This is a genomic window from Novosphingobium terrae, from assembly GCF_017163935.1.
GTDB lineage: Bacteria > Pseudomonadota > Alphaproteobacteria > Sphingomonadales > Sphingomonadaceae > Novosphingobium > Novosphingobium terrae.
The window spans coordinates 2,393,084-2,450,754 of sequence record NZ_JABVZR010000001.1; the positions used below are offsets into that span (position 1 = coordinate 2,393,084).

Annotated in this window: 50 protein-coding genes, 1 tRNA gene and 1 riboswitch (2 of these 52 running past the window's edge); of the genes, 30 read left to right on the forward strand and 21 right to left on the reverse strand. The window is 63.7% G+C overall.

The annotated features are described in order from the left end of the window. From HGK27_RS10840 to yghU, 3 genes are all read left to right on the forward strand, one after another. A protein-coding gene (locus HGK27_RS10840; protein WP_241127029.1) for a hypothetical protein crosses the window boundary here: on the forward strand, positions 1–9 show its end. 579 nt of this gene lie to the left of the window's left edge; the window shows 9 of its 588 coding nt (coding positions 580–588); its start codon lies beyond the left edge, outside the window; it ends in the stop codon at positions 7–9. 624 nt (positions 10–633) lie between these two features. Continuing rightward, positions 634–1,728 (forward strand): branched-chain amino acid aminotransferase, encoded by a 1,095-nt coding sequence (locus HGK27_RS10845; protein ID WP_206240539.1) that lies wholly within the window; start codon positions 634–636, stop codon positions 1,726–1,728. Positions 1,729–1,860: 132 nt separating this feature from the next. After that, positions 1,861–2,724: a glutathione-dependent disulfide-bond oxidoreductase gene (gene yghU / locus HGK27_RS10850; RefSeq protein WP_206240540.1), complete on the forward strand. Its 864-nt coding sequence runs from the start codon at positions 1,861–1,863 to the stop codon at positions 2,722–2,724. Positions 2,725–2,758: 34 nt separating this feature from the next. On the opposite strand, the gene HGK27_RS10855 is transcribed toward yghU, so the two are convergent. Next, positions 2,759–2,833 (reverse strand) — tRNA-Gln (locus HGK27_RS10855). 153 nt (positions 2,834–2,986) lie between these two features. After that, positions 2,987–3,763 (reverse strand): alpha/beta fold hydrolase, encoded by a 777-nt coding sequence (locus HGK27_RS10860; RefSeq protein WP_206240541.1) that lies wholly within the window; start codon positions 3,761–3,763, stop codon positions 2,987–2,989. Between the two features lie 86 nt (positions 3,764–3,849). Here HGK27_RS10860 and HGK27_RS10865 point away from each other — a divergent pair, with 86 nt between their 5' ends. Together HGK27_RS10865 and HGK27_RS10870 are read left to right on the forward strand one after the other, a co-directional pair. Next, complete coding sequence (locus HGK27_RS10865; RefSeq protein WP_206240542.1) at positions 3,850–4,734, forward strand: LysR family transcriptional regulator; 885 nt, start codon at positions 3,850–3,852, stop codon at positions 4,732–4,734. 67 nt (positions 4,735–4,801) lie between these two features. Next, positions 4,802–5,383 carry a DUF1285 domain-containing protein gene (locus HGK27_RS10870; protein ID WP_206240543.1) on the forward strand — a complete coding sequence of 194 codons (582 nt, stop codon included), beginning with the start codon at positions 4,802–4,804 and terminating at the stop codon, positions 5,381–5,383. Here the strand turns inward: HGK27_RS10870 and HGK27_RS10875 are convergent. Beyond that, a complete protein-coding gene (locus HGK27_RS10875; RefSeq protein WP_241127031.1) occupies positions 5,371–6,258 on the reverse strand; it encodes a LysR family transcriptional regulator in 888 nt (295 codons plus the stop codon). The two genes, HGK27_RS10870 and HGK27_RS10875, sit on opposite strands and share 13 nt — an antisense overlap. An 89-nt stretch (positions 6,259–6,347) precedes the next feature. Here HGK27_RS10875 and HGK27_RS10880 point away from each other — a divergent pair, with 89 nt between their 5' ends. The 4 genes from HGK27_RS10880 to HGK27_RS10895 all read left to right on the forward strand — a co-directional run bounded on the left by HGK27_RS10880 (position 6,348) and on the right by HGK27_RS10895 (position 10,485). Further along, the gene (locus tag HGK27_RS10880; protein WP_206240544.1) at positions 6,348–7,295 is read left to right on the forward strand and encodes an NAD(P)H-binding protein; all 948 of its coding nucleotides are present in this window, start codon (positions 6,348–6,350) and stop codon (positions 7,293–7,295) included. Positions 7,296–7,416: 121 nt separating this feature from the next. Beyond that, positions 7,417–8,991: a carbon-nitrogen hydrolase family protein gene (locus HGK27_RS10885; RefSeq protein WP_241127032.1), complete on the forward strand. Its 1,575-nt coding sequence runs from the start codon at positions 7,417–7,419 to the stop codon at positions 8,989–8,991. A gap of 70 nt (positions 8,992–9,061) precedes the next feature. Beyond that, positions 9,062–9,658, forward strand: coding sequence for a ribonuclease T2 family protein (locus HGK27_RS10890; protein WP_206240545.1), 597 nt, complete (start codon positions 9,062–9,064; stop codon positions 9,656–9,658). 74 nt (positions 9,659–9,732) lie between these two features. After that, a complete protein-coding gene (locus tag HGK27_RS10895; protein ID WP_206243046.1) occupies positions 9,733–10,485 on the forward strand; it encodes a class I SAM-dependent methyltransferase in 753 nt (250 codons plus the stop codon). A gap of 4 nt (positions 10,486–10,489) precedes the next feature. On the opposite strand, the gene HGK27_RS10900 is transcribed toward HGK27_RS10895, so the two are convergent. Together HGK27_RS10900 and HGK27_RS10905 are read right to left on the reverse strand one after the other, a co-directional pair. Further along, complete coding sequence (locus HGK27_RS10900) at positions 10,490–11,290, reverse strand: alpha/beta fold hydrolase (protein ID WP_206240546.1); 801 nt, start codon at positions 11,288–11,290, stop codon at positions 10,490–10,492. A 4-nt stretch (positions 11,291–11,294) separates the two neighbouring features. Beyond that, positions 11,295–12,476 (reverse strand): MFS transporter, encoded by a 1,182-nt coding sequence (locus HGK27_RS10905; protein ID WP_206240547.1) that lies wholly within the window; start codon positions 12,474–12,476, stop codon positions 11,295–11,297. 103 nt (positions 12,477–12,579) lie between these two features. Between HGK27_RS10905 and HGK27_RS10910 the strand changes: the two genes are divergently transcribed. Further along, on the forward strand, positions 12,580–13,062 hold the full coding sequence (locus HGK27_RS10910) for a MarR family winged helix-turn-helix transcriptional regulator (protein WP_206240548.1): 483 nt from the start codon (positions 12,580–12,582) through the stop codon (positions 13,060–13,062). Positions 13,063–13,132: 70 nt separating this feature from the next. On the opposite strand, the gene HGK27_RS10915 is transcribed toward HGK27_RS10910, so the two are convergent. Both HGK27_RS10915 and HGK27_RS10920 read right to left on the reverse strand, forming a co-directional pair. Then, a complete protein-coding gene (locus tag HGK27_RS10915; RefSeq protein ID WP_241127034.1) occupies positions 13,133–13,582 on the reverse strand; it encodes a pseudoazurin in 450 nt (149 codons plus the stop codon). Between the two features lie 189 nt (positions 13,583–13,771). Continuing rightward, on the reverse strand, positions 13,772–14,329 hold the full coding sequence (locus tag HGK27_RS10920; RefSeq protein WP_407674614.1) for a rhodanese-like domain-containing protein: 558 nt from the start codon (positions 14,327–14,329) through the stop codon (positions 13,772–13,774). 75 nt (positions 14,330–14,404) lie between these two features. Between HGK27_RS10920 and HGK27_RS10925 the strand changes: the two genes are divergently transcribed. Together HGK27_RS10925 and HGK27_RS10930 are read left to right on the forward strand one after the other, a co-directional pair. Beyond that, positions 14,405–15,136: a quinoprotein dehydrogenase-associated SoxYZ-like carrier gene (locus HGK27_RS10925; protein ID WP_206240549.1), complete on the forward strand. Its 732-nt coding sequence runs from the start codon at positions 14,405–14,407 to the stop codon at positions 15,134–15,136. Next, positions 15,133–16,107, forward strand: a complete 975-nt coding sequence (locus HGK27_RS10930) for a quinoprotein relay system zinc metallohydrolase 1 (RefSeq protein ID WP_206240550.1) — start codon at positions 15,133–15,135, stop codon at positions 16,105–16,107. The genes HGK27_RS10925 and HGK27_RS10930 overlap by 4 nt, the downstream gene beginning before the upstream one ends. A gap of 78 nt (positions 16,108–16,185) precedes the next feature. Here HGK27_RS10930 and HGK27_RS10935 read toward each other — a convergent pair whose 3' ends face one another. From HGK27_RS10935 to HGK27_RS10955, 5 genes are all read right to left on the reverse strand, one after another. After that, the gene (locus HGK27_RS10935) at positions 16,186–17,805 is read right to left on the reverse strand and encodes a PQQ-dependent sugar dehydrogenase (RefSeq protein WP_206240551.1); all 1,620 of its coding nucleotides are present in this window, start codon (positions 17,803–17,805) and stop codon (positions 16,186–16,188) included. Between the two features lie 130 nt (positions 17,806–17,935). Beyond that, on the reverse strand, positions 17,936–18,463 hold the full coding sequence (locus HGK27_RS10940) for a cytochrome b (protein ID WP_206240552.1): 528 nt from the start codon (positions 18,461–18,463) through the stop codon (positions 17,936–17,938). After that, positions 18,460–20,415, reverse strand: a complete 1,956-nt coding sequence (gene acs / locus HGK27_RS10945; protein WP_206240553.1) for an acetate--CoA ligase — start codon at positions 20,413–20,415, stop codon at positions 18,460–18,462. The genes HGK27_RS10940 and acs overlap by 4 nt, the downstream gene beginning before the upstream one ends. Before the next feature lie 88 nt (positions 20,416–20,503). Then, positions 20,504–21,913: a porin family protein gene (locus HGK27_RS10950; protein WP_206240554.1), complete on the reverse strand. Its 1,410-nt coding sequence runs from the start codon at positions 21,911–21,913 to the stop codon at positions 20,504–20,506. 107 nt (positions 21,914–22,020) lie between these two features. Further along, positions 22,021–22,977 carry a PQQ-dependent catabolism-associated beta-propeller protein gene (locus HGK27_RS10955; protein ID WP_241127378.1) on the reverse strand — a complete coding sequence of 319 codons (957 nt, stop codon included), beginning with the start codon at positions 22,975–22,977 and terminating at the stop codon, positions 22,021–22,023. Between the two features lie 126 nt (positions 22,978–23,103). Here HGK27_RS10955 and pedF point away from each other — a divergent pair, with 126 nt between their 5' ends. The 4 genes from pedF to HGK27_RS10975 all read left to right on the forward strand — a co-directional run bounded on the left by pedF (position 23,104) and on the right by HGK27_RS10975 (position 27,160). Then, on the forward strand, positions 23,104–23,532 hold the full coding sequence (gene pedF, locus HGK27_RS10960; RefSeq protein ID WP_206240556.1) for a cytochrome c-550 PedF: 429 nt from the start codon (positions 23,104–23,106) through the stop codon (positions 23,530–23,532). A 4-nt stretch (positions 23,533–23,536) separates the two neighbouring features. After that, positions 23,537–24,394: a substrate-binding periplasmic protein gene (locus HGK27_RS10965; protein WP_206240557.1), complete on the forward strand. Its 858-nt coding sequence runs from the start codon at positions 23,537–23,539 to the stop codon at positions 24,392–24,394. 103 nt (positions 24,395–24,497) lie between these two features. Continuing rightward, on the forward strand, positions 24,498–26,288 hold the full coding sequence (locus HGK27_RS10970) for a methanol/ethanol family PQQ-dependent dehydrogenase (RefSeq protein WP_206240558.1): 1,791 nt from the start codon (positions 24,498–24,500) through the stop codon (positions 26,286–26,288). Between the two features lie 197 nt (positions 26,289–26,485). Continuing rightward, positions 26,486–27,160, forward strand: coding sequence for a response regulator (locus HGK27_RS10975; RefSeq protein WP_241127036.1), 675 nt, complete (start codon positions 26,486–26,488; stop codon positions 27,158–27,160). An 86-nt stretch (positions 27,161–27,246) separates the two neighbouring features. On the opposite strand, the gene HGK27_RS10980 is transcribed toward HGK27_RS10975, so the two are convergent. From HGK27_RS10980 to adh, 4 genes are all read right to left on the reverse strand, one after another. Continuing rightward, the gene (locus tag HGK27_RS10980; protein ID WP_206240559.1) at positions 27,247–29,481 is read right to left on the reverse strand and encodes a hybrid sensor histidine kinase/response regulator; all 2,235 of its coding nucleotides are present in this window, start codon (positions 29,479–29,481) and stop codon (positions 27,247–27,249) included. After that, positions 29,478–30,626 carry an FIST N-terminal domain-containing protein gene (locus HGK27_RS10985; RefSeq protein WP_322099030.1) on the reverse strand — a complete coding sequence of 383 codons (1,149 nt, stop codon included), beginning with the start codon at positions 30,624–30,626 and terminating at the stop codon, positions 29,478–29,480. Before HGK27_RS10985 ends, HGK27_RS10980 begins: the two co-directional genes overlap by 4 nt. Before the next feature lie 95 nt (positions 30,627–30,721). Beyond that, on the reverse strand, positions 30,722–31,126 hold the full coding sequence (locus tag HGK27_RS10990) for a DUF779 domain-containing protein (RefSeq protein WP_206240560.1): 405 nt from the start codon (positions 31,124–31,126) through the stop codon (positions 30,722–30,724). 117 nt (positions 31,127–31,243) lie between these two features. Further along, positions 31,244–32,764, reverse strand: a complete 1,521-nt coding sequence (gene adh / locus HGK27_RS10995) for an aldehyde dehydrogenase (RefSeq protein WP_206240561.1) — start codon at positions 32,762–32,764, stop codon at positions 31,244–31,246. Between the two features lie 302 nt (positions 32,765–33,066). Between adh and HGK27_RS11000 the strand changes: the two genes are divergently transcribed. The 8 genes from HGK27_RS11000 to HGK27_RS11035 all read left to right on the forward strand — a co-directional run bounded on the left by HGK27_RS11000 (position 33,067) and on the right by HGK27_RS11035 (position 42,854). Beyond that, positions 33,067–35,088 carry a TonB-dependent receptor plug domain-containing protein gene (locus HGK27_RS11000; protein WP_241127038.1) on the forward strand — a complete coding sequence of 674 codons (2,022 nt, stop codon included), beginning with the start codon at positions 33,067–33,069 and terminating at the stop codon, positions 35,086–35,088. 62 nt (positions 35,089–35,150) lie between these two features. Next, positions 35,151–36,365, forward strand: a complete 1,215-nt coding sequence (locus HGK27_RS11005) for a sensor histidine kinase (protein ID WP_241127379.1) — start codon at positions 35,151–35,153, stop codon at positions 36,363–36,365. Beyond that, a complete protein-coding gene (locus HGK27_RS11010; RefSeq protein ID WP_206240563.1) occupies positions 36,362–37,039 on the forward strand; it encodes a response regulator transcription factor in 678 nt (225 codons plus the stop codon). The genes HGK27_RS11005 and HGK27_RS11010 overlap by 4 nt, the downstream gene beginning before the upstream one ends. Before the next feature lie 120 nt (positions 37,040–37,159). After that, positions 37,160–39,706: a TonB-dependent receptor gene (locus HGK27_RS11015; RefSeq protein ID WP_206240564.1), complete on the forward strand. Its 2,547-nt coding sequence runs from the start codon at positions 37,160–37,162 to the stop codon at positions 39,704–39,706. Between the two features lie 135 nt (positions 39,707–39,841). After that, entirely contained in the window at positions 39,842–41,458 is a 1,617-nt protein-coding gene (locus tag HGK27_RS11020; protein ID WP_206240565.1) for a M20/M25/M40 family metallo-hydrolase, read from the forward strand. Between the two features lie 123 nt (positions 41,459–41,581). Then, positions 41,582–41,827 carry a hypothetical protein gene (locus tag HGK27_RS11025; RefSeq protein ID WP_206240566.1) on the forward strand — a complete coding sequence of 82 codons (246 nt, stop codon included), beginning with the start codon at positions 41,582–41,584 and terminating at the stop codon, positions 41,825–41,827. Next, the gene (locus HGK27_RS11030) at positions 41,827–42,378 is read left to right on the forward strand and encodes an SOS response-associated peptidase family protein (RefSeq protein ID WP_206240567.1); all 552 of its coding nucleotides are present in this window, start codon (positions 41,827–41,829) and stop codon (positions 42,376–42,378) included. The genes HGK27_RS11025 and HGK27_RS11030 overlap by 1 nt, the downstream gene beginning before the upstream one ends. A gap of 11 nt (positions 42,379–42,389) precedes the next feature. Further along, a complete protein-coding gene (locus tag HGK27_RS11035; RefSeq protein WP_206240568.1) occupies positions 42,390–42,854 on the forward strand; it encodes a CYTH domain-containing protein in 465 nt (154 codons plus the stop codon). Positions 42,855–42,860: 6 nt separating this feature from the next. Here the strand turns inward: HGK27_RS11035 and HGK27_RS11040 are convergent, their stop codons facing one another. Continuing rightward, the gene (locus tag HGK27_RS11040; protein WP_206240569.1) at positions 42,861–43,037 is read right to left on the reverse strand and encodes a DUF1289 domain-containing protein; all 177 of its coding nucleotides are present in this window, start codon (positions 43,035–43,037) and stop codon (positions 42,861–42,863) included. 123 nt (positions 43,038–43,160) lie between these two features. On the opposite strand from HGK27_RS11040, the gene HGK27_RS11045 reads away from it, so the two are divergent. Together HGK27_RS11045 and HGK27_RS11050 are read left to right on the forward strand one after the other, a co-directional pair. Next, positions 43,161–43,778: a hypothetical protein gene (locus HGK27_RS11045; RefSeq protein WP_206240570.1), complete on the forward strand. Its 618-nt coding sequence runs from the start codon at positions 43,161–43,163 to the stop codon at positions 43,776–43,778. Beyond that, complete coding sequence (locus tag HGK27_RS11050) at positions 43,775–45,124, forward strand: hypothetical protein (RefSeq protein ID WP_206240571.1); 1,350 nt, start codon at positions 43,775–43,777, stop codon at positions 45,122–45,124. The genes HGK27_RS11045 and HGK27_RS11050 overlap by 4 nt, the downstream gene beginning before the upstream one ends. Before the next feature lie 59 nt (positions 45,125–45,183). Here the strand turns inward: HGK27_RS11050 and HGK27_RS11055 are convergent, their stop codons facing one another. Next, a complete protein-coding gene (locus HGK27_RS11055; protein ID WP_206240572.1) occupies positions 45,184–45,342 on the reverse strand; it encodes a hypothetical protein in 159 nt (52 codons plus the stop codon). 191 nt (positions 45,343–45,533) lie between these two features. On the opposite strand from HGK27_RS11055, the gene HGK27_RS11060 reads away from it, so the two are divergent. Beyond that, positions 45,534–47,534, forward strand: a complete 2,001-nt coding sequence (locus tag HGK27_RS11060; protein ID WP_206240573.1) for a putative bifunctional diguanylate cyclase/phosphodiesterase — start codon at positions 45,534–45,536, stop codon at positions 47,532–47,534. Positions 47,535–47,547: 13 nt separating this feature from the next. On the opposite strand, the gene HGK27_RS11065 is transcribed toward HGK27_RS11060, so the two are convergent. Then, positions 47,548–49,947, reverse strand: a complete 2,400-nt coding sequence (locus HGK27_RS11065; RefSeq protein WP_241127041.1) for a TonB-dependent receptor — start codon at positions 49,945–49,947, stop codon at positions 47,548–47,550. A 320-nt stretch (positions 49,948–50,267) separates the two neighbouring features. Between HGK27_RS11065 and HGK27_RS11070 the strand changes: the two genes are divergently transcribed. Continuing rightward, a complete protein-coding gene (locus HGK27_RS11070) occupies positions 50,268–51,986 on the forward strand; it encodes an arylsulfatase (protein ID WP_241127043.1) in 1,719 nt (572 codons plus the stop codon). A 41-nt stretch (positions 51,987–52,027) separates the two neighbouring features. On the opposite strand, the gene HGK27_RS11075 is transcribed toward HGK27_RS11070, so the two are convergent. Both HGK27_RS11075 and HGK27_RS11080 read right to left on the reverse strand, forming a co-directional pair. Next, positions 52,028–52,882, reverse strand: coding sequence for an alpha/beta hydrolase (locus tag HGK27_RS11075; RefSeq protein WP_206240575.1), 855 nt, complete (start codon positions 52,880–52,882; stop codon positions 52,028–52,030). A gap of 18 nt (positions 52,883–52,900) precedes the next feature. Continuing rightward, a complete protein-coding gene (locus HGK27_RS11080) occupies positions 52,901–53,623 on the reverse strand; it encodes a DOPA 4,5-dioxygenase family protein (protein ID WP_206240576.1) in 723 nt (240 codons plus the stop codon). A gap of 173 nt (positions 53,624–53,796) precedes the next feature. After that, positions 53,797–54,032: riboswitch (cobalamin riboswitch) on the forward strand. A 302-nt stretch (positions 54,033–54,334) separates the two neighbouring features. Here HGK27_RS11080 and HGK27_RS11085 point away from each other — a divergent pair. Together HGK27_RS11085 and HGK27_RS11090 are read left to right on the forward strand one after the other, a co-directional pair. After that, positions 54,335–56,518, forward strand: a complete 2,184-nt coding sequence (locus HGK27_RS11085) for a TonB-dependent receptor (RefSeq protein WP_206240577.1) — start codon at positions 54,335–54,337, stop codon at positions 56,516–56,518. Between the two features lie 12 nt (positions 56,519–56,530). Then, positions 56,531–57,671, forward strand: the 5' portion of a protein-coding gene (locus tag HGK27_RS11090; RefSeq protein WP_206240578.1) for a hypothetical protein. The gene runs 287 nt beyond the window's last position; 1,141 of the gene's 1,428 nt are visible here — the first part of the coding sequence; its start codon is at positions 56,531–56,533; the stop codon falls past the right edge of the window.

Sequence of the window (57,671 nt, forward strand, 5' to 3'; positions counted from 1 at the left end):
CGCCAGTAAGGGCCAATCGGCAAAGGAGAGCTGCGGTAAACCGCTGATCGCAGCGCTGTTGATAAGATCAGCCTGCCGCGAAGCGCACAGCATATTGGCAGCAATAAATCGCAATTCAAGTCTTGTTGTGCAGCGCAAAAGGAGTCACACCTCATGTCAAGGCCAGTCGGTCGATGCCGGTTGGCCCCGTCGCAAGGGTTGGGTCGGTGCCGTGCCACAAGATCCTCCTCGCGGCCAACTTGGCTCAACAGCGCGAAAGGAGGTGATCCGATGTCTCATGGTTCAGCAGAGAGGTCGGCAACCCGCATCGCGGAGCATTATCGCTGAGTTTCGATTAAGCGATAAAGGCTTCGTGGCGGCACTTTCTGGCCGCTGACCATGCGAAGGGCTGTGATGGTGACGGGCCATCGCAGCCCTTCTCATTTGGGCAAAGAGTTTGTTTGCAAATCCGGCGAAAGCGCATTTTCCAAACACCCCCTGAGTCATTGTTTCCTGCGTGAAACTGCCATCTTTGCCCCCTGATCGCCCTGTGCTAGATCAGAAGCTTCGTGCATTTTTATGTCTCAAGACTTGCTCTGGGTGAAATTTTAGTACAAAGAGCCACCCATCCGAGTCCCCCAAGGAGTAACCATCATGGCGAGTGCCGCCGAACTGACCATCACCCCCCTGCCTCACCCTGCCCCCACCCCGGCGGATGTGCGCGCGGCTGTGCTGGCCAACCCCGGTTTCGGCACCAATTTCACCGACCATATGGTGACCATCGAATGGACCGAGGGCAAGGGCTGGCATGATGCCGTGATCGGCCCGCGCGGCCCCATCCCGCTCGATCCGGCGGCCAGCGTGCTGCATTACGCGCAGGAAATCTTCGAAGGCCTCAAGGCCTACAGCCATGCCGATGGCGCCATCGCCATGTTCCGCCCCGAGGCCAATGCCGCGCGCTTCAACGAGAGCGCCAAGCGCCTCGCCATGCCCACGCTGCCCGAAGAACTCTTCGTCGAGGCGATCAAGACGCTGGTGCTGGCCGACCGCGACTGGATTCCGCAGCAGGATGGCGCCTCGCTCTATCTGCGCCCCTTCATGATCGCCACCGAGGCGTTCCTCGGCGTGCGCCCGGCCAAGAACTACAAGTTCATCGTGATCGCCTCGCCCGCCGGCAATTACTTCAAGTCGGGCGCGCCCGCCGTGTCGATCTGGGTCAGCCAGTATACCCGCGCGGCGCCGGGCGGCACGGGCGCGGCCAAGTGCGGCGGTAACTATGCCGCCAGCCTCGTCCCGCAGGCCGAGGCCATGGCGCTGGGCCACGATCAGGTCGTCTTCCTCGATGCCGCCGAGCATAAGTGGATCGAGGAACTGGGCGGCATGAACCTCTACTTCGTCTTCGAGGACGGTTCGCTGATCACGCCGCCACTCTCGGGCACGATCCTGCCGGGCATCACCCGCGATTCGATCCTTGCGCTCGCGCGCGAGGAAGGCCTGACCGTCCGCGAGGAGCGCTACAGCATCGACCAGTGGCGCGCTGACGCCGCCTCGGGCAAGCTGCTCGAAACCTTCGCATGCGGCACGGCGGCGGTGGTCACGCCGGTGGGCAAGGTGTCGGACACTGACAGCAGCTTCACCATCGGCACCGGCGGCCCCGGCCAGACGACCGGCAAGCTGAAGGAACGCCTTGTCGCCATCCAGCGCGGGCAGGCTCCGGACACGCATGGCTGGGTGAAGAAGCTGGCCTAAACGCTTCTGCACGCCGGGATTATTTCGGCGCGGCGATCTATTATCGATTCGCATAAGGCGTCCCTCTGGCAAGGCCGGTTGGGGCGCCTTATCTGTTCACCGACAATGCCCCCCAACAGGAGTGCCCACCCGGTGACAGAGACTTACACGCCCCCCAAAGTCTGGACATGGGACAACAAGCCCGGCGTTTCCGCCGCCGCGCTCAACCGTCCCGTCGCGGGCGCCACGCATGAGAAGGAGCTGCCGGTCGGCGAGCATGCCTTCCAGCTTTATTCGCTGGGCACGCCCAACGGCCAGAAAGCGACGATCATGCTGGAAGAGCTGATCGAGGCCGGTCACGACGCCGAATATGACGCGTGGTTTATCGGCATCGGCGATGGCGACCAGTTCGGCAGCGGCTTTGTTGACATCAACCCCAACTCCAAGATCCCGGCCCTGCTCGACCGTTCCGGTCCCGAGCCGGTGCGGGTCTTCGAATCGGGTTCGATCCTGGTGCATCTGGCCGAAAAATTCGGCGCCTTCCTGCCCACCAGCGGCAAGGCCCGCACCGAGACGTTCAACTGGCTGATGTGGCAGATGGGCTCGGCCCCCTTTATCGGCGGCGGCTTCGGGCATTTCTACTTCTACGCGCCCGAGAAGATCGAATATGCCATCAACCGCTATGCGATGGAAACCAAGCGCCTGCTGGACGTGGCTGACCGCCGTCTGGCCGAGAGCCGCTTCCTGGCGGGCGATGACTACACCATCGCCGATATGGCCACCTTCGGCTGGTTCCGCGGGCTGATCCAGGGCGATGCCTATGGCGAGGCCAAGGAGTTCCTCTCCACGCAGGACTACACTCATGTGAACCGCTGGGTGGCCGAGATCGACGCCCGCCCCGGCACGCGCCGTGGCCGCTTCGTCAACAAGCCAAGCGGCGGTTTGCGGGAGCGTCATTCTCCGGCGGATTTCGAAGCGCTCGATCCCGCGTTGCTGGCCAGAACCGTACCCGCGTAACGGCAGTTCACAAACAACGATCATGTCAGGAAATTGGCTGGGGCGGGAGGATTCGAACCTCCGCGTGGCGGTACCAAAAACCGCTGCCTTACCGCTTGGCTACGCCCCAGCATTCGTGCCCGCTCCGGGGCCGAGGACGCGCGCTTTGCCGTATTTGGTTTCGCGGGGCAAGAGGGGAGACGGGATTTTTTCACCCCGTTTCCCCTCCTCATTCTGAAAAACGTTCCGGATAACAACCTTGAGCGCCGGTCCGCGCCGGGCCTTAAGCGGCGTCCAGCCAGTCGCGCAGCAAAGCGTTGGTGTCCTCGGGCTTTTCCAGTGCCGCCATATGGCCGCATTCGCGCACCAGATGGAAGGTGGAGCCGGCAATCGCCTCATGCATCTCCAGCGCGTGAGAGACCGGCGTCACGCGGTCATCATCGCCCACCACGATCATCGTGGGCACGGTGATACCGGGCAGCACCGTGCTGAAATCGGGCCGGGTGAGGATGGCATTCTGCTGGCGAAGGAAAGCATCGCCCCCCACGCGCGAGGCCATGCTGCGCATCTGGCTGCCCACCTGCGTTTCCATCTGCGAGCGATGGATCAGATTGCCCAGCAGCCCATGGGTGATCCCCACGAACTTGCCGCGCTTCAGCGATTCCATGCCCGCCCGGCGCTGCGCCGCGCGCTCGGCGGTGTCGGCCCGCGCGCTGGTATCGACCAGCGCCAGCCGGGCCACACGCTCGGGCGCCTGCCGCATGATTTCCAGCGCGACATAGCCCCCCATCGACAGGCCAACCAGCGAGAAGCGCGCAGGCGCCGCCGCCAGAGTGCGGCGCGCCATGGCCTCGATCGTGTCGTCCAGCGTCAGGTTCGCGATCATCGGCGCGCAGACATCGGCCAGCGCCTCGACCTGGTTCTGCCACAGGCTCTGGTCACAGAGCAGGCCGGGCAGGAAGACGGTTGGTTCCAGCTTCGCGCTGGTGTCGTTCGCGGCACCCGTCACGGCAGGGGCGAAAGACGGGTAAGCCGGGGAAAGCATGGTGGAACTGTGCATTTTCAACCTCCGCCCCCGATTTGGCGTTGCACTTGCCATTTGTCCAATACATGAAAGACGCGATTGCTATACGCTGGAGGTATGGAGTGGAGCTAAGGCATATCCGCTATTTCCTGACCGTGGCCGAGGAAGGCAACTTCACCCGCGCCGCGCAGAAGCTGGGGATCAGCCAGCCGCCGCTCAGCTCGCAGATCAAGGCGCTGGAAGAGGCACTGGGCGCGCAGCTGTTCCACCGCATCCCGCAAGGCGCCGAGCTGACCATCGCGGGCAAGGTGTTTCGCGATCGCATCGCCGCCATTCCCGACCTCATTGCCGCCGCGGTGCGCGATACGCAGCGCGCCGCCAAGGGCGAAACGGGCTCGGTGCGCGTGGGCTTTACCGGATCGGCGGCCTTCAACCACCGTGTGCCCAACACCATCCGCACCTTCCGCCGCAAATTCCCCGAGGTGGAATTGAGCCTGAGCGAAGACAATTCGCAGGGCCTAGTCACCGCCCTGCTGGCCGGCACGCTGGACGTGGCCTTTATCCGCCCGACATCGGTGGATCACACCGGCCTGCGCATCTATCCGCTGGAGGAGGAGCCGCTGATCGTCGCCCTGCCTTCCTCGCGCGTGCCGCCCGGCGATCCGGTGCGGCTGCTCGATCTGGCGCAGGAGCCGCTGATCGTCACGCCGCGCAGCCTGGGGCCGACCCTGTTCGACGAAACTTTGGCCCTGTGCCGCAAAGCCGGTTTCGAGCCTATTTTGGGGCAATCCGCGCCTCAGGTTGCCTCGGTTCTGGCGCTGGTGGCCGCGGAAATCGGCTTTGCCCTGGTGCCGGATTCGATGCGCGATACCTCGCTGCGCGGTGTCAGCTATTATGCGCTGGAGGAGACGGCTTCGGTGACGCTGGCTCTGGCGCTCCGCTCGGAGGAATATGCCCCCGCCGTGCTGGCCTTCACCGCCGAAAGCCGCTTTCCCGAGCATGATTGATGGCCATCGCCACCCCGGTGCCTTATGGCAGCCTCAAGCGTTTGCACCTTCAGGAGGGCCACGTGCCATGACCAATCCGCCCGAGGCCATCATCGGCCTGACGCTGAACGAGATCGCCAGGCTCGCCGATGAGGGCAAGCTGCCCCCGGTCGAAAACTGGAACCCGCCCCATTGCGGTGACAGCGCCATGCGTATTCTGGCCGATGGCACATGGCTGCATGAGGGTTCCCCCATCGGGCGCCCGGCCATGGTGCGCCTGTTCTCGACCGTGCTGCGCCGCGAGGAGGATGGCAGCCATGTGCTGGTCACGCCGGTGGAGAAGCTGTCGATCGCGGTCGAGGATGCGCCCTTTGTGGTGGTCGAGATGAAAAGCGAGGGCGAAGGCAAAGAACGGCGTCTGGCCTTCCGCACGCATGTCGGCGATCTGGTGGTGGCCGGGCCGGATCATCGGCTCAGCCTTGAGGACCGGGGCCATGGCGCGCGGCTCTATCTGCATGTGCGCGGGGGGCTGGATGCGCTGATCGGGCGCCCGGTCTATTACGAACTGGCCAATCTGGCGCTGGATGAAACGGCCTCTCCTGATGGCACCATCGGCCTGTGGAGCGAGGGCACCTTCTTCAGTCTGGGCATGCCGGTTCAGGAACCGTAAGCGTCGAAACAGGCCACCAGATGGTCGAAGACGGCGCGCACGCGCGGCACATGACGCAGATCCTCATGGGTGACGATCCATGTCTCCAGAGGCGCAATCGACAGATCGGGCAGCACCGCGCGCAAGGCCGGATCACGCTGCCCCAGCGGTGTCTGCATCACCGCAATGCCCAGACCCGCGCGCGCTGCAGCCAGTTGCGCGGGATGGGAGTCGGTGCGGATGGTCACGCGGTCATGGGGCAGATCGGGAAACAGCTGCGCCATATAGGTTTGGTCGGCAAGGCTGCGGTCCGGGCCGATGATATCGTGGGTGTTGAGATCGGCCAGTGTGCGGGGCATGCCCCGCCGCGCCAGATAGTCGCGATGAGCAAACAGGCCCAGCGGGATCGCCGGCACTTTGCGCGCCACCAGCGCCGCCTGCTTCGGCGGATGCATGCGTACCGCCAGATCCACCTCCTGATCGAGCAGATTGGCCGAGGCATTGCTGGTCACGATCTCAAGGATCAAACCCGGATGCTTCTCGCGCAGAGAGGCGAGCATGGCGGGCAGCACCTCGATCCCCACCATATCGGAGACGCTGAGCCGCACCGCCCCCGCCACCTCTCCGGGCGGGGCCGAGGCGGCGCGGACAAAGGCCTCTGAGGCGCGGGCCATGGCGGCGGCGCTGTCTTTCAGCGCGCGGGCCTGCTCGGTCGGCACCAGCCCGCGCACGGAGCGGGTGAACAGCACCACACCCAGCGCCTGTTCCAGCGCCTCGATCCGCGCCCGCATCGTCGGCTGCGCCACGCCCATAGCCCGTGCGGCAGCGGAGAGGCTGCCCGCCTCAAGCACGGCAAGGAAAGCGCGCTGATCCTCCCAATCGATGATTTTGTTCATCAAAAACCTTTCAGCTGATGAAAGCAATCAGGCAATTTTCTCTCGACTAGTCCCGAAGCATATCTGGCGCAACAGCAAGGAGACAGGCGATGCAAAGCGGGAAGAAAGCTCTGGTTCTGGGCGCGACAGGCGGGATCGGCGGAGAAACAACCACGGCACTGCTGCGCCATGGTTGGCAGGTGGTGGCGATGGCGCGCGATCCCGCCAAAGGGGCGCTTGAAGGCGTCCATTGGGTGAAGGGCGATGCCATGGCCGCGGCGGATGTGTTGCGGGCGGCTCAGGGCGTTCAGGTGATTGTCCATGCGGTCAATCCGCCGGGCTATCGCGACTGGAACCGGCTGGTGCTGCCGATGATCGACAACAGCATCGCGGCGGCTCGAGCCGTTGGCGCGCGGCTTGTTCTGCCCGGCACGGTCTACAATTACGGGCCTGACGCCTTTCCTGTGGTGCGGGAAGACGCTCCGCAGCACCCGCTCACCGAAAAAGGCCGCCTGCGCGCGGAGATGGAACGCCGGATGGAAGTCGCCAGCCATGATGGCGTGCCAGGGCTGATCCTGCGGATGGGCGATTTCTTCGGGCCGGTGCCGGGCAACAACTGGTTCGGTCAGGGGCTGGTGACGCCGGGCAAGCGGCTCGCTGCCATCACCAGCCCCGGCGCCAAGGGCATCGGCCATGGCTGGGCCTATCTGCCCGATGCCGCCGAGACCATCGCCCGCCTGCTGGACCGCGCCGACGATCTGGAACCCTTCGCCCGTTTCCATTTTACCGGCCATTGGGATGCCGATGGCACCGCCATGATCGAGGCCATCCGCCATGCGCTGGGCCGCAAGCTGCCGGTGCGCCCCCTGCCCTGGTGGCTGCTGCGCCTTGCCGGGCTGTTTCAGGAAACCCCGCGCGAGATCGTCAAGATGCGCTATCTCTGGCAGCAGCCGCTGCGGCTCGACAACCGCAAGCTGGTCGGCTTTCTGGGCGAGGAACCTCATACGCCGCTGGAAGAGGCGGTGCGCGCCACGCTTCAGGCGCTCCATGTCGATTAAAGGCGCAAAACAGGCAACTTAGCGCGGCCTCGCGGGTTATCTCACCAAAGGCGGCCCAAAGGTGATTGTGCCCGGTGTTGTCGCTTGCCCGCACCATCTATCCGCAAAGGATCGCCGCCACGTGTCGACCGCACCCAAGCTGATCATCCGCAAGGCCCGGCTGAAGGACAGCCACGCCATCGCCGCCTTGTCAGAACGCGTTTACGGCCATGCGGGATCGATGACGGAAGAACAGATCCGCGCCCAGATCAACAAATTCCCCGATGGCCAGCTGGTCGCCGAATATGAGGGGCAGATCGCGGGTCATTGCGCCACTTTCATCATCTCCGAAAAGGTCGCGCTCAAACCCCACAGCTGGTTCGAGATCACCGGCAATGGCTATGCCTCCCGCCATGATCCGGATGGCGATGTGCTGTATGGGATGGAGGTCTGCGTCGATGCGCGCTTCCGCCGGTTGCGCATCGGCCAGCGCTTCTACCGTGTGCGCCGGGAACTGTGCGAGCATTTCGAGCTGAAAGGCATCGCCTTTGGCGGCCGCATGCCCGGCTATGCCCGCCGCCGCCGCGAATTTCCCGATCCCAAGGATTATCTGGAAGCGGTGCAGAACAAGCGCATCCGCGACACGGTCATCAATTTCCAGATGAACCAGGGCTATGAGCCGCTGCGCGTGCTGAAGGATTACCTGCCTGTCGACCATGAAAGCATGGGCCACGGCATCTTGATGTATTGGGCCAACCCGCTGGCCCCTCAGGCGGTCAACACGCGCACGCTTGCGCCCCATGGCCGCCTGCCCGCCAGCGTGCGGATCGCCACGGTGCAGTTCCAGATGCGCCGCATCTCGGCCATCGAGGAATTCGAGGAGCAGGTCGAATATTTCATCGACGTCGCATCGGACTATAAGGCCGATTTCGTGCTGTTTCCCGAGTTGTTCACGCTGCAATTGCTGTCCATCGATGCGGGCAAGCTCTCGCCCATCGACGCGATCCGCAAGGTGGCCGCCTATCGGGACCGCTTCTGCGCCTTTATGGAAAGGATGGCGGTCAGCTACAACATCAACATCATCGGCGGATCGCATCCCACCCAGATCGAGAACGATCGCGGCAAGGAAGAAATCCGCAACATCAGCTATGTCTTCCTACGCGACGGAGCGACCTTTTCTCAGGAAAAGCTGCATCCCACGCCATCGGAGGCGCGCTGGTGGAACATCAAGGGCGGCTATGGCGCCAATGCCATCCAGACCGACTGCGGCCCCATCGGCGTGATGATCTGCTACGATTCCGAATTCCCCGAACTCGCGCGCCATCTGGTCGATCAGGGGGCGCTGATGCTCTTCGTGCCCTTCTGCACCGATGAGCGGCGCGGCTATCTGCGCGTGCGCTATTGCTGCCATGCCCGCGCGGTGGAGAACCAGTGCTATGTCGCCATGTCGGGCGTGGTGGGCAATCTGCCCAATGTGGAGGCGATGGACATCCATTACGCCGAAAGCGCGATCCTGACCCCTTCCGACTTCCCTTTCGCCCGCGATGGCGTCGCCGCCGATACGGCGCCCAACACCGAGACCATCGCGATTGCCGATGTCTCGCTGGCCGATCTGCTGAAAAGCCGCCAATCGGGCGCAGTGCAGAATTTGAAGGACCGGCGTTTCGATCTCTACCGCGTGCATTGGAAGAAGATCCGGCAGCCCAAGCCCCAGTGACTTGTGGTGTCTTGAAATCTCCACATCACACAGCTTTAGTGCGGCCCCTCACCCGTGGAGACTGCAGATCATGACGAACAGCCGAGGCCTTGCAACACTGGCCCTTTCTGCCGCTCTGGCGATGGCCCTGCCCGGTGGCGCTCAAGCAGGCGATGTCGGCAAGCGCGCGCCCGGCGCTTTCGACTATTACGTGCTGGCGCTCAGCTGGGAGCCGGGTTTTTGCGCCACCACCACCGGCCATGCCGATGAATGCCGCGCCCCCAAGGGCTTCGTGCTTCACGGCCTGTGGCCCCAGCTTGAGGGCGGCGACTATCCCAGCAATTGCGACGGCCCCGCGCTCACCGCCGATCAGCGCCAGCAGTGGGGACCGATCTATGCCGATCCCTCGCTGATCAACCATGAGTGGCCCAAGCATGGCACCTGCTCGGGCCTGACGCCCACGGCCTATTTCCAGCTTTCCAGCAAGGATGTGGCGGCGGTGACCATTCCGGCGGCCTATCGCGCCAATGCGATCCTGCGCAAGAATGACATTCCCGCGATCACCAAGGCCTTTCTGGCCGCCAATCATGGCATGACGCCTGCCGGTCTGCGGGTGAGCACGCGCAATGGTACCGTCACTGAAGTCACCATCTGCCTGACGAAGGATGGCGCCTTCCGCACCTGCTGATGCAGGCGATGGTCGAACTGGTTCCGATGGGCTTGGCATGATAGGGCCAGCCCATATTTTCAAGGAGATGCACCATCGCCTCTGAAACACGGAACTGGTTCGACCAGGGCGGCTCCGCCTATGCCCGCTATCGACCCGATTATCCGCCGGAGCTGGCCTCCCATCTGGCCGACATCGCCCCTTCGCGGAAACTGGCGCTGGATGTGGGATGCGGCAACGGCCAGTTCACGCGCCAACTGGCTGAAGCTTTCGAGAGCGTCATCGGCCTCGACCCCAGCGCCGAGCAGATCGCCCATGCAGAGGCTCATCCGCGCGTGACCTATGGTGTGGCGCCCGCTGAAAACCTTGGCCTTGAAGATCAGCGCGCCGATCTGATCACGGCAGCTCAGGCTGCGCATTGGTTCGATCTGCCGCGTTTCTATGCGCAGGCGCAGCGCGTGGCCGCGCCCGGCGCGGTGCTGGCGCTGATCTCCTATGGCGTGATGCAGCTCGGTCCCGATCTGAACGCCCGTTTCCAGCACTTCTACACCGCCGAGATTGGCCCCTATTGGCCGTCCGAACGGCGGCTGGTCGATGAAGGCTATCGCGGTATCGACTTTCCTTTCCGCGAACTGCCCCCACCCCGCATCGACATCGTGAGGGAATGGTCTGCTGACGCGCTGCTGGGCTATACCTCGACATGGTCGGCGGTGCGCAATGCGCGTGAGGCAGGCAAGGAAGCGCTGCTGGACGCCTTTTCCCAAGACCTGCTGGCCCTGTGGGGCGATCCCGACGCGCCGCGCACCATCCGCTGGCCCATCGCCATGCGCGCCGGGATACTCGACTGACCGCCTAGGCCTGCTTCAGAAACTCCAGCATATGGCCCGTAAAGGCCTGTGCGCTGTCGACATTGGCGATATGTGAGGCGCCCTCGACCTCTCGATACTGGCCGAGTGGCGCAAGGTCAGCCATCGTCTTGATCGACGTTGGCGTCGCCATGCGATCCTCGCTGCCCGCCAGAAACAGCGTAGGATGAGCCAGATCGGCAAGCCTTTCGCGGCAGTCAAAATCCGTGATCCCGCGGGCCACATGGGCCAGCGAGGGACCATCGGCACTTGCCGCGATGCCGTGCCAGACCTGATAGGTGCGCAGGCCCTCCGCTGTCGCCTGAAACGCGGGCGAGACCAGAGAGGGCCAGTTCTGCTCCAGCCTCAGCACCGGGCCGTGAGGCTGCTCGAAAATCGCGGCCCAGCTTTGCGCCATCGCCTTGAATTGCGGCGCCGTGGTGGCGGCAAAACTGTTGGCCACCACCAGCCGCCCGAAACGTTCAGGACTGCGCAAAGCCAGCTCCAGCGCCACCATCCCGCCCAGCGACAGGCCGACCATATCCGCCGTCTCGATCTGCAAATGATCGAGCAGAGCCAGCGTATCATTGGCCATGTCAGACACACCGAATGGTCCATCCAAAGCCCCCGAAGCCCCATGCCCGGCATGATCGGGCACGATCACGCGATAACCGGCCTCCACCAGAGCAGGCACTTGCGGCGCCCATGCCCGCCCCGAATTGCTGATGCCATGCAGCAGAAGCACAGGCCGCCCCTCGCCATGGCTGAAGTAATAATTGGTGCGGGTGCCAACCGTATAGAAAGACATGGGATCAGGCTCCGTAAAGGGGAAGCGGGGAAAGGCGGTCGCCGGGGCGCAGACCAGCGGCCAGCACGGCGAGCAGCAGGCACAGCGCCGCCATCAGCCACCATGCCGGGGTCAGGTCGGAAAGGTTCTGGCGGATCACCCCGGCCAGCAGCGGCAACAGAGCGGCGAGCAGATAGCCTCCGCCCTGAACGAAGCCCGCGATCTGCCCGGCCTGCGCAGGGCTTTCGCCGTGATCCATCGCCACGATCAGGCCGAGCGGGAACAACGCCCCGATCCCCAGCCCCGCCAGCCCCGCCGCCGCCCAAGCCAGCGTCAAAGGCGCCAGACACAGGCAGAGCATTCCCGCCAACAAAGCCGCAATGGCCAGCAAGATCATCGGCCTGCGGTCAGCAAAGCGCCCGACGCCGAAGGAAACGGCAAGCCCCGCTACCACCTCGGCCAGCGTCAGGGCGGCCAGCATGGCGCCTGCCTGCCGCGCGGACCAGCCCAGCCCGGTGTAGTAAGGCGGCAACCACGCCAGCACGAGCGTATAGGCCCCGGTCCCCAGCCCGAAAAAGCCGAGCAGCCGCCAGGCCCGGCGATTGCCCCAGATCCTTGTGGCGGTGCTGCCTTGCGGGGCCTTCTGCGGGGGCGGACTTGCCAGCCACCACGCGGCTATGGCGAGCACGGCAGGCAAGGCCCAGATTCCTGTCGCAACCAGCCAGCCTTGAGTTGATGCGATGCGGGGCGCGGCAAAACTGGCCAATGCTGCCCCGCCCATGATCGCCGTGGAATAGAGGCCCATCATCGCCGGGGCGCGGTCTCCGGCGTGATGGCGCAGCAAAGAGGGCATCAGCGCCTGCACAATCGCAATCCCAAAGCCGCCGATCACGGCCGTGACCAGCAAGGCGGGCACCGTAGCCCATTGCCAGCGCGCCAGACAGGCCAGCATGATCGCCGTCAGCCCCAGAGCGATCCCGCCCCTTTCGCCCAGCAGCGCCCTCACCCGCGCCGCGCCGAGCAGGCACAAGCCCATCAGCATCACCGGCAGGCTGGTGAGCAGGCTGGCCTGACTGTCGGTGAGCCCCGTATCGCACTGGATCTGATCGAGCAGCGGCCCGATCGAGGCCAAGATCGGCCGCAGATTAAGACCGACAAGCAGGATGAGCGCCGGAAACAACGCCCGGCGGGGCAAAGATGCAGACATGATGGTTCTCCGCGTGTGACAAGGCACTCTTGCGAGCAAACCCGTCACCGGTGTATCTTGATATAGAGTTATTTATCTCTACGTCAAGATATATGGAGGCATCATGGACCGAGCCGAGCAGGCCGCCGCGCAATGGGCGCGCGAAAGACCCGATCTGGAGACCGGACCGATGATGCTGCTGGGCCGTCTGGCCGAGGCGGCGCTGGTCACCGCGCGCGAAAGGCTGAACCCGCTTTTCGCGCAGCATGGGCTGCAACCGGGCGAATTCGATGTGCTGGCCACCCTGCGCCGCAGTGGCACGCCTTTCGCCCTGACGCCGACCGATCTCTATGAGGCGGCGATGATCTCCTCAGGCAGCATGACCAACCGCATCGACCGGCTGGAAAAGGCCGGCCTTGTCGAGCGCCGCCCCAATCCGCAGGACAAGCGCGGCACGCTGGTCGCGCTGACCGCGCAGGGGCTGGATCTGATCGACAGGCTGGTTGGCCTGCATGTCGCCAACCAGCAGTCTATCGTTGCCGGGCTGGAGGCGGAAGAACGGCAGGTGCTGTCTGACTTGCTCGCCAAGCTGCTGGCGGCGCAATAAAAACCCTCCCCCGGCAGCCCCCCAACGGGCGCCAAGGGAGGGCTTTATAACCCGACGAAAAGCCTGTGGCTTACTTCACCTTGTCCAGCAGCGGCGTCATGCGCTTCTTGGCCATGGGGGGCAGGTTCACGGCCTTGGCGGCGGCGATTTCGGCGGGAGTCACCTTGCCGACCTGGATCAGTGCAACCATGCCCATGGTGTAGTGCGGCATGCACTTCACGCCATAAAGGCCCGGCTTGCTGACCGTCACCGAGACATCCTTGCCCATCACGCCCTTGAAGGCCGAGGCGCCGGCGGGCAGCAGGCTGGGAATGCTCTCGGCATTGTGCGCAGCATCGGTGGGCTCGAAATGGATCACGTCACCGGGGGCGGCCTTCACGAAGGAGGGTTCGAAGACCATCGCGCCCTCGGCGCCGGTGTTCTTCATATGCACGACGATTTCCTTGGCCGAGGCGGTCAGCGGCATGGCCGCCAGCGAAAGACCCAAGGTAGCAGCAGCAAGCGCAAGGCGCATGGACATCAGATTTCTCCTGAAATTTTATCGTTTTCTCCCCGGCGCAGGCCCGGGCTTGTGCTCCGGTTTCGCCGCAAGCGCGCCTGCTCACAATTGGTCTTTGGAACAAGACCGCGATGTTATGAGAAGGTGCCCTTGCCCCTTTTTTCGCATCAGCGCCGTGAATAAGGGATGCATAAAGCTTGCAGCCGGGCGTCAGTTTCGCTCGGGTGCAGCATCGACCAACTTCAGGCCAAGCTCGCGCCAGCCATCCGTCCCCTCGGCCAGCCAGCGAACATTGCGGTAGCCCAGAGCATGCAAGCGCCGCGCAGCATTCCAGCTCATCCAGCAATCGGCGAGGCAGAAGGTGACGATCATCCGCTGCCGATCGCCCGAGGAAAGACGCGCAATGCCATGCTCGAACCAGCGCGCAATAGCAGGCGACAGCTCTCCGCGCCCGGCCTCGGGGAACCAGTGCGCGCCCGGGATGCTGGGGCGGGGCATGGCCAGATGCCATGTGCCATCCTCATCGCGATGCCCGCCCTCTGCCGGGAGCACATCGATCAGCAAGGCGCGATCCCGCAAATATGCCACCTCTTCAGCCGTGATGCGCTGCACGCCCTCGGGCGCGGCGGGCACGGGGCCGCGATAATGGCTGATGCGATAGCCGTCCGCATTGAACAGAGGTTCCGATGCTGCAACATCGGGCGGCGCAGCATGGATGACAGCCGGCACCAGCAACATGGCCCCCGCCAGGATTGTTCTGCGCTGCATCGCCTGCCCTCCAGACCCAAGGTGCAATGGTAGCAGGCCCCCACCTCCTGTAACCACGGACTTTGGGAGAAGGACATGACAGAACAAGCCGCCAGCACGGCCTATCCTGCCGATCCGCTGGGCTCGCCCATGTGGGAGGCCCATGCACGCATGATCTTCGAGCATGATCCGGTGCGTTTCGAACCCGCTCTCAAACTCTCCATGCCGCAGATTGCCGAGGATCAGCACCGCTTCCCCGTGGCGCTTGATGCGCGCGGCTTGGGAGAGGTCAAACGCATGGTGATCTTCGCAGATCTCAACCCCATCCCGTTGGCCGCCGATTACCGCCCGATTGCCGCCGCGCCCTATCTGGCGATCCGCATCAAGCTGGACCAGCGCACGCCGGTGCGCGGCGCGGTGCAAATGGCCGATGGCACATGGCTCGTGAACGGCGCCTGGGTCGATGCGGCGGGCGGCGGCTGCTCGGCGCCTCCGGTCAGCCGGGTGCGCGGCGACTGGGCGCAGCATCTGGGCGAAATTCGCGGCGGCGCATGGCCGGGCGAGCATGGCGCCGCACGCCTGCGCTTCGTCATCCGCCATCCGATGGACACCGGCTTTGTCGCCAACATCCCGACCTACAACCTTGAAACGCTGAGCCTGTCCTCGGCAGGCAAGGTGCTGGGCACGATGGAGATCTGGGCCGCCATGTCCGAAGACCCCGCCTTCACCCTGATGCCCATGGCCACCACGGGCGAGGCGATGACCATCGCCGCCCGCGACACCAATGGCCGCGATTATACAGCAACCGTTACGGTGCCTGCATCATGACCCTCTCGCGCCGCGCCGTGCTGGGCGGCCTGATCGCCAGCGTCCCCGCCACGGTTCCCACCGCTGCCATGGGTGCCGCGACATGGGCGGCCCTGACCTATCCGATTAACCCCATTCCCATTGCCGATGGCATCTGGATGGTCGCCGGCGCTGACGAGCCGATCCAGCGCGACAATGGCGGTGCCATCGCCAACATCACCATCATCGCCACGCCCGCAGGCACGGTGCTGGTCGATAGCGGCCCCTCGCTGCGCTATGGAGAGGCGCTGAAAACCGCCGCCGAGCAGCTGACGGGTCGCAAGGTGATCCGCGTCTATATCACGCATCTCCATCCCGATCATGCCATGGGGCTTGGCGCTTTTCCGCGCGAGATCGTGGCCGCATTGCCCAGCACCATCGCCGATATCCAGCGCGACGGTCAGGGTTTTTCCGATGGCATGTACCGCCTGCTCGACGACTGGATGCGCGGCACCGATCTGAAGCTGCCCGGCCTGCCGATCCACGTCGACCACGAAGATTTCGCAGGCCGAACCCTGCGCCTGATGGCTCTGTCCGGCCACAGTTCTGCCGATCTGGCGATTTTGGACGAGCAGACCGGCACGCTGATCGGCGGAGACCTGCTGTTCCACCGCCGCGCCCCCGCCACCCCCACCGCCGATCTGAGCCGCTGGCGCGAGAGTCTGGCAATGCTGGAGAAGTTGCCTCACAAATGCGCTGTGCCGGGGCATGGACCTTTCGATCCCTCTGGCCGAGAAGCCATCGCCCAGACCCGCGACTGGATCGACTGGCTGGACACGTCTTTGAATGACGCCGTGCGCAGTGGGCTGGATATGGTTGAGGCCGGAGAGCTGGCGATCCCCGCGCCCCTGTCTGTCATGGCCGCAGGGCGGTATGAGTTGCAGCGCAGCGTCTCGCATTTTTATCCGGCACTGGAGAGCAGATTGCTGCCCCGGATCGACAACGTCGGCTAGAGCGTTTTCAAGCCGGGTGGGATCATCTGACACCTTACGAAACCACCCAGCCCGGAAAATTCCGGGCTGGGTACTCTATCATGATCCAGCCTTGCGGCGCTTCAAGGCCGCCATGATGTTATCCAGCCTGTCCTCGGGGACGCCCAGAATGGGCATGGTCGTTCCAGGAGCGATGGAGGACGGATTCTTGATAAACTGCCGCAATATCTGCTCATCCCACACACCCTGTCTCATGGATTTGAGTGCTGGCGAATAATGTTGATAGTCAGACGAAGCGATATTTCGTCCGTAAACACCAGCCAGTGCAGGACCAAAGTCTGTCGATTGATCGCCGGATAACGTATGGCAATTGGTGCATTCCGCGAGACTACTGTCCTGATGATCCAAAAGAGATGGGAAGCTTTGGTTTTTCACCCCCTGATCACGGCTTAACACCAGCAGCGTCCCCTCATCCGTCCAGATGATGATGCGAGGCCCATCCTGCACGATATCGCGCACCCTGTGGCCAATGCGGATGGGTTCGCTGAAAAGCACACGCCCGTCCTTGATCCGAATACGGTACAAGCTCTGGCCTTTCAAAGAACCGACCAGAAAATCACCATCCCACGCCGGATCGAAGCCCTTCAGAAGGACGATCTGGCTCACGGCCACCGCCGGAACCCAGGCATAAACGGGATCTTCGAAAGATGGCTTCATGCCCAGCGTGTCGGCAAGCGCTTTCCCTAGGCTTCCGGGCTTGTGATAAACGTAGGAAAAATAGTTCTGCCCTGATGTTTCGAACGGCCAGCCATAATTACGGCCCTTGATGATCCGGTTTAATTCATCGCCGCCTCGCGGGCCATTCTCGGTTTCCCAAATGTCGCCATTGGGTGCCACCACCAGTCCCAGAGGCACACGATGTCCGCGACTGACCAGCTCGACCCGCCCCGAGGCCAGATCCATGCTGTAAATCTTGCCCCAGGGATTGCCGAGATCCTGAGCCACAGGAAAAGCGCTCGTATCCAGATTGTAATCGCCGATCGCAAAGATCAGGGCATTGTCCTTGAACGCCAGTTTCCCGCCCCCCGCGCGGCCGGAATAAAACTCCTGACTGTGCAGCAAGGGCCCTTGAAAGATGATCTCCCAAGAAGGGTGAGGCCCGGGCCAGCCCTTGGAGCGGGCCAGCGTGAAGCGTGTTGCCCCCGATGCCTCATCATAGGCTTCGAAAGAGGCATAGACCTGCCCGCTCTGGGATCTCACCTTGATGTCATGGGCCTGAAGGCTGGACGGGTCGAGAGGAAATGCCGCATGCTTGACAAACGCATCGACGTTCAGCGGCAGCTTGGGCAATCCGCTCGGCCTGATGCCCCCGCCCGAAACCAGCCATGTTGAACCCAGCCTGTCCAGCAGGAGCAGGTCGTGGCCCGCTTTCGCGATCGCCCCGCCCTGCAGCGGCAGATCGATCTTGTCCCGGATCGCGATGTCCTCAAGCCGGATGGGCAGAGCATTGCTCTCCAATGCTGTGACCAATCCGCCCTGCCTCAGATCGATTGAGCCGGACTGATCGTGTCCAACCCTGACTTCCGGTGCCCAATAGGCTGAAAAATTATCCCGGGGCTGAAGCAACAGGTAAAAACACAGGTAAAGGAAAACACCAATCAACATTAAGGATGATACCGGCAGCGATACCTTCTGCCGAAGAAACCTCAATATTGGCATAAGTCCTGAAAATCCTGCACAATTTCCAGGACGATCTAACGCGATGGGATGACAGTGTCCAGCGGTGAGGAGCTGCCGCCTTCCTCTGTTCAAACATGCGCACCGATTTTCTGGATTTTGCCTGCTTGAACTATCCGATCATCCTCTGCAAAATCCCATCCTTCAGCACAAAGTGATGCCGCAGCGCCGCAGCCATATGCAGCACGATCAGCGCACCGAACACCAACCCCAGCACCCCATGCGAACCGCGTGAAACCTCAACCAGTGCGCTGCCTTTCGCCACCGCGAATTTCGGCACGGCGAAAAGGTTGAACCAGCGCAGTGGATACTGCCCGGCAGAACTCATCACCCAGCCTGTCAGCGGCAACACCAGCATCAGGGCATAGAACAAGCCATGCAGCCCATGCGCCGCCCCCTTTTCCCAGCCAGGCATCTGTACAGGCAAAGCTGGCGGGCGATGCGTCAAACGCCACACAATGCGCAGCAACGTGAGCGCCAACACCGTGAGACCGATGCTCTTGTGCAGCGGGATCACCGGCCAATCCTTGTTCACATAGGCGTGGGCGATGCCGATCAGAATGTTGGCGATGATCAGCAGCGCGATCGTCCAATGCAGCAGACGCGCTCCACGGTTGTAGCGCTGCGCGGGGGCGTTCATACCGTCACCGCTGCCAGACGGGTGCGAACAAGATCCTCCACCACGGATGGGTCGGCCAGCGTGCTGGTGTCGCCCAGAGCCTGAGGCGAGACCTCGCCCTCGGCGATCTTGCGCAGGATGCGGCGCATGATCTTGCCGCTGCGGGTCTTGGGCAGGCCTACGGCAAACTGGATCACATCGGGCGTGGCGATGGGGCCGATTTCCGTCCGCACCCAGCGCGTCAGAGCCGCGCGCAGTTCCTCGCTGGGCTGCTCGCCGGTGTTGAGTGTGACATAGGCATAGATGCCCTGCCCCTTGATGTCATGCGGCATGCCGACCACCGCCGCCTCGGCCACGGTGGCGTGCAGCACAAGGGCGCTCTCCACTTCAGCGGTGCCCATGCGGTGGCCCGAGACGTTGATGACGTCATCCACGCGACCGGTGATCCAGTAATAGCCGTCCGCGTCGCGGCGGGCGCCGTCTCCGGTGGTGTATTTGCCGGGGAAGGTGCTGAAATAGGTCTGGAAGAAGCGCGCGTGGTCGTTCCACACGGTGCGCATCTGGCCGGGCCAGCTGCGAGCGATCACCAGATTGCCCTCGCAGGCGCCAGCCAGCACATGCCCCTCGCCATCGACGATCTGCGGATCGACGCCGGGCAGAGGCAGGGTCGCGCTGCCGGGTTTCAGGGCGGTGGCACCGGGCATGGGGGCGATCATGGCGCCGCCTGTTTCGGTCTGCCACCAGGTGTCGGTGATCGGGCAGCGATCCTGTCCCACGGTATGGTGATACCAGCGCCAGGCCTCGGGGTTGATGGGTTCGCCCACGCTGCCCAGCACGCGCAGACTGGCGCGGCTGGTGGTTTCCACATGATGGTCGCCCTCCTTCATCAGGGCGCGCAGCACGGTGGGGGCGGTGAACAGCGTCTGGACCTGATGGCGGTCCACCACCTCCCAGATGCGCGATGGCGTGGGCCAGTTGGGCAGGCCCTCGTAGATCAGCGTGGTCGCGCCATTGGCCAGCGGGCCATAGAGGATGTAGCTGTGGCCCGTGACCCAGCCGACATCGGCAGCGCACCAGTAGATCTCGCCGGGACGATAGTCGAAGCACAATTCGTGCGTCAGGCTGGCCCAGAGCAGATAGCCTGCGCTGCTATGCACCACGCCCTTGGGCTTGCCGGTGGAGCCCGAGGTGTAGAGCAGGAACAGCGGATCTTCGGCATTCATGGTTTCGGCGGGGCAGTCGGCTTCCACCGTGGCGGCGGCTTCATCGTACCACATGTCGCGGCCCGGTTGCATGGCCACCTGCCCGCCGGTGGCACGCACGGTGATAACATGGCGCACGCTGGTGCAATGGGTCAGCGCCTGATCGACATTGGCTTTCAGAGGAATGCGCTTGCCGCCCCGGCGCCCTTCGTCGGCGGTGATGACCACGCTGGAGTCGCAATCGGTGATGCGCCCGGCCAGCGCCTCGGGCGAGAAGCCGCCGAAGACCACCGAGTGGATCGCGCCGATGCGCGCGCAGGCCAGCAGAGCCATCGCCGCCTCGGGGATCATCGGCAGATAGATGGTGACGCGGTCGCCGCGACGCACGCCTGCGTCCTTCAGCACATTGGCGAAGCGACAGACCTCGGCATGGAGTTGGCGATAGGTGTAGCGGCGGGGCTCTTCCTTCGGATCATCCGGTTCCCAGATGATGGCGACCGCATCACCACGCTCGGCCAGATGGCGGTCGAGGCAGTTGGCGGCGACATTGAGCTGCCCGTCGGCGAACCATTCGATACCGAAATCGGCTTCGTTGAAGCTGCTGCGGCTGGCCTTGGTGGGGGCCTTGATCCAGTCGAGGCGCTTGGCCTGTTCCAGCCAATAGGCCTCGGCATCGCCCAGAGAGCGCTCATGGGCGGCGGCGCGGGCGGCGGCATCGTAGAGCGCGTCTTGCGCCCAGCTGTCGGGGACCGGATACAGCTCGTCGTTCATGGCATACTCTCTGTTTTATAGGTTCGGCGCAGAGAAAGCGGCGTTCCATCATGGGATAGAACGCCGCCAATCGTATCGGTATTGGTCTTTAGAAGAACAGGATCGCGCCTGCCGCCACCGTGTCGCCCTGCGCCTTGTTGCCATTATGCGCCTGCGAGGTGGTGTGGACATATTCGGTGATCAGCGTCACCCAGCTGGTCAGGCTGTAGCGCCCCTGCCCGACCCAGCTGCTGTTCTTCTTGATCAGCGTGGGATTGGCCAGCGCATCGCTGCTGTTGGCATAGGAGAGGCTGCTCTCGCCATAGCTGGCACCCAGCGAGAACTTGCCGAACGTCCCCATGCCCTGAAGGTAGAAACCTTCACTGTCGCGGCGATGGCCCGTCGCATCGGTGTCAAACAGGTTGAGCGCGGTGGTGCCAAGGCCAGCTGCGCGGTAGTAATAACCGGTCAGGGTCAGCGGACCGTAACCAATCTTGGCGCCCGTATCGAAGCCTTGTCCGGTGTAATTCACGCCATCGAGCCGGTTATGCCGCTGCGTGATGCCCGAGAGCCAGGCGCGCAGGGTCACGTCGCTGAACTTGCCGTCATAGGTGATCTTGCCCTGAAAGCCCGGCGAGGCGCTGGTCTCGCCCGGACCGGTGAGCGACTGCAGCGGCTCGAACACGCCCGCGCTGACGGTAAAGCCGGAAATCTTGGGCGAGGTATAGGTGATCTGCGGCTGGAAATCGGTGTAGATATAACCCACGCCAATGCGCCCCAGCGAGGTGTTGGCCGGGGCCACATTGCCCCCGGGCGTGCCCACCGCCAGCAGCGTCATATCGTTGAGAATGCCTTCCGAGCCGAACAGGCCGATGTCACGGCCCAGCTTGAATTCGCCGATCCCGGCGCGGCCCACGGTCATATAGGTCTGGCGGAAGTCGATGCCCGCCGTCTGCAGCGCGGTGTTCTGGCCGCCGCTGTTGGCGCCGCCGCCACTGGCATAGGTGGCGCTGTTGATGCCGGGATACATGCCGAAATGCGCGCCGATGTCCCATCCCGCCTGCTTGGTGGTGATGTCGAACTTGAGGTAACCGGGCAGCAGACCGTTGCGGATCGAGCTGCTGTTGCCGCCCGCTGCCACCACGCCGCCGACAACCGCCGTGTTGGCGCCGGGGGTCTGGCCGGTGTCATGGGTGTAGAAACCATTGACCTGACCCGAAACCTTGAAGGTCACGCCGCCCACCTCCATGCCCACGCCGCTGTCGGTCATGTGGATCAGGCGCTTGTCATCCAGCGCAGCGGCGGGAGCGGTAGGGGCAGCAGCCACCGGAGCGGCAGCGGCGGTATCAGCCTTATCGCCGGCCAGCAGGGACTGGTATTCGTCGTCGCTCAGGATGCCTTTTTCATGCAGTCGCTTGAGCAGCTCGGCGTTGGAGCCTGCCATGGCGGGCGTTGCGGTCGCCCCGACCGCAAGTGCCAAGGCCATAGCGCAGCCACTCAGGATCACCTGCTTTTTCATATCATCCTCCCATGTCCCGGCCGGTTTTCCGGCCTGTTGGAAGAGTGACGCGGGCGGCTTTGTCCCGGTATTGAACTTAGGTTCTCGTCCTTTTGGTCAAGGACAGGTCAGGGCGCGATCGCAACGCCCCATGGGCCTGCACCTGCGGCAATTGTGCCCACCGGCCTGGCTGTACCAAGGTCCACCACGGTCACATCGTCGGAGACGCCATTGGCGGTGTAGGCGCGCGTACCATCAGCGCTGATCGCCAGATGCCACACGCGCTTGCCCACCGGCACATAGGCCCGCACCTTGCGCGTGGCGACATCGACCAGCGCCACCATATTGGCCCGCCCCAGCGCCACCACCGCCGTCTTGCCATCGGGCGTGAAGCGGATGCCGCAGGGCAGCACCTGATAGTCCTTCACGCCCGGAGGCGCGAAATGCAGCGTCTCGATGATGGCATGGCTGGCGGTATCGACGATCTGCACCACGCCGCCAGTTTCCGCCGCGATCCACAGTTGCTTGCCGTCTGCGGTGAATTCCACATGGCGGGGGCGCAGTTCGGTGTCGATGGTGGCGATCACCTTGCGGCTGGGCAGATCGATCCAGCTCACTTCATTGCCATCCTCGGACGTGACGACCAGCGACTGGCCATCGGGGCTTTGCGCCACGCCCTCGGGCTCCTTGCCGACAGGGATCTGGAAGGCGACGCTGCGCGTGGCGATATCGATGGCGGTCAGTGCCGCATTATCCTCATTGGCAACGAACAGCAGCTTGCCATCGCGTGAGGGAAACAGCTGCTCGGGGTCTTCGCCAGAAGGCAGATCGGCCACCACCTTGCCTGTGGAGCGATCGATCATCTGCACCGCATGATCGTTGCCGACGCAGATGAACAGAAACCTGCCGTCCCGCGAAAGGACAATGCCGCGCGGGCGCGCGCCGATCTTCCATGTCTCCAGCGGCTTCAGCGTGGCAGCATCGATCACGCTGACGCTGTCGCCGCGCTCGTTCGAGACATAGATAGTCTCGGCAAAGCAGGTCGTTGAAGCACATGCCGAGGCGGCAGCCAGCAGGGTGATCATCCTTCTCATGGGCATCTTTCTAGGCGCCCTCCCGCAGGCTTGGGATTGTACCAAAGGTCTATGGGCGGCCCCGCGCAACACCGTAGAATTGTGCGCAACAAAACACGCAATCGATGAGGTTAGAGGATGAAAATTCTTGGTCGCATGGCCACGCTGGCCGCCGCCGTTGTTGTTGTCACGTCGGTCGGTTCTTCGCTGATGGCGCATGGCAATGTCACCCCTCAGGCGGTCGACACCTCGGCTCTGCCCGACATCGGCGAGGCTTGGCTGCAGCACAATCCCTATCGCGGCAATGCCACCGCCATCAAGATCGGCGAGAGCGCCTATGGCCAGAACTGCGCCCGCTGCCATGGCCTTGAGGCCCAGAGCGGCGGCATCGCCCCCGATCTACGCTATCTGGAGCTGGGCGACACGGGCGATGAATGGTTCATCAACCGCTATCAGCACGGCTCCAGCCATGACGGCAAGGTCTATATGCCGCCCATGGGCGAGGTGCTGGGGCAGAAGGCTGGCTGGGCGATCCGCGCCTGGCTCGAAACCAAGCATCAGGACTGATCCCATGCAGGATCGGCGCGCATTCGTGATGCAGGCGCTGGCTTTCGCCGCACTGGGCTTGGCGCCCGCTGCGGCGAATGCTGCACCCTTGGCCAAGGTCAAGGCGCTCGGCGTGCTGCGGGTGGCGGTCTATAAGGACAACCGCCCGTGGTCCTGGCGGCAGGACGGCAAGCTCTTCGGCATCGATGCCGATCTGGGCACGGCTTTGGCCAAGGCGCTGGGCGTCCATGTCGATCTGGCCGAGCTGATGCCGGGCGACGATGTGGAGGCCGATCTGCGCAATGGCGTGTGGAAAGGCGGCTTGCTGGGCTTTCAGCCCGCCGATGTGATGCTGCATGTGCCGTTCGACCGAAGCTTTGCCGCGCGCGTCGATCAGGTGGCCATCGTCGCCCCCTATTACCGCGAGAGCTTCCAGTTCGCCTGCGCCAAGGGCGAGATCGACTGCAACGCGGCCCCCACCCAATACAAGGGCCGCAAGCTGGCGGTGGAGATCGACTCCATCCCTGATTCCTATCTTTCGGGCACGAGCGACGGGGTGCTGGCGAAGGATGTGCTCCATTTCCCGATGGGCTTCGATGCCGCCTCGGCGCTGGCCGAGGGCAAGGCCGATGGCGTGTTTGCCAGCAAAGCGCAGGTGGAAAGCGCTCTGGCTGCGGCCAAGCCGGGCAACATCGCGCTGCGCAGCATGCCGCTGCCGGGTTTCATGTCGCCGGGCTGGGACATCGGCATGGCGGTGAAGGAAAACAGCCGCAATCTGGGCGACGCCATTGAGGGGCTGCTGGATGCCATGGTGAAATCGGGCGAGCTGAAGGCGATCTTTGCGCGCTACGGCGTCAGCTGGACCCCGGCCCTTGCTGCCTGAGAAACCCACCCGACCCAAGGTTCAATTGTTCACTTCGGCCCAAATCATACTCTGTTCATCGAGGCGCTGACCACGCCCAAAACGACCAAAACGGGAGATGATCATGAAGGAACGTTTCAGGCGTTCGATGGCAGGACTGGCCGCCATCACGCTGGCATTGGGCGGCGTCAGCGCCCCGCTGATGGCCCAGAATGCCCCCGCCCCGGCGCCTGCTGGCGCCGCCCCCGCTGGCCCCACCGACGCGCAGTTGATGGACGACGCCAACTCCACCGGCGACGTGCTAACCTATGGCATGGGCCCACGCGCCCAGCGTTTCAGCCCGCTCACGCAGATCAACGCCGAGAATGTCGGCAAGCTGGTCCCCGCCTTCGCCGCCTCGCTGGGTGGCGAGAAGCAGCGCGGACAGGAATCGCAGCCGCTGGTCTATGACGGCACGATCTATGTCACCGGTTCCTATTCGCGCCTCTTTGCCTTTGACGCGCGCACCGGCGACCAGAAGTGGAAGTACGAAGCCCGCCTGCCCGACGGCATCATGCCCTGCTGCGACGTGGTGAACCGCGGCGCCGCCATCTATGGCGACAAGATCATCTTCGCCACGCTGGATGCGCGTCTGGTGGCTCTGAACCGCCACACCGGCAAGGTGGTGTGGAACAAGCAGATCGCCGATTATCAGGCCGGTTACAGCGCCACGGCTGCTCCGCTGATCGTGCATGGCATGGTCATCACCGGCAATTCGGGCGGCGAGTTCGGCATCGTCGGCGCGGTGGAAGCGCGTGACGTCAACACCGGCGAGCTGATCTGGCACCGCCCGGTGGTCGAAGGCAACATGGGCACCTTGCGCGGCAAGGACAACGGCATAACCGGCAAGCTGAACGCCACATGGGAGGGCGATCAGTGGAAGACCGGCGGCGGCGCCACCTGGCTGGGCGGCACCTACGACCCCGACACCAACCTTTTGTACTTCGGCACCGGCAACCCCGCGCCGTGGAACAGCCATCTGCGCAAGGGCGACAACCTCTACACCGCCTCGACCCTGGCCATCGACCCCGATACGGGCGTCATCAAATGGCATTTCCAGACCACGCCGCATGACGGCTGGGATTTCGACGGCGTGAACGAGTTCATCCCCTTCGACGCCACCATCAACGGCAAGCCGATGAAGCTGGGCGCCAAGGCCGATCGCAACGGCTATTTCTTCGTTCTGGACCGCACCAATGGCAAGTTCATCAGCGCCAGCCGCTTCGTGATGAAGACCACATGGGCGGAAGGCTTCACCAAAGAGGGCAAGCCCATCGTCATCGCCGCCGGTCGCCCCGGCGCGCCTCAGGGCGATGCCAAGGGCGCCTCGGTGTTCTCATCGCCCAGCTTCCTGGGCGGCAAGAACTGGATGCCCATGGCCTACAATCAGGGCACCGGCCTGTTCTACGTCCCCTCCAACGACTGGGGCATGGACATCTGGAACGAGCCCATCAGCTACAAGAAGGGCGCCGCCTTCCTTGGCGCGGGCTTCACCATCAAACCCATCGCCGAGGACCATATCGGTGCGCTGCGCGCCATGGACCCCAAGACCGGCAAGATCGTCTGGGAGTATAAGAACAAGGCTCCGCTGTGGGGCGGTGTGTTGACCACTGCGGGCAATCTGGTCTTCACCGGCACGCCCGAGGGCTATCTGAAAGCCTTCGACGCAAAGACCGGCAAGGAGCTGTGGAAGTTCCAGACCGGTTCGGGCGTGGTCGGCTCGCCCGTCACCTGGGAGCAGGATGGCGAGCAATATGTCGCTGTCATGTCCGGCTGGGGCGGCGCCGTGCCGCTGTGGGGCGGCGAAGTGGCCAAGAGCTTCAAGGATATCAACCAGGGCGGTTCGCTCTGGGTGTTCAAGATGCCCAAGGGCTGAGGTTGGGTTGGGAGCGGTTGATCCGGATGGGTTAACCGCTTCCAGCATGCAGAGGGGAGGCAGCGATGATCGTGATGGGGCGCGGACAGCAGGGATCGGCATGGGACGGGGTGCGACATTATCCGCCGCCCACAACAGCGATGCTTGCCACGCCTGCGAATGTATCCGATCATGGCGCCGGGGGTAAAACAGGGATTATGGACAGCGGCAGAGTGGAGAGCAGCGGGCCTCAGATGGAGCGGGTGCTGATCGTGGACGATCATCCGCTGGTGCGTGACGGTTTGCGCAGCGTGATTGCGGTCACCTTCGACGGCTGCGACATTTTCGAAGCGGCCAGTCTGGAAGAGGCGCTGGCCACGCTGGAGCAGCAGGATAATTTTGATCTGATCCTGCTCGATCTGCATATTCCCGATGTGAAACGGCTCGATGGGTTGAAATTGCTGCGTCAGCGCTTCCCGATGTTGCCGGTGGTGATGGTTTCCGGCGCCTTCGACCGCACCGTGGTGCGTGAGGCGCTGGCGGCGGGCGCGGCCGGTTTCATCCCCAAATCGATGAAGCGCAGCGCCATTCTCGACGCGCTGCACCGCGTGGTGGCGGGCGAGATTTACATGCCCGATGCCGTGGCCGAGACCGACCCGGCCAACGAACAGAACGAGCAGATCCGCGAGCGCATCGAAAGCCTGACGCCGCAGCAGAAGATCGTGCTCAACCATCTGGTGCATGGGCGGCTGAACAAGCAGATCGCGCATGATCTCTCGGTCTCGATGACGACGGTGAAGGCGCATGTCTCCGCGATCCTGCTCAAGCTGAATGTGTTCAGCCGCACGCAGGCTGTGATCCTGGCCAATCGGGTGCAGTTCGACGGGGATTGATCGGCCCCTGCCCTGCCACCTGCCAGAATGGGCGCCCTGATCGGGGCGCCCGTTTTCGTTTTGGCCTTGCGCTTTAGGGCAGATTCTTAAGGCAGCATGGTGCGCAGCAAAGCGCGCAATTGCGCGGGCTTGACCGGCTTGTTGAGCAGGGGTGTACCGCTGGCCGCCAGTTGAGTTTTCAGCTCCTCGCCCCGGTCAGCCGAGATCATCACCGCCGGGATCGATGCTGCGAAATGGGCCTGCAATTGCGCGATCACCCGGTCGCCCGTCTCGCCATCGTTGAGGTGGTAATCGGCCAGAATGATGTCGGGCCGCTCGCCATCAGCGAAAAGACGCACAGCCTCGCCGTAATCCCCGGCGATCGCGACCTGACAGCCCCAGCCGCCCAGCAGCGTGCGCATGCCGGACTGGATCTGCCGCTCATTGTCCACCACCAGCACGCGGCGCCCCTGCATCGAACGATCGCGCGGGGCGGTGACGCCGTCGCCCTCGCTGGCGGCGACAGGGCGGCCCAGCGGCAGGGTGATGGCGAAGGTCGATCCCTCGCCCGGCGCGGAATGCAGCCAGATCTTGTGGCCCAGCATATCGGCAGCGCGGCGCACAATGGCCAGCCCCAGTCCTTTCCCCTGGCTGCGCGTATCGAGCCTGCGGAATTCCTCGAAGATCATCTCTTGCTGGCTGCTGTCGATCCCGCGCCCGGTGTCGATCACGGCCACGCGGACCTGATCACCCTCCACACCGCAGGTCACCCGCACGCTGCCCGAAGCGGTGTAGCGGATCGCGTTGGAGACGAAATTCTGCAAAATGCGGCGCAGCAAACGCACATCGGATTCCACCCAGAGCGGTTCGGTTTCCATGCGCAATTGCAGGCCCGCCGCGCGCGCCGTGGGGGTGAATTCCACATTCAGGGTTTGCAGCAGCTGATCGATACGGAAATGGCTGATTTCCGGCTGGATCGCGCCGGCATCCAGCCGCGAGATTTCCAGCAGCGCCTCCAGCAGATCCTCCACCGATTCCAGCGCTGTCGCCGTCTGCGAGACCAGAGCGCGCGTTGGCAAAGCCAGCCTTTTATCGCCCAAGGCCGCCACGAACAGGCAGGCTGCATTGAGGGGCTGCAGCAGATCATGGCTGGCCGCCGCCAGAAAGCTGGTCTTGGACAGATTGGCCTTTTCCGCCGCGATCTTGGCTTGCGTCAGCGCCGCTTCGATGGTGCGGCGCTCGGCCACTTCGCGGCCCAGCCTTTCGTTCACGCTGAGCAGTTCGGCGGTGCGCTCCGAAACGCGGCGTTCCAGGGTTTCGGCAGTCTCGCGCAGGGACGCCTGAGCCGCCAGCATATCGGTCACATCGGTAAAGCTGAAGACCTGACCGCCCTGCCCCGTGCGCGTCGAACGGATCTCGAACCGCCGATCCCCCGCCGGGCACAGCTGGCTGACGTGGCCCTGCTCCTGCCGCCAATCAAGGCAGCCATGATCCTCCATGCCGAGCCCCTTGCGGCACCAATCGAGCAGATCGCCATGGCAGGCCAGTGCGCGCGCCGGATCGTCGCCCAGCCCCAGCAGATACCCCAGGGCGCCGTTCCATGCGGATAGCCGCCCGGCACTGTCGAACATGCAGACGCCTTCGGACAACGTGTCGAGCGTCGATTGCAGCACCAGATTGCGCTCGGCCAGTTCGAGGGCGCGGGCACGGGCGTCCTCGGCCTTCACCTCGGTGATATCGGTGTAGATGCCGACGATCCCGCCCTCGCTGGTGCGCAATTCGTTGATCTGCACCCAGCGCCCATCCGAGAGCGCCTGAACATGGCCGCCATCGGCAATGCCATGTTTGGCGAGGCGTTCCGAAACCCAGCGATCCGGCGCCACCACCGCGCCCAGAGGCCGCTCATGCTGCGCGGCAAGATGGGCGATTTCGGAGAACTCCATCCCCTCACGCATGTGCGGCGACAGGTCTGGCCAGAAGCCCAGATAGGCCTCGTTGAACAGCACCAGCCGGTCATCGGCATCGAACAGGACGAAGCCTTCGTTGATCGATTCAATGGCATCGCGCAGGCGCATCTGCGCGGCATCGGCGCTGCTGTGCGCGGCGGCCAGATCGCTGTTGGCCTTGGCCAGTTGCCCCAGCGCGTCCTCAAGCTGGCTGGTGCGTTCGCGCACCATGGCTTCCAGCGAAATCGCCGTTTCGAACATCGAAAAGGCATTGGCGGACATATCGCTGGAGCGTTCAACCCGGTCCATCAGCGCAGCGTTGATACGGCGCAGTTTGCGCAATTCCTCGCGCAGCGCATCCGTTTCATTCACGTCAAGGCGCTGCTCTTCACTCATTCGCCAATGGCCAGCCCGCTGAAGCTCTGGTTGATATGGAGCGCATGATATTGCTCGCCATAGGTGTTGAAGCCGACCACGCCATTCTTGCGGTAAAGCTGTGACACATCATAGGAAAGCTGCCGACGCTCGGCATCGATGCGGTTCAGTACGCAGTCGAAAGCGATGATGCGGTCCACCGGGCCGATGGTTTCGCGAATGTCGGAGAACAGCGCTTCCATCCCCGCGATACGGTCCACAGGTTCGCCCACGGTCAGCACCAGCCCCTCATCGATGGCGCAATAGAAGGTCAGGCTGCCATCGGGATTGGCGCTCTGCACAGAGCGGACGTGATATTCGCCCCCGGCACGCACCATCAGCGGATGGGCAGCAAAGAATTCCACGCCCAGTTCCTCCCCCGCGTGCCCCGCGAGACGCAGATATTCCTGAGCGGCGGGTTCGGCATTGATCTCGGTCACGATGCGTTCGTGGGGGAGCGCGCCGGTGATCACCATCTTGCGCTCGCCGGGGCGGTAATGCTGCGCCTTGAAGACATGCAGCGGGCGCGGTGTGGAGAGGATCGCCACCACTGCAGCGCGCTGGTGAAAGGCTCCGCTCTCGAAAATCGAGGTCTGGCGGAAGGACAGATCATCGCCCGAGGAACCGCCGATCAGCGGAATTTCACCCAGAGCGTCCTGAATGGTCATCGTCAGCAGTTCTTCGGAATGCGACAGGCCATCGACCAGAAACAGCGCGACATGGTTGACGCTTTCACCGAGCACCCGGCTTTCCCGCTCGGCCTCGGCGGCGAGTTGGCGGACCTGCGCACGGGCGGCGGCGGGATCGAAATGGTCGATATCGAGGAAGCAATGCGAGGTCAGGCGAAAGGCGCTGGCGGGGAAGCCGATGGCGCTCAGACTGTCATGATCATAGCCCTGATCGGTCAGCTCGCCCGAGCTGGTGCAGCCGATCACGCGCACGCCCTCGGTCTGCAGATTGATGGCCCAGGCCAGCTTGCCGGGCTCGAAATGATGCGGGCAGAACAGGATCGCCCCGGCAAGCGGTTCCTTGCCCAATTGCGCAGCGATTTCCTCCATCGCCTCAAACGGATCACCCGCATGCGATGTGGCGAAAACCACCCCCGATTTTACCAGATTCTGCACCATCTGCCCCGGCCTCTCCCATGTTTTTCTTATGGTTCTCTCATGGACCGGAAAGGGGGTGTTTGTCATCCAAAACCAGCGCCGATCGCGCCCAATCTTCACGCCCCACGGGCGGGCTCTCCGGCGGCCTCCAACAGGGCCACCTCCTCATCGGTGAAGATGCGCGAACGCACGATAAAACGCAGCCCCTCAGGCGCCTCAAGCGACATGCCGGAACCACGCCCCGGCACCACATCGATGGTCACCTGCGTATGGCGCCAATATTCGAACTGTGCGGCACCGATCCACACCTGCACGCCGCCCTCCAGACTGTTGGCGGCGATCTCGCCCAGCAGCACATCCTGAGCGCCGACCCTGAACTCGCCCTTGGGAAAGCACATCGGGGCCGAACCGTCACAGCAGCCGCCCGATTGATGGAACATCAGGGCCCCATGGCGCGCCTCCAGCCGGGCGATCAGAGCATCGGCCTCTTGGGTCGAAAGAATGCGTGGCGGTGTGTCCACGGCAAGCCTTTCCGAATTAAAAGGTGGCGGGCAGGATGGAGTGATGGATGGGGCTGCCCGCCACAGTCTCACCTATAGCGCGGAGAGACCACGCCATAGGTGCCGTTACGCTTCCAATCAGAAGAAGCCCAAAGCCTTGGGGCTGTAGCTGACCAGCAGGTTCTTGGTCTGCTGATAGTGGTCGAGCATCATCTTGTGGTTCTCACGCCCGATGCCCGACTGCTTGTAGCCGCCAAAGGCCGCATGGGCCGGATAGGCATGATAGCAGTTGGTCCAGACGCGACCGGCCTGAATGCCCCGACCCATGCGATAGGCGCGGCTGCCGTCGCGGGTCCAGACACCGGCGCCAAGGCCGTAAAGCGTGTCATTGGCGATGGCGAGGGCTTCGGCCTCATCCTTGAAGGTGGTCACGGCCAGCACCGGGCCGAAGATTTCCTCCTGGAAGATGCGCATCTTGTTGTGGCCCTTCAGGACCGTGGGGGTGACGTAATAACCCTCGGCCAGTTCGCCATCATGCTGGGCGCGCTCGCCGCCGGTGAGGACTTCGGCACCCTCGCTGCGGCCGATGTCGATGTAGGAGAGGATTTTCTCAAGCTGGTCGTTGGACGCCTGAGCCCCGATCATCGTCGAGGGATCGAGCGGGCTGCCCTGCTTGATCGCCTTCACGCGGGCGATGGCCCGCTCGATGAACTTCTCGTAGATCGATTCCTGAATCAGCGCGCGGCTGGGGCAGGTGCAGACCTCGCCCTGATTGAGCGCGAACATGGCGAAACCTTCGAGGCACTTGTCGAAGTAATCGTCATCGGCGTCCATCACATCCTCGAAGAAGATGTTGGGGCTCTTGCCGCCCAGCTCCAGCGTAACCGGGATCAGGTTTTCGCTGGCATACTGCATGATGAGGCGACCGGTGGTCGTCTCGCCGGTGAAGGCGATCTTGCTGATGCGCTTGTTCGAGGCCAGCGGCTTGCCCGCTTCCACGCCGAAGCCGTTGACCACATTGAGGACACCCTTCGGCAGCAGATCGCCGATCACCTCAAGCAGCACCAGAATGGACATGGGGGTCTGCTCGGCAGGCTTCAGCACGATGCAATTGCCAGCGGCCAGAGCTGGGGCCAGCTTCCACACCGCCATCAGGATCGGGAAGTTCCACGGGATGATCTGGCCGACGACGCCCAGCGGCTCATGGAAGTGATAGGCCACGGTATCATGGTCGATCTCGCTGATCGTGCCTTCCTGAGCGCGGGCGCAACCGGCGAAATAGCGGAAATGGTCGATGGCGAGGGGAATGTCGGCATGGGTCGTCTCGCGGATCGGCTTGCCATTGTCGATGGTTTCAGCCAGCGCGATCAGGTCGAGATTGGCTTCCATGCGGTCGGCCATCTTGAGCAGGATGTTCGAGCGATCGGTGGACGACATCCGCCCCCACGCATCCTTGGCGGCATGGGCGGCATCCAGCGCCGCCTCGATATCCTCGGCAGTGCCACGCGCCACCTGACACACCACTTGGCCCGTCACAGGCGAGATGTTGTCGAAATACTCGCCACGCGCGGGGGGAGCCCAGGCGCCATTGATGTAGTTCTCGTATTTGTCGCGGATCAGTTTCTGGCCGGCGAATTTCGCCAAGGCATCCTGCAGCATCGTCATCCTCCTGGGTCAGTGTCTTTGTCCGTCCCTTGGAAGGAAAGATCGGCCTGCACAGGCGCTCAAACAATTGCACCTTCGGTCGGAGGAGGTCTTTGCGCGACGGGCGGACAGGGCATTGGGATGAATGGCGCAACATGCGGCCCCGTGCTGGCACGAGGGCCACTCAGACCTTGACCTAAAGTATAAGATAACCGGCCCGGCAGCGCTGTTACGCTGCGTAGAACACAGCCGCAAAGGCTGAAGGATATGGGGGAGTTCGACAGGTGGGTATCAGATGCGATTTGGGCCTGGTTGCCGTGTTGTCGGTAGCCGCCACGGGCGCCCTGCCCGCGCATGCTGCTGATGCCGCCCCGGCCGATCCTGCCCAGAATGGCGATGGCAGTCAGGTGCTGATCGTTACAGGCCGCCCGCTGGCCGACAGCAAGGCCACCGCCGCCTATGACAGCATCCTGATCTCGCGTGAGACGCTGCTTTCCAGCGCCTCGGGCCGGATCGAGGATGTGCTGACGGGCGTTGCCGGCTTTCAGGAGTTCCGCCGGTCTGACAGCCGCTCGACCAACCCTTCGGCGCAGGGCGTGACCTTGCGCGCGCTGGGCGGCAATGCGGCGGCGCGCACGCTGGTCCTGCTCGATGGCGTGCCGATGGCCGATCCGATGTTCGGTTCGGTGGCGCTTTCGGCCATCGCGCCCGAACGGCTGGCCAACATCCGCGTGACGCGCGGCGGCGGATCGGGCGCTTTCGGATCAGGCGCGGTGGCAGGCACCATCGCCTTGGAAAGTGCCGGGCGCGACACCACCGGACCGCTCTCCGCCGACATCTCCGCTGACAATCGCGGTGAAACCTCGCTTTCAGGCAGCGTGGCACCCAGGCTGGGGCAAGGTTTCGCAGTGGTGTCTGGCCGCTGGGATCGCGGGCAAGGCTTCTGGACCACGCCCTTGGATCAGCGCGTGCCCGCCAGCGCCAAAGCCGCCTACGACGGCTGGAGCGTTTCGGCCCGGGGCGTCGCCCCCGTCTCACCCGATATCGAGCTCCAAGGCCGCGTGCTGGCCTTCCGCGACCAGCGCACCCTTCGCTTCACCGGGGCCGACAGCCGCAGCTTCGGTGAGGATGCCTCCATCCGTCTGGTGGCGCGCGGCCCGTGGCAGGTCGATGCGCTGGCCTATCTGCAGGATCGCGGCTTTTCCAATGTGGTGATTTCCTCCACCACCTTCAAACCCACTTTGGACCAGCGCTCCACCCCCTCAACCGGCCTTGGTGGCAAGCTGGAGGTGCATCCTCCGGTCGGCCCCGACCACCAGCTGCGGCTGGGCACCGACTGGCGCCGCACCATCGGCGATCTCTCCGAGGTCAGCTACAACTCCACCACCGGGGCGGTCAGCGGCTATCGCTGGGCCGGCGGCACCAATGACGACAAGGGTCTGTTCCTCGAAGACGACTGGCGCCTCGGCATTCTGACGCTGACCGGCGGCATCCGCGGTGACCATTGGGCCATCGAGCGCGGCTATGTCCGCACCGCCGGGCCAACCGGAGCGATCACCGCCGACAATGCCTATGACCCGCGCGATGGCTGGGCGCTGTCGGGCCGGGGCGGTGCGCTGCTGCATGTGACCAATGGCGTGACCTTGCGCGGCTCGGCTTATAGCGGACTTCGCCAGCCCACGATCAATGAGCTGTATCGCACCTTCACCGTCTTTCCTGTCACCACCAACGCCAATCCGCTACTGGGCAATGAGCGGCTGAAGGGTGTGGAGGGCGGCGTCGATCTGGGGCCTTTCGCGGGTGTGACGCTGTCCGCCACCGGCTTCGTCAACCGGCTGGAACATGCGATTGCCAATGTCACCACGGGCGTGAATTTGAAGCAGCGGCAGAATGTCGATGCCATCCGCGCGAAAGGCGTGGAGCTGGACGCCAAAGGGCGCTGGGGGGCGGTGACGCTTGACGCCTCGCTGGCGCTGACGGATTCCGTGGTGGAGGCCAGCGGCGCAGCGATCGGCCTGAATGGTCTGCGGCCCGCGCAGACTCCCAAAATCGCCACCAGCACCACTTTGGGCTGGGTTCCAGCGAAGGGCTGGCAGCTGTCGACCACGGTGCGCTATGTCGGCGCTCAGTTCGAGGATGACGCCAATGCCGCCAATTCGGTGCTGCGCCCCGCGACCACCATCGGCCTCTTCGCCCGCGCGCCTCTGAGCCATGGCTTCGCCGCCATCGTCCGCGTGGAGAACCTGACCGATGTGACCGTGATGACGCGCAACCAGGCGGGCAGCATCGATGTCGGCGTGCCGCGCACCGTATGGCTGGGAGTCCACAAGGATCTGTGAGCGGGATCGCGCCAGATAGAGGGATCGGAGGCGCGGAGCGTCAGCGCCCTGCCCTGCGCTTGATGCTGTTGTTGCTGATCCTTAGCGGATCGATCCTTGGCCTGCTTCTAGGGTTTTCGCTGAGCCTGATGGCCGCCTCCCGCCAGTTCGAGCATGCGTTGATCGCTCAGCAGCAGGCCGCGCTGGTTTCGGATCTGGCCCGCGGTGCGGAAGGCTTGAGCGCTTCGGCTTTGCAGAACAATCTGACGGCCTATCGCGATCTGATCCGGCAGGAACGACAGTTTCTGAGCCCACAACAGCAACGGGCCCAAAGCGAGGAACTGGCCCGCGCCGATGCTTTGGCGGCACTAGCGCAGCATCCCGATGCTCGCCCCCAACTGATCGCCATGGTCAAAGCCATCGACAGCAGCGAACAACATGAGGTGGCCGCCGCCCGCGCCGATCTCACCCGCATCCGCCGCGATACGATCATGCTTGGGGCTTTACTGGCCGTTACGGCCTTGGGTGCCGCTGCCATCGGCCTGATCCAGTTGCAACGCTCCAACCGCGATCTGACAGCGGAGATCACCGCCCGAACGCAGGATCTGCGCGCCATAGACCAGTCACGCCGTCTGTTCTTCGCCAAGGCCAGTCATGAGCTGCGCACCCCCGTCACCGCCATCCGCGTGATGGCAGAGGTGGCGCTGGACAGCAGCATGGATACTGCGCCTGTGCTGCGCGATATCGTGGCCCAGACCGGCTTTCTCAATCACCGGATAGAGGAACTGCTGTCGCTTTCCAGCGCTGCCGAAGGGCGCCCGATGATGGTCCCCCAACCCTGCGGTCTGGCCGAGGTTCTGGCCAGCGCCTCCTTGCAGGCTCAGCCCTATGCCCGATCCATCAGCGTGACGATCCGGCAGGATCAAAGCCCCGCCCCCATTATCGCCATGGCGGATCGGCGCTGGTTAGCTCAGGCCGCGCTGGCCGTGATCGACAATGGGCTGAAGTTCTCCGATCCGGGCGGGATGCTGGACCTGTCGTTAAGCAGCAACGGCCACACCGCCACCATCGCCATTGCCGACACCGGACCCGGCGTGCTGCCCAGCGAACTGCCCCGCATTTTCGACGCCTATTATCAGGCCGAGGGCGGCAAGATGCGCGGCGGCACCGGTCTGGGACTGGCGCTGGCGCGCTGGGTGGTCGAGCAGCATGGCGGCTCTATCCGTGCCGAAAACCGTGAAACCGCCGGATGTCGGATCGTGATGGAATTGCCCTTGCTGAAGGAGGATGCGGCGTGATCCTGCTGGTCGAGGATGATGTGGCCATCGGCAGTTCGGTCAGCCAAGGGCTGGCGGCGCGGGGTTTCCCGATCCGCTGGCTAAGGCGCGGCGCGGAGTTGCTCGATCAGGTGAACGCGGGCGAGGTCAGCGTGGTCATCCTCGATCTGGGCCTGCCCGATGGCGATGGGCTGGATCTGTGCCGCCAGCTGCGCGCGCAGGGCCACCACATGCCGGTGCTGATGCTGACCGCGCGCGGCACGCTGGATGACCGCCTCGAAGGCTTCGAAGCCGGGACCGACGATTATCTCCCCAAGCCCTTCGCCTTTGCCGAGCTTGTCGCGCGCATCACCGTTATGGCACGTCGCGCACAGCAGCTGGCGCCTGCCCCCATCAGCTTCGGCTCGCTGAGTGTGGATCAGGCCAAAGGGCAGGTTCTGCGCCATGGCGAGAAGCTAACCATGGAACCTAAGGCTCATGCCCTACTGCTGCAACTGGCGGCACGGCGGGGCGCTCTGATGCCTCGCCAGACGCTGATCGATACGGTCTGGGGGGAGGATTCTTCTATCACAGACAACACGTTGGATGTCTCGATCAGCATCCTGCGCCGTCGTCTGGCGCAAAGCGCGCCTGAACTCGCCGTGCGTGCCATCAAGGGTCAGGGCGTGCAACTGGTCTGCAGCCTTATACCTTAGGTCATCCTGACGAAACCATCAGGATTCCCCTCCCCCAGCTTGATAATCAGAATGCAGATGATGAAAACCGCAGCAACCGAAAGAACCAATTCGGGATAAAGCTGCGCGGGAGGATAAGATATGACCAAGACGATGATGCTCGGCGCGACCTGCCTGGCCGGAAGCCTGCTGGCTGCAAACCCCGCACTGGCCGCCGATGACGCAGGGGCCGAATATACCGGGAGCAGTGGCCCCGCCATCGTCGTCACCGCGCCGCTGGCCAGTGACACCACCACGCTCAGCAATGTGCCCGCCAATGCGCAGGTGCTGTCCGGCGATGCGCTCATCCGCCAGAACCATGAAAATCTGGCCGATCTGCTCAACGCCAATCTCGGCTCGATCTCGCTGAGCAACGGCACCGGCAGTCCCTATCAGAGCGATGTGTCCTATCGCGGTTTTCAGGCGACCTCGCTGCTCGGCTCGCCCACCGGCCTGTCGGTCTATCTCGACGGGGTGCGGATGAACGAGGCCTTCGGCTCGATCGTCAACTGGGATCTGATCCCGCTCAATGCCGTGAAGCAGGTGGAGGTGCTGCCCGGCTCCAACCCCTTGTTCGGGCTCAACACTCTGGGCGGCGCGCTGGTGCTGGACACCAAGAACGGCGCCGACAATGGCGGGCTGGGCGTCACCATGCAGGCCGGTTCCTTCAACCGCAAGGCGGTGCAGGCCGAGGCGGGCGGCACCTTCGCCAACAAGGCGTTCGACTGGTTCGTCGCGGGCAATTATGACGAGCAGGACGGCTATCGCTGGTACACCAGCACCACAGTCAAACAGGCCTATGGCAAGCTGCGCTGGCACGGCACATCGGCCAATGCCGAGCTGGGCGCGGTGTGGGCTGACACCTCGCTCAATGGTACGCAGGCGCTGCCGCTTTCCATGCTGGGCACGCCGCAGATGGCTTATACATGGCCGGACAATGTCTCGAACAATCAGATCATTGTGAACTTCAAGGCCGATGCGCGGCTGGCTTCGAATGTAAAGATCAGCGGCAATGTCTATTATCGCCGCTCGAAAGCGCATTCCAGCAACAGCAACGCCAGCAATGACGATGGTTGCGAGGGCGGTGAATCGCGCAACTGCACAGCGGACGCGGTGAATGGCACGGCGCTAGATCTTTACCAGATCAATCCTTACGCGCAGGGCACCGCCAAATACGCGAATTTTAGGCCTTACACCGGCAATCTGCCGATCCATAATTACGAGGATAACATCAACACCTCGATGGTGCTGTCCAACGTCAACCAGCGGACCTTCGGGGGCAATGCGCTGGTGGATGTGGATGCGCCGCTGTTCGGGCTGAAGAATGACTTCAATCTGGGCGGCACTTGGGAAACCTCGGACATTCACTACGACCAGAGCACCTATCTGGCCTATCTGGTGAACTATCAGACGGTTGTGATGCCCTGGAACTTCAAATATGGCAGCACCGCAGGCTTTCAGGGCAATCCGCTGGTGAGCAGCGTGGCGATTTCTTCCCACAACAGCAGCTACAACATCTTTGCCCGCGATATGCTGTCCCTGACCGACAGGCTTGGCATCACCGGCTCAGTCAGCTTCACCTCCACGCATGTGTCGCTGGGGGGCAGCAACAGCCAGTTCCTCAATGAGGATGGCGGCTTCAGCTGGACCGGCAGTGACGGGCTGAAATATTACAACCCCGCCTATATCGGCGCCTCCTACTGGACGACCTCCAGCACCGCCGGGGCCGGTTCATCACTGACCACCGCCAAAATCCCCACCGGCGGTGTGGCCGGGCCGGAGGTTGATCCGGTCAATGGCTCACACACCTATCGCAGGGTCAATCCTGCCGTGGGCATTGTGTGGAACCCGCTGAAAGAGATCGGCCTTTTCGCCAATTACAGCGAGGCGATGCGCGCACCCACCGCCATCGAACTGGCCTGCGCCGATCCGGCCCGGCCCTGCGCCCTGCCCACCGGTTTCAACGGCGACCCGGATCTCAAGCCCGTCGTCGCCCGCACCATCGAGGTGGGCGGTCGCGGCGCCATCGGGAAGCATATCGGCTGGAACGCGGCTTTCTATCGCACGCGGCTCAACAACGACATTCAGTTTATCTTCGACAGTTCGGGGATGGGTTACTTCGCCAATGTCGGCAAGACGCAGCGGCAGGGCGTGGAAGTTGGCCTGACGGGCGATTTCAAGACGCTGCATCTGGGCGCCAGCTATGGCCATGTGTCCGCAACCTACCGCTCCAGCTTCACCGATGAGAATGGCGATACGGTGCAGCCCGGCAACCATATCACCGGCATTCCTTCCGATACGGTCAAGCTGCGGGCGCTTTACACGCCGATCCGGCAGCTGGCCTTGGGCGCCAATCTGATCGCGGTGTCCAGCCAGTATGCTCATGGCGACGAGGCCAATCTCAACGGCGCGGTGCCGGGCTATGCGCTGGTCAACCTCGATCTGCATGTGATGCCCGTGCAGCATCTGGAGCTGTTCGCCAACATCACCAATCTGTTCAACCGCCATTACGCCACCTTCGGCGTGCTGGGCACCAACATCTACAACGGGCAGGACGAGCAATTCCGCACCCCCGCGCCGGGCCGCGCCTTTATGGTGGGCGTGCGCTATAACTTCGGGCGCAATCCGGGCTCTTCGACCGAAGACTGATGGCCGAGACTTGTGCGGGGTGGCGATCAGCAACAACCACCCCGCGCAAAGCAATCGACCATAAGGCAAACGACACTTTCTTACCGTCGCAAGACAGGCTATTTCTCCCCCACCACATAAAAAGGGGGAGCTTCCATGAAGCCATATCTGCTGCTTGCCGCCGCCCTGATCGCTCCGGCCATGCTCGCGCCCGCCGCGCAGGCCGGGGACGACACGCAGGTCGCCCGCATCATCGATGAGGGCATGAACCACAGCGAGGCCATGACCACCGCCTCGGCCCTGATGGACCGCATCGGGCCGCGCCTCACCAATTCGGACGCGCATCGCCGCGCTCAGCAATGGGCGATGGAGGTTTTGCGCTCCTACGGCATGCAGAATGTGCATCAGGAGGCCTTCGACTTCGGCCTCGGCTGGAACCTCACCTCCTATTCGGCCACGATGGTCGCGCCGCGCCAGATCCCCCTCACCGTGATCCCGGTGGCATGGTCGCCGCCCACCACCGGCACCTTGCGTGGCAGCATCGTGGTCGCGCCGATCACCAGGGAAAGCCAGTTCGCGCAGTGGAAGGGCAAGCTGCTGGGCAAGATCGTGCTGATCTCCATGCCGGGCGAAAGCGCCGAGCCCAAGGACAGCTTCTTCAAGCGCCTCTCCGATAGCGAGGTCAACGCGCTCGACAGCTATGACATCCCCCATTTCGACCCCGAAATGGCCAAGCCCAACCCCAATTCCCCGCGCTTTTTCCAGCGCAAGCTCTCCGAATTCCTGAAGTCGGAAGGCGCCATCGCCATGGTCAAGATGACCTATCGCGACGGCAAGCTGGTCCATGGCGAGGGCTATGACTATCAGCCCGGCAAGACGCTGGCGCTGCCCACGCTGGATATGGCTCAGGAGGATTACCGGCGGCTGGTGCGCCTGTCGCTCACCGGCGCCGATCCGCAGATGGAACTGTCTGTCAACGCCACCTATGATGACAAGAATTTGAAGGCGTCCAACGTCATCGCCGAAATCCCCGGCACCGATCCCAAGGCCGGTTACGTGATGGCGGGCGGCCATTTCGACAGCTGGATCGCGGGCGATGGCGCCACCGACAATGGCGCGGGCAGCGTGGCGGTGATGGAAGCGGCGCGCCTGATCATGAAGCTGGGCATCAAGCCCAGGCGCACCATCCGCATCGCCCTGTGGGGCGGCGAGGAGCAGGGCCTGCTGGGCAGCCGCGCCTATATCGAGCAGCATCTGGTCAGCCGCCCGGTCGACCCCAAGCTCGACGGGATGGAGGCCTATATGCAGTGGCGCAACGCCTTCCCCATCACGCCCAAGCCCGAATACAAGGAGCTGAAGGCCTATTTCAACATGGACAATGGCTCGGGCCGTTTCCGCGGCATCTTTGCCGAAGGCAATGTGGGCGCCGAACCGCTGCTGAGCGCATGGCTGGCCCCCTTCAAATCGATGGGCGCGGGCCATGTGGTGGCCAAGAAGACCGGCGGCACCGATCATGTCTTTATGCAGGCGGTGGGTCTGCCCGCCTATCAGTTCATTCAGGACCCGCTCGATTACGGCAGCCGTGTGCATCACTCCAGCCTCGACACGCTGGACCATATGCGCGGCGACGATATGCGTCAGGCCAGCGTGATCATCGCCGGGATGCTGTGGGAAGCGGCCAACAGCGACAAGGAACTGCCACGCCAGCCCCTGCCCACGCAGCCTGCCGCCAGTGATCCCTTCAAGGTCAAGGACCCTGCCATCGAGCAGTAAGTGAGGCTGAAGCATCGCGCGAAAAAGTGGGAACCGGTTTTTTCGCTTAAAGCGATGCGGCAACAAAAACCTGGAGCATAATGCGTGATTCCTAAATCACGCATTATGCTCTAGACGCGCGGTATGAAGACCAACCGCGCCCTTTCCGCCGCCCGCGCCCGTGAAGACCGGGAAAAATGCCTCGCATGGCTGCTCCCGCATATGAGCGACGGCAAGCCCAAGCTGCACAGCAAGGATGGCTATCGCGATCTGGCGCGGCAGGAGTTCAACTTTTCCGCCGCCGCCTTCAACGATGCGTGGATCTGGGCGGTGGAGGAAACCGGGCGTCAGGACTGGTACGAAGGGAAAGGTCGCGAAGGCGAGGATTGATGCCGCGCACCTATCACCTTGATGCGCCTGCCGATGCGATTGGCCGGGCTCTGGGCGCCGATGCTCAGGGTGATGTCTGGCAGGGCGGCACGGTGGTGCCCACGGGCTATGCGCCGGTGGTGATCGGCGGCAAGGAAGGCGCAAGGCTGGTGCCGCGCCAATGGGGCGTGCCGCCTCCGCCGCGCGGCGAACATGTGGTGACGCATGTGCGCAACATCGGCAGCCCTTTCTGGATCGGCACCTTGCGCCACACGGAATTTCGCTGTCTGGTGCCCGCCACCCATTTCGCGGGGAGCGGCAAGACGTGGCTGGCGGTGCCCTCCATGCCGATCTTCGCCTTTGCCGGGATCTGGCGCGATTCCGAGGTGCCCAGCTTCGCCATCCTGACCACCGAGGGCCGCATGCCTGTGGGCTCGGAGAGCAGCAGCGCCACCATGCCGGTGATCCTCCATCCGCGCGATTACCGGGCGTGGCTGCATCAGGACTGGAAGCAGGCGCAGCGTCTTGTGGCGCCCTTCCCCGCGCAACTGCTGCGCAACCTTGGCGGATAGAGAGGCTTACCATGCCCGTTGAGATCGAACGCAAATTCCTTGCCGCCGATGACAGCTGGCGCGCGGCGGCGGATGGCGGAAAACGCCTGTGTCAGGGCTATCTGGCGCAATCGGCAGACAGCAGCGTGCGGGTCAGGCTGGCCGGCGATCAGGCATGGCTGACCGTCAAAGGGACCGCACCCGGCATCACCCGGCCCGAGTTCGAATATGCCATCCCGGCGGCCGACGCCGAAGCGATGTTGCAGATGTGCCCCCAGCCGCTGGTGATCAAGACCCGCTACCGCGTGCCCCACGAAGGCCTGATCTGGGAGGTGGATGTGTTCGAGGGCCATGCCGCAGGGCTGATCCTCGCCGAGGTGGAACTGACCAGCGCGGATCAAGCCATTACCCTCCCCGCATGGGCGGGGCGTGAGGTCAGTGACGATCCGGCCTATCGCAATGCCGCGATTGCCATCCGCTCGCCTCTGGAACGCTAAAACCGCTTACCGCCCGTTCGCGGCCAGCTTCTTCAAACGCCGCGGCAGATCGGCGCTGACCTTGCGCAACTCCTGAGGCTGGGCCTTTTTCCACGCGCGGCATTCAGGCTTGGTCCGCCCGCAACCGCGACACCAGCCGGTGCGGTCATCGAACACACAATTCTCGATACAGGGTGAGCGCATCGGGCGCCCTTAGCCCATCGGCATGCCAATGGCCAAGGCCTGTCGAAGGATGGCCGGATTGGATGCCGGAGAGACAAGTCATGGCGCGTTGCGCAGTCCCGCGATCCATTTATACAGACGCTTATGAAGACCCTGTTCTTGCTGCTCGCCGCCGCGACTGCCGATCCTTCTACCGATTTCACGCCCGAAAGTGTGGATCTGGTCGATGCGCTGACCTGCCATCTTGAGGCTCCGGCCTACAATGGTTTCGCCATGGCGCTGGCCAGCGGCGGCCCTGACGCTCCGGACACCAAGCGCGGCTGGCGCAAGCTGAAAACCGACAACCCCTATATGATCGAATATCAGCTGCCCGCGCCGATCACGCTGGCGGGCCATTACACCACCAGCCATATCGGCTTTACCGCCAGCGGCGTGGTGGGTTTCCTCGACCAGCCAGACCCTTCGGTGATCGCCAGGGCCGAAGGCATCGCCAATGCCATGGACCCGGAACCGCTGATCCAGAGCCTGCTCGCCTCGGGCAAGGTCACGCGCGAGCAGGTCGAGAAAGAGATCACCTTTCACAAATTCATGGGCCAGAAGGTGGTGGTGGACAGCCAGACCCCGCCAGCCGCGGGCGAAAGCTTTGGCATGCACACCAAAATCACCCATGAGATTTCCAACGTCAGCACCGCGCCAGGCAAGACGCTCTATGGCTGCTCCTACAGCGTCGAGCCCACCGACAAGGATGGGAAGCCTTTATGATCCTGCCTTTGTTGCTGGCGCTGGCCGCCGCCGAACCGGCCACGGCGGAGGATGCCCCCAACGACATCTATATCGGCACGCTGGTCATCAATCCGGAGCGGCCTGCGGTGGTGCTGGCACGCTGCGATCTGGGCAACACGCTCTATGTGCTGCGCGATGCCAGGGGCAGCCATGCGGTGGGCGATCTGCTGAAAACCAAACCCTCCGACGCGCCGCTCTATGGCGAGGTGATTGGCAGCTATCAGGAGGAGAAGGGCATCCATGTGCTGACCGTCTCCGCCATCACCGGGCTGGAGAAGGGCAAGGATTGCCATCTGCTGCCCGTGTCGGAGACCGTGGCGGAAGCTTCAGCCTTTGTCGGCCATTATTACCTTTCCGGCGTGCAGGAGGTCGGGTCAGAGCTGTTGCTGCGCGCCGATGGTCATTTCGAATGGATGCTGGCCTATGGCGCGGATGACAATGTCGCAACGGGCCACTGGGCGCGACAGGGCAAAACCATCGTGCTGACCGCTGACAAGCCCGAAAAGGATAAGCCGCTTTTCGCGCTGAAACAGATCAAGCCATGGGATGAAGAGGCCGAAACCAGCCTGCTGACCGACCGGCGCGATGCCGAGGAAAGCAATATCCGCGAGCGTTGCCCCTTCTTCACCGATGATGTCGCCATGGCCGCATCGCCCTTGCCCATTTCCACCGAACATCCCTCGCCCGACGTGCTGAAAGCCCGAGCCTCAGACGCCTTGGCCAAAGCGCTGACCGCGCGAGGCAAGGTGGAGGCGCTGGCGCAGCAGGTCACGGCCCAGCCTCAGCCCGGCACACAGGCCGATGCGATCCAATCCACCCTCTCCGATTGGATGATGGCGCGCAGCGCAGCCCTCACCGCGGCCAGCGACGCCGGTCTCCCCGAACCTGAAATCGCCGAACCGAAACTGCCGGCGGCCTGCACCCTGCCGCCCGAAGCCAGGCCCGGCAAGACATGGGTCGGTGGCCGGTCGGTTCTGGTCAGCAATGGTGAAGATGGTGGGCTGCGGGGCGTGGATGTGGCCATGGTGCTGGCCGATGGGCAGCGCGTGCTTCTCACCACGGATCGCCATGGCCTGGCCACTGTGCCCAATGACAGCCAGCCCGGCGCGATCACCGCGCTGGTGCTGTCCATTGGGGGGCATGAGCAGCGGATCGATCTCACCTCCCTGGGGCATGGCCCCATGGACAAGGGCATCGCCGAGGTCACGCTGGACACCAGACAGCTGATCCAGCCGGCCTTCGACACCATGCAGCTGACCATCGACGGCCAGGATCTGATCCCCGGCGAGATGCTGCACGCTGGCCGCTATCGTCGCCAGCCATAAAGCATAAAAAGCGGGCGGGGGCCCTCACCCCCGCCCGCCATGTCTGTGACAGGTTAAGTTTATGCGGCTGCCTGGCCCAGCAGCGTTCTGGCTTTTTTCTCGAACAAAGCGGCGCGGGTGCGGTGCCGGTCTGCCTCACGCAGATCGGTATCGGTTGCTTTCTCGCGCTCTTCACCGGCGCGCATCAGATAATAGGCGGCGTCGATCTGATCGAACATGGCTTTCCTCTCCTTGCTGTCACCTTTGGCGACTCGCAGGATCTTCCATAGCACAGCTGTGTTTCTCATTCAGGTCAGCTTTGTGACACGGCGTGTGCTGCGCGGAAAACGGAAGTGTCATGTATCATTCTGTTCACCAATCGCGGTCTAAGGGCGAAGCTGTCGCCCCTGAACAGCAAGAGGAAACACGCGTGCGCTCATCGCGCCTGGTCCAATGGTTCGCAGACATCGGCAAGGACCCTGCGCTGGCCGTTTCCCAGGCGATCAACCTCCAGCGGCAGGTGCCGCTGCTGTATGGGCTGCTGCTGATCAACTCGCTGGCCGTGGCGATCACGCACCGCGAACATGCGCCCAGAGCGCTGACCATCAGCGCCCCGGCGGTGCTTTTCACCATCACCGTCATCCGCATGATCCGCTGGCTGAAGGAAGCGCGCGCCGGCACGCCCAGCCCGGAAAAAGCCCGGCGCCAGCTGCGCCTGACCACCGCGCTGTGCGGCCCCATCGCTGTGGCCTATATCGTCTGGGCCCTGATGCTCTCGCCCTATGGCGGCCCCTTCGAGCAGGCGCATATCGGCCTTTATATCTCGACCACGGTGATCGGCTGCATTTTCTGCCTGATGGTCGTGCCTCAGGCCGCGCTGATCGTCACGCTGACGGTGCTGCCGACCTTTATCGTCGCCTGCCTGCTGCGCGCCCAGCTGACCTTCGTCACCATCGGCATCAATGTCGCGCTGGTGCTGGGGGTGCTGCTGCGGGTGCTGTTCAACAGCTTCGAGCATTTTCGCAATCAGGTGCTTTCCAAGGACCAGCTGGACGCCCAGCATGAGGAATTGCAGCGCCTGAACGAGGAAAACCGCAAGCTGGCGCTGACGGACAGCCTGACCTCCCTGCCCAACCGCCGCAGCTTCTATGCCCATCTCGATGCGCTGACGGTCGATGCCGAGGGCGCGGCTTTTGCCGTGGGCGTGCTGGACCTCGACCGCTTCAAGCCGATCAATGACACCTATGGCCATCAGGTGGGCGACCGGCTGCTGAGCGCCATTGCCGCAAGGCTGCGCGAGACCGCCGGGCCCTTCGTGCGGGTCTATCGCCTCGGCGGCGATGAATTCGGCCTGATCGACACCAGCGACGGCGATTTCGCCCAGACCTGCGAGCGGCTGCTGCAACAGGTGCAGGCCCCCTTGCATATCGGTGAGATCGTGCTGAGTGTTGGCGGGTCGCTGGGCATCGCCCGCTATCCCGAGGCCGGGACCGTCGCCGCCGATCTGTTCGACCGGGCCGATTATGCGCTGTATCACGCCAAGCATGTGAATGGAGGGGGCGTCTGTGTCTTCACCTCCTCGCTGGAAACGGCGGTGCGGGCCGATCGCGCCATCGAGGTGGCGCTTCAAGCCAGCACGCTGGAGGATGAGATCTCCATCGTGCTGCAACCCATTGTCGAGCTGGCCAGCGCGCGGCTGGGCGCGGTGGAGGTACTGGCACGCTGGACCAGCCCGCTGGTGGGCGAGGTTTCCGCGTCCGATTTTATCGCCATTGCCGAAAGGTCCACAGCGATCCACAGCATCACGCGGGCCATCTTCAAAAAAGGGCTGAAGGCCGCGCAACAATTGCCTGAAAGCGTGGCGGTTTCCTTCAACATCTCGGCCTGCGACCTGACCTCCACCACCACGCTGGCCTTTGTGCGGCGCGAGATCCAGCGCGCCGGGATCGCACCCGAACGGATCTGGATCGAGGTCACCGAAACGGCTGTGATGCGCAATGCCGAGGCTGCTGCGGAAAGCCTTCAGGCCTTCCGCGATCTGGGGGTGCGGATTGCGCTCGACGATTTCGGCACGGGCTATTCCAGCCTTGGCTATGTGCAGCGCCTGCCGCTCGACAAGGTGAAAATCGACCGCAGCTTCGTGACCGGCCTCGGCAGCGAGAAGGACGGCACGATCACGGCGGCGGTGATCACCCTGTGCCACACCATAGGCCTTACCTGCGTGGCCGAGGGCGTGGAAACCGACGATCAGCGCCGCATCCTGCAGGCGGCGGGCTGCGAGCATGCACAGGGCTATCTCTTCAGCAAACCCCTCACCCTGGCCGAGCTGCTTGAACGCTGCGCCCGGCCAGAGGGGATGATCGAATGGCTGGACAGCCGGTTCGAAACGGGAACCTCACCCAAGAAGGGCAAGATCTCCAACGCGGCTTGAAGCTTGCCCGACCTTAAATTTTAGTCCGCAAGGTCACGCCATAGGTGCGCGGATCGCCCAGATTGCCACGGATCGCGCCGAAATTATCCGCCGAGAGCGTCAGATAATAGGTCTTGTTGGTGATGTTGCGCGCCCAGAGCTGGACATCATAGCGCCCATCCAGAGCGCGGATGCCGAAGTGCAGATTGGCCAGCCCATAGCCGGGGATGCGCGAATAGATCGAATCCGCCGCCGTGGTGTATTGCGCGCTGCGATAGGAGTAATCCACGCCCGCATAGACCTCTGCGTCATGGCCGAAGTTGCGGCCCAGCTTGCCCTTGGCCTCGCCGCCTGCCGAGCCGGCCCATTTCGAAACGCCCGGCAGTTGCTGGCCGTTCATGTTGCACAGCGTCTGGCCGGTCACCTCGATAGGGCAGGGCGCGTTGGGATAGGAGAGATAGCGCGCATCGTCATAGGTGCCCGAGGCATAGAAGGAGAGCCAGGGCGCCGGATTGCCATGCAGATCGGCCTCGAAGCCGCGTGAGCGCACCTTGCCGACATTGGTGAAATAGCTCTGATTGTTGCGGGTGACGTCGACGATGGTGGTCTGGTAATTGCTGTCATCGGTCCAGAAACCATCGACGTTGGCCACAAGCTTGCCGCCCAGCCAGCTGGTTTTCAGCCCGGCCTCATAGGAGTTGATGGTCTCCGGCCCGATCACCGGGTTGGCGGCATAGGCGCCCGTCGTCACGATGTTCGACAGGTTGAGGCCGCCGAACTTGTTGCCCCGCGAATAGGTGGCATAGGCCAGCACCGCAGGGGTGATCTTCCACGACAGCGTCGCCTGCCCCGAAAGCCGCCCCGCGCTGGTTTCCGCGCTGAAGGCATTGGCCACGCCATAGCGGGCGCGCAGCGCAAGGGCTGCCGTCTGCTGGGCGGCGGTGAGACCCGAAAGATCGGCGCCGCTGGCGGTCTGGATGAACCAGCCGGTCTTTTTCTCATAGGTATAGCGCAGGCCGGTGGTCAGATCGACATTGGGCACCACATGCCACACCGTCTGGGCAAACGCCGCATAGGAGTTGGTGACGGGCTCGGAATGGCTGACGATGTCGTAATTGTTCAGCGCGGCGGCAGCGGCCACCTGATCGGTGGTGGGCGCATACCACAGACCCGCCTGACGGCCATAAAGGTTCACCGCCTCGGCCTTGATCTGCTGATAGAGGTAATAGACCCCCGCGACATAATCCACGCGCCGCTCACCGGTGGAGGCGATGCGCAGTTCCTGACTGAATTGCTTCTGGTTGTTGCTCTGGTGAGCATCGGTCTGGGCATCCAGAGGCGTGTTGTCGCCATCATTGTGCGGATACCAGTTCCACGCGCGATAGGCACTGACCGAGGTGATCGTCGCGCCATCCAGACTGTAATCGGCGGTGGCCGAGACGCCATGCTGGTTCATGCGATAGTTCTGCTGCCCATCGACATCGACCAGCCGCGCCGAAGGATCGGCGGTGATCGGCGTGTAACCGGCCAGCTTCGCGCGATCGGTGAAGTTGTTCGCGAAATTGCTGCCATTGGTGTAGCTGCGGATCACACCCACCAGCACGCTGGAGGCCGTGTTGCTATGCTGATTGCCATAGTCACCAATGATGCGCAGCTTGAAGCGATCAGAGGGCGTGAAGAGCAACTGCCCGCGCAGGCTGAAATCGTGGTAATCCTGCCCGTGAGAGCCGTCATGGATGTTGGTGGTGTAGCCATTGCGATCGGTCTTGGAGACGAAGAGGCGCGCGGCGAGCTTGTCCTCGATCAACGCGCCGCTGGCATAGGCGTGGATCTGGTGGAAGCCGTAATTGCCGCCGCTGACATCGCCGCCGAATTCGGGCGTGAAGGTCGGTGCCTTGGTGGCGATCACCACCGCGCCCGCCGAGGTGTTCTTGCCGAAGAGCGTGCCCTGAGGCCCGCGCAGCACCTCGATATGGTCGAGATCGGCCATATCGAACACCGCCTGCCCCGGGCGCGCCAGATAGACGCCATCCTGATAGACGCCCACCGCCGGCTCCAGCCCGTCATTGTAGACCGAGACATTGTTGCCCAGCCCGCGAATGTTGATCGAGGTGTTGCGCGGGTTGGTGACCGTGACGACAAGGCTGGGCGTCAGCGATTGCAGGTCGCGCAGATTGTAGGTGCGGGTGGATTCCAGCTGCTTTCCGGCAAAGGCGCTGATGGCGATGGGCACATCCTGGCTCTTTTCGGTGCGGCGGCGGGCAGAGACCAGAATGTCGTCGCCCTCCGTGGTCGGCGCGGCATTGGCCGTGTCGGCAGACGTCTCGGTTCCGGCATGAGCAGGCATGGCCCCCAGCAGCGCAGGCGTGGCGCAGGCGATCAGCGCCAGACGCGAGATATCGCTCCGGCTGTTGCGGAAAATCGGATGTGGCATGGTCCCTCGCGTCCCCTGTTGGTGCGTTCTGGACGTTCGCCTATTGGTTAGGTCGGATAATCGGCAACATATAAAATCTACCAATATGATGGAGTTTTCCTAGCTTGCCCCTTTTCAACCCCCCGCCGCATACGAGCGCGCAGTCAGCGCATCGTGCGATACAGTGGGAACCGGTTTTCACGGGGCATGACGCAATCACAAAAACCCGGAGCATCATGCGCCATTCCGCTATCACGCATGATGCTCTGCACCGACCAAAGGGGAAGCATCCGGTGGCAAAACGTCGATCTTTCAAATCTCTCGCGCTGGCACCCCTTACGTTGGGACTTCTGGCCGCCACCAGCCTGAGCACCCTATGGGCCGCCCCGGCGCTGGCCCAAACCGCCGCGCCCGCCACGCAGGCCCCTCAGGCGCAGAGCCGCCCCAACTTTCTGGTCATCGTGGCCGACGATCTGGGCTGGTCGGACCTTGGCGCTTTCGGTGGCGAGATCCGCACGCCCAACCTTGATGCGCTGGCGCTGAAGGGCGTGCGTTTCACCGGCTTCCACACCGCCCCCACCTGCTCGCCCACACGCTCCGAACTGCTCTCGGGCGTGGACAATCATGAGGCAGGGCTGGGCTCGATGGCCGAGCTGCTCGATGCCAGCCAGCGCGGGCATGATGGCTATGAAGGCTTCCTCAACAACCGCGTCGCCTCGATTGCCGAGCTGCTGAAGGCGGGCGGTTATCACACGCTGATGGCGGGCAAATGGCATCTGGGCCTGACCGAGCAGACCAGCCCGGCGGCGCGCGGTTTCGACCAGTCCTATGCCCTGCTTCAGGGGCTGAGCAATCATTTCGGCGCCGATCAGACCGCGGCATGGGGCAAGGCCGGAGAGCGTTCCACATGGCGCGAGGGACTGAAGGAAGTCCATTATCCGCAAGGCAAATATGTCGACGACCAGTTCGCCGACAAGCTGATCGGCTTTCTGGATCAGAGCGCGAAAACCGGCGATACCACGCCCTTCTTCGCCTATCTGACCTTCACCGGCCCGCATTGGCCGATGCAGGCCCCGCCCGAGGATATCGCCCGCTACAAGGGCCGCTATGATGCCGGTTACGATGTGCTCAAGGCGCAGCGCCTCGCCCGGCAGAAAGAGCTGGGTCTGGTGCCTCAGGATGCCGTGGCCCATGCCCATGAGCTGGCCAAGCCATGGGACAGCCTGACACCTGAAGAAAAAGCCTTCGAATCCCGCAAGATGGAAATCTACGCCGCCATGGTCGACCGGCTGGACCAGAATGTCGGCCGCGTGATCGCGGAGCTGAAGCGCACCGGGCGCTATGACAACACCACCATCATCTTCCTGGCCGACAATGGCCCCGAGGGCAATGTGATCACCGGCCCCAAGGGCGGCAATTTCAACCAGTTGCTCAAGATCGACAACAGCCTCGGCAATCTGGGCAAGGCCAATTCCTATGTCGGCTATGGTCCGGGCTGGGCCGAGGCCAATGCCGTGCCCTCACGCCTCGTCAAATCCTATCCCACCGAGGGCGGCATTCGCACCACCGCCTTTGCCTCCGGCGCGGGCGTGCAGGGTGGGCGGATCAACACCGCCAACCTCAGCGTCACCGATATCGCCCCCACGCTGCTGCAACTCGCGGGTCTGACCCAGCCTGCCAGCTTCAACGGCCATCCCATCCTGCCCCATGAAGGCCATAGCTGGAGCCAGCTGCTGGCGGGCCAGAGCGAAACCGTGCGCTCGCCCGAGGAAGCGCTGGGTTACGAGCTGTTCTACCGCCGCGGCCTGCGCAAGGGCGACTGGAAGATCGTCTATCTGCCCGCCGCCGAGGCCGATGCCCCCGTCTATCTGAAAAAGGGCGTGGGCGACAATCAGTGGCGCCTCTACAATCTGGCGCGCGATCCGGGCGAAACCACCGACCTCTCCGCCAGCGAGCCAGCCAGGCTGAAGGAACTGCTGGCCGACTGGGACAGCTATGCCAAGGCCAAGCAGGTGATCCCGCTGGACACCGCCAAGCAGCAGGCCGCCAAAAAGCCCTGACCTCATGAAGGAGCGTGGCCTCTGCCACGCTCCTTTCATCATCAGCGCGCCGGGAAGTTTGCCGCCAGCCAGTCGGCAATCACCGTCGCCAGAGCCACGCGGTGGTCGTTGTAGCTGTGATCGGTGGCAAGATGCACCACCGTCGGTCTGGGGCCGCCTGCCGCCTCCACCGCCGCAGCAGCCGCCTCATCGGTCGGTGCCAGCCCATCCTCAGAGGTGAGCACCAGCACCGGGCGCCCGGCCAGCAGAGCGGCGCGCTTGTTCCAGTCCCAATCACCGGCATAGGCCTGCACATCGGCAGCCAGAGCCTCCACGCTGGCATTGGTGTAGCTGGCCTCATCAGCGAAATTCGCGCGCTGTCTGGCATCGCCATTCAGGGCCCGGCTCTTGCCCAGATTGGCCGCCGAGATCAGCACATAGCCGGCCACCTCCCTGTCATCGCCCAGCATCAGCGTGTCGAAGCCGCCCATGCTGTGCCCCGCCGCCACGATCCGCCCGGGATCGACGCCATAGGCCGCCGCCGCAGGTGAGCGCAGCCAGGCCAGAGCGGCATGAGCATCCTCCACCGTATGGCTGAAGCTGAAAGCGCCGGGCGCGCCCCAGACGCCGCGATAATGGATCGCCAGCACATTCCAGCCCTTGCGCTGAAACACCCGCGCCAGATCGAGGTTCAGCTCCGTGCCGGGAAAGCCATGCAGCAACAGCACAGTGGGATGCAGCCCCGCGCCGGAGGCCACAAACAGCCGCGCGGGCACCTGCACCCCGCCCGTGGGATAGCGGATCTGTTCAAGGCGGGCGGGATGCCGGGGATCGTGCGGCGGGTCGGAGTCAGTCTGGGCAGAGGCCGCCCCGGACAGGCTGGCCGCCAGAACCAGCCCAAGAAGAAGTTTGCCCATCAAGCTCTCCGGAAAGGATCAGGTTTCGATCGGCACGCTGGGCTGGGTGTTGGTGAAGACCTCGATGCTGTCATCCACCGCCTTCATGCTGTAGGCGTTCACCGGCTGCGAGCGGTTCACCCACAAAGCGTAATAGAGATGGTCCGACCGCGCATTGTCGCTGTTGGGATGGATCAGGATGGTCAGACCCAAGCTGTTGAGCTGGAGCCATGGGATCACCACCGGCAGCAGCTCGTTCTGGAAGCCGAAATAGAAGCTGGGCGTCACATGAGGCCCGCGCGGCTTCAGATTCCAGTCGCCCAGCTCCACATCGAAACGTTCGGCCACCCAGCGGCGCAGCAGGGCCGCCTTGTAGTGATTGTCCTCATCGAAATAGATATGGGCGTGGTAGCTCTTGATATCGGTGTAGGGGCGCGGATGGGTTGGCAGCACCTCCTCCCCCGTCCGCACCGAGGCGGGCTGAGGCGTGGGCTGGGCAGCGGTGTGATAGCCCCATTCGCTCTTGCCCGAGAAGGTGGAGGGCCGCAGCGGCAGCGTTCCACCTGCCTTGCCCGCCGGAATACCCACACTTGCCGCCGGGGTGATCACCTCTCCCGCCGTCGCTGCCGAAGCCGTGTTGGCCCAGCTGGCCGAAGCCAGAGCGCCCATCGTCATCATGCCGCCGGTCAGCAGGCTGCGGCGGTCCGGGGCCGGGATCTCGGCCCATGGCTGTTTCTCTGTCTGGTCTTCAGGGTGGGCCATAGTCTGTCTCCATCTTTGCCTGACGATCCGCATGCGCGTGTCATTGCCAATTGTCTATAGGTTTGATAGAGAATAATGCGTCATTTGCGCCACGCCCGATTGCATCTGCCCCGCCAGAGCATTTTCACCTTGCGCGGGGGTACAGATTCTGTTGAGAGCCGGGCCGAAGGCATCTGCCTTCCACCCGCATCGGTGCCCGCAAGGGCTTAATAGGGAACATGGTGAGGATCATCCGATCCGAAACCGGGCTGTCCCTGCAACTGTGAGCGGCGAGTGCGATACAAGGGCATCCTGCCAAAACGTCAGGATGCAGCCACTGGGCCGGACGCAAAATCATGCGAGGCCCGGGAAGGTTTGTACCGCGCGACGACCCGTGAGCCAGGAGACCTGCCGCTGCGTGTCGCTCTTGCCCGGCCCAGGGGATGGCCAAGGCACGGTTGCATTTCCGTCTGAGCGACGAACAGCATGGCCGGGGGCCATGAGCGCCGGGGCAGCGGGCATCAACGCCTGCCCGCCTGTTTCGGCGAGGGGATGCCCTGCGCCTGTGCGCGGGGCAGGCCTTGCCCCCTGCCCGTCGTCTGGCGTCGGGGGAAAGATCATGATCGGGCAGCATCGCTTTGCCACGGCAGGTCCGCAGGCGCGGTGAAAGCCGCCAACCCGGCGCCTTTTCAAAGCCATAGAGCAAGATCCGTCTCTTCAGGGGGAACATTCATGACCATCTTCACCCATGCGCCGGCACTGCGCCGCGCCTGCCTGGGCGCTTCGGTGCTGGTGCCGCTTTGCGCCGCGCCCGCCGCCGCCCAGAGCGCTCAGGACGCCGACAACATCCTTGTGATCGGCCAGCAGACCCAGACCCTGACGCGGCCCGATGCCACCGGCAGCCGCCTCAACCTCACCCCGCTGCAGACCCCGGCCTCGATCACCAGCATCGATGGCGAGGCAATCCGCGCGCGCGGCGATATGTCCATTGCCGAAGCCGAGGCCCGCGCGCCCGGCTTCTTCAACATCGGCAATCCCGGCAATGGCGGCACGGCGCTGGCTGCGCGTGGGTTCAGCGGCCAAGGCTCGATCCTGCAGCTGATCGACGGTGTGCGCCTCTTCCCGGCGGCGGGCACCATCACCTTCCCCACCGACCCGTGGATGGCCGAGCGCATCGATGTGCTGAGCGGCCCGGCCTCGGTGCTCTATGGGCAGGGCTCGCTGGGCGGCGCGGTCAATGTCATCATGCGCAAGCCCAACACGCAGCGCACCGAGTTCGAGAGCGAGATCGGCTATGGCTCGCAGAACACCTTCCATGCCGCAGCGGGGCTTGGCGGGCCGATCGGCGAGCGCCTGTCCTATCGCGTCGATGCCAGCTATCGCCGTTCGGATGGCTATGTCGATCGCGGCCATTCGGACAGTCTGGCGCTGTCCGCCACTGTGCGCTGGGCGACCACCGACACGCTGACCTTCACCCTGCGCGATGATTACGGCGACCAGCATCCGATGAAATACACCGGCACGCCGCTGGTGAATGGCAGGCTGGATCTGGGCCTGCGCCACCAGAACTACAATGTGGGCGACGCGCATATCCGCTATCGCGACAACCGCGCCACCCTGCAGACCGACTGGACGCCGTCTGACAGCATCAGCCTCACCAATCTGGGCTATGTGCTGACCAGCAAACGCCAGTGGCGCGATCTGGAAAGCTATTGCTGGGTGGCCGCCGACGGCAATTGCCACAATGGCTACAACTACAGCCCCGCCACGCCCGGCAACATCTATCGCACCGACAATTACGGCATCGGCCATGACCAGACCCAATGGGGGGATCAGGGCAGCGTGACGTTCAAGATCCCGCTGAGCGATACCATCAGCACCGATCTGGTTGCCGGTTTCGATGTGAACAGCATCCAGCTGACCTATTCCAACGATTTCGGATCGGACACGCAGGAAGACAGCGTCACCCCCACCGGCTTCAACCCGGGCCTGTTCTATGACACGCAGGGCATCGCTCCGCGCTATCGCACCCAGACCACCGAATATGCCTTCTTCGCCGAAGACCGGCTGAAGTTTGGCGAACAATTCTCGCTGATCACCGGCATCCGGCACGAGAATGACGAGATCAAGCGCTGGACCCGCACCTATCCCACCGGCAATGGCGGCGTTGACACCTTCGCCTTCGACAAGAGGCTGACCAACACCACCTGGCGCGTCGGCGGCGTCTATCAGCCGATCCCGACGGTTTCGCTCTATGCGCAATACAGCACCGGCACCGATCCGCTGGGCACGCTGACCACCTATTCCACCGCCCAGACCCAGTTCAGCAACGCCACCGGCAATCAGGTGGAAGTGGGCGCCAAGGGCAGCTTCTGGGGCGGGCGCGGCACGGCCACGCTGGCGGCCTATCGCATTGTGAAGAAGGGACTGCTGTACCAGCAGACGCTCAGCAGCCCGATCCAGCAGGTGGGGCAGCAATCGTCGAAGGGGATCGAGGCTGCGGTGTCGCTCAACCTGCCCGCCGGTTTCGGGATCGACGCCAATGGCACGGTGCTGAAGGCGCGTTACGACGATTTCTACTCCGGCGGAGTCAGCTTCAACGGCAAGGCGCCGCCCAATGTGCCGCAGCAGGCCGCCAATCTTTGGCTGCGCTGGGATGCGACCAAGCAGATCCGCGCTCAGGCCGGGCTGCGTTATGTGGGCCACACCTACTCGGATACGGCCAACACCTTCCGCGTGCCCGCTTACGCCGTGGTGGATGCGGGGCTGTCCTATGCTTTGAACCGGCATGCGGCGGTGGATGTCCACATCTACAACCTGCTGGACAAGGCCTACGCCCAGACCACCTACAATGACGAGCAGTGGATTCTGGGCCGCCCGCGTTCGGTGGACGTGTCACTGCGTACCAAGTTCTGAGGCGCTAAAACCGTGGCATGGCAACATCAGGCAAAACGCTGGCTTTACCTGACCCATCGCTGGGTGGGGATCGTCACCTGCCTGCTGTTTGCCATGTGGTTCGCCTCGGGGCTGGTGATGATCTATGTGCCCTATCCCTCGCTTTCGCTGGCCCAAAAGCTGGCGGGGGCGCAGGCCATCGACTGGCGGGCCGTGGATGTGCCGCCGCCCCTTTCCAGCAATACCCGCGGTCTGACGCTGGAGATGCGCGATGGCCAGCCTGTCTGGCGGATCGAGCCCTGGGGCAGCCCCGCCATCACCCTCCCCGCCCATCACGGTGCCGAGTTGCGCCCGGTGGATGGGGCTTTCGCGGCGCGGGTAGCCCAAGGCTTCGGCCATGCTCCGGCGCGCGCGGTCGAACAGATCGCCCGCGATCAATGGACCGTGGCCGGGGGCTTCGACCGCCATCGCCCTTTGTGGAAGGTCAGCCTGGCCGATGCGGCGGGCACGCAGCTTTACGTGTCCTCCAGCAGCGGCGCGGTGGTGCAGGCCACCACAGGACATAGCCGCTTCTGGAACTGGCTGGGATCGGTGCCGCACTGGCTCTATCCCACCGTGCTGAGGCAGGACAATGCGGCGTGGCGGCAGGTGGTGCTGTGGGTCTCGGGCCCCTGCATCGCCGGAGCGCTGGCCGGGATCTGGATCGGCCTGCTGCGCACCCGCATGGGCAAAAGGCGCTTCAAGGGCGGGCGGATGACGCCCTATCACGGCTGGATGCTGTGGCATCATGTGGCAGGTCTGGGCGGCGGCCTGTTCCTGCTGACATGGATTTTCAGCGGCTGGCTGTCGGTCGATCCGGGACGGGTCTTTCAGAAGGCCGCTTTGCCGGAGCAGGCGGAGAAGGCCTATGCCATGGCCGCGCCAATGCCCCCGGTGACGCTTGAGCGATTGCGCGATCTGGGGCGCGATGCCCGGCAAATCCGCCTGTCCCGCGATGGCGGGCTGGCGCGGATATCCACCTTTGGCGGCGATGGCCAGCGGAAGGTTTATGACGCCGCCACCGGGCAAGCCGCAGGGCCCGCAGACGCCGCGATTGCCCGATCCGTGCGCGCCCTCGTGCCCTCAGGCCACCTCATCGCCATCGAGCGCCTGACCGCGCCCGATGCCTATTGGT

Coding starts and splice junctions, on each gene's coding strand:
- HGK27_RS10905 (WP_206240547.1), bottom strand. CDS start 12,476: ATGTCTGCATCTTTGCCCCGCCGGGCGTTGTTTCCGGCGCTCATCCTG.
- HGK27_RS10935 (WP_206240551.1), bottom strand. CDS start 17,805: ATGCCAATATTGAGGTTTCTTCGGCAGAAGGTATCGCTGCCGGTATCA.
- HGK27_RS11015 (WP_206240564.1), top strand. CDS start 37,160: ATGACCAAGACGATGATGCTCGGCGCGACCTGCCTGGCCGGAAGCCTG.
- HGK27_RS11080 (WP_206240576.1), bottom strand. CDS start 53,623: ATGGCCCACCCTGAAGACCAGACAGAGAAACAGCCATGGGCCGAGATC.
- HGK27_RS11065 (WP_241127041.1), bottom strand. CDS start 49,947: ATGCCACATCCGATTTTCCGCAACAGCCGGAGCGATATCTCGCGTCTG.
- HGK27_RS11040 (WP_206240569.1), bottom strand. CDS start 43,037: ATGCGCTCACCCTGTATCGAGAATTGTGTGTTCGATGACCGCACCGGC.
- HGK27_RS10870 (WP_206240543.1), top strand. CDS start 4,802: ATGACCAATCCGCCCGAGGCCATCATCGGCCTGACGCTGAACGAGATC.
- HGK27_RS10845 (WP_206240539.1), top strand. CDS start 634: ATGGCGAGTGCCGCCGAACTGACCATCACCCCCCTGCCTCACCCTGCC.
- HGK27_RS10975 (WP_241127036.1), top strand. CDS start 26,486: ATGGACAGCGGCAGAGTGGAGAGCAGCGGGCCTCAGATGGAGCGGGTG.
- HGK27_RS11030 (WP_206240567.1), top strand. CDS start 41,827: ATGCCGCGCACCTATCACCTTGATGCGCCTGCCGATGCGATTGGCCGG.
- HGK27_RS11075 (WP_206240575.1), bottom strand. CDS start 52,882: ATGGGCAAACTTCTTCTTGGGCTGGTTCTGGCGGCCAGCCTGTCCGGG.
- HGK27_RS10880 (WP_206240544.1), top strand. CDS start 6,348: ATGCAAAGCGGGAAGAAAGCTCTGGTTCTGGGCGCGACAGGCGGGATC.
- HGK27_RS10900 (WP_206240546.1), bottom strand. CDS start 11,290: ATGTCTTTCTATACGGTTGGCACCCGCACCAATTATTACTTCAGCCAT.
- HGK27_RS11050 (WP_206240571.1), top strand. CDS start 43,775: ATGATCCTGCCTTTGTTGCTGGCGCTGGCCGCCGCCGAACCGGCCACG.
- HGK27_RS10925 (WP_206240549.1), top strand. CDS start 14,405: ATGACAGAACAAGCCGCCAGCACGGCCTATCCTGCCGATCCGCTGGGC.
- HGK27_RS11020 (WP_206240565.1), top strand. CDS start 39,842: ATGAAGCCATATCTGCTGCTTGCCGCCGCCCTGATCGCTCCGGCCATG.
- HGK27_RS10915 (WP_241127034.1), bottom strand. CDS start 13,582: ATGTCCATGCGCCTTGCGCTTGCTGCTGCTACCTTGGGTCTTTCGCTG.
- HGK27_RS10875 (WP_241127031.1), bottom strand. CDS start 6,258: ATGAACAAAATCATCGATTGGGAGGATCAGCGCGCTTTCCTTGCCGTG.
- HGK27_RS10940 (WP_206240552.1), bottom strand. CDS start 18,463: ATGAACGCCCCCGCGCAGCGCTACAACCGTGGAGCGCGTCTGCTGCAT.
- HGK27_RS10970 (WP_206240558.1), top strand. CDS start 24,498: ATGAAGGAACGTTTCAGGCGTTCGATGGCAGGACTGGCCGCCATCACG.
- HGK27_RS11025 (WP_206240566.1), top strand. CDS start 41,582: ATGAAGACCAACCGCGCCCTTTCCGCCGCCCGCGCCCGTGAAGACCGG.
- HGK27_RS11055 (WP_206240572.1), bottom strand. CDS start 45,342: ATGTTCGATCAGATCGACGCCGCCTATTATCTGATGCGCGCCGGTGAA.
- HGK27_RS11045 (WP_206240570.1), top strand. CDS start 43,161: ATGAAGACCCTGTTCTTGCTGCTCGCCGCCGCGACTGCCGATCCTTCT.
- HGK27_RS10965 (WP_206240557.1), top strand. CDS start 23,537: ATGCAGGATCGGCGCGCATTCGTGATGCAGGCGCTGGCTTTCGCCGCA.
- HGK27_RS11005 (WP_241127379.1), top strand. CDS start 35,151: ATGCTGTTGTTGCTGATCCTTAGCGGATCGATCCTTGGCCTGCTTCTA.
- HGK27_RS10955 (WP_241127378.1), bottom strand. CDS start 22,977: ATGATCACCCTGCTGGCTGCCGCCTCGGCATGTGCTTCAACGACCTGC.
- HGK27_RS11035 (WP_206240568.1), top strand. CDS start 42,390: ATGCCCGTTGAGATCGAACGCAAATTCCTTGCCGCCGATGACAGCTGG.
- HGK27_RS10950 (WP_206240554.1), bottom strand. CDS start 21,913: ATGAAAAAGCAGGTGATCCTGAGTGGCTGCGCTATGGCCTTGGCACTT.
- adh (WP_206240561.1), bottom strand. CDS start 32,764: ATGCTGCAGGATGCCTTGGCGAAATTCGCCGGCCAGAAACTGATCCGC.
- HGK27_RS10860 (WP_206240541.1), bottom strand. CDS start 3,763: ATGCACAGTTCCACCATGCTTTCCCCGGCTTACCCGTCTTTCGCCCCT.
- HGK27_RS10985 (WP_322099030.1), bottom strand. CDS start 30,626: ATGGTGCAGAATCTGGTAAAATCGGGGGTGGTTTTCGCCACATCGCAT.
- HGK27_RS10920 (WP_407674614.1), bottom strand. CDS start 14,329: ATGCAGCGCAGAACAATCCTGGCGGGGGCCATGTTGCTGGTGCCGGCT.
- pedF (WP_206240556.1), top strand. CDS start 23,104: ATGAAAATTCTTGGTCGCATGGCCACGCTGGCCGCCGCCGTTGTTGTT.
- HGK27_RS10910 (WP_206240548.1), top strand. CDS start 12,580: ATGGACCGAGCCGAGCAGGCCGCCGCGCAATGGGCGCGCGAAAGACCC.
- HGK27_RS11085 (WP_206240577.1), top strand. CDS start 54,335: ATGACCATCTTCACCCATGCGCCGGCACTGCGCCGCGCCTGCCTGGGC.
- acs (WP_206240553.1), bottom strand. CDS start 20,415: ATGAACGACGAGCTGTATCCGGTCCCCGACAGCTGGGCGCAAGACGCG.
- HGK27_RS10930 (WP_206240550.1), top strand. CDS start 15,133: ATGACCCTCTCGCGCCGCGCCGTGCTGGGCGGCCTGATCGCCAGCGTC.
- HGK27_RS10890 (WP_206240545.1), top strand. CDS start 9,062: ATGACGAACAGCCGAGGCCTTGCAACACTGGCCCTTTCTGCCGCTCTG.
- HGK27_RS10980 (WP_206240559.1), bottom strand. CDS start 29,481: ATGAGTGAAGAGCAGCGCCTTGACGTGAATGAAACGGATGCGCTGCGC.